This is a genomic window from Paenibacillus rhizoryzae, assembly GCF_059686995.1.
In genome coordinates, this window is sequence record NZ_JCAALT010000003.1 from 230,686 (window position 1) to 288,356 (window position 57,671).

A 57,671-nucleotide genomic window follows, 5' to 3' on the forward strand; every position below is an offset into this window, starting at 1 on the left:
GCAGCATCGGATCATAATGGATGAGACGGCAATACGCCGCGCGCTTACTCGAATCGCCCATGAAATTGTCGAAAAGAACAAAGGAATCGACAATTGTGTACTCGTAGGGATTCGAACGCGCGGCATCTATTTGGCACAACGTATCGCAGAACGCATTCACGAAATTGAAGGCTTCCCGGTAGAAGTGCAAGAGCTAGACATTACCTTGTACCGCGACGATCGAGAAGCTGGAAGCTCGGCTGCTACGCATGGCAATGCGACTTCGGTGAGCGTGAAGAACAAACGAGTCATCCTATTCGATGATGTCCTTTACACTGGCAGAACGATCCGGGCAGCCATGGATGCGCTCATGGACTGCGGCAGACCGCAATCCATACAACTTGCCGTACTGGTTGATCGCGGCCATCGCGAGCTGCCGATTAGACCAGATTATGTAGGGAAGAACGTACCGACCTCTAAACAGGAGCAAATCGAGGTTTTTCTCCAGGAAGTCGACGAGAACGATCAAGTGACGATTATCCATTAAGGGGGTAGGCTTTCATCATGACAACCGCAACATTAGTCAGGCAGCGAAGCTTGCTGGGACTCAAAGAACTAAGCAAAGAAGAAATCAGCTCCATCTTGGACCGAGCCGCTTACTGGGAGGCAAGTTCGAATAAAGTCGAACAGGTTCAGCAAGGCAAGTTTGTAGCGAATATGTTTTTTGAAAACAGCACGAGAACGAGATTTTCCTTCGAGGTTGCCGAGAAACGACTCGGTACGGAAGTGCTAAACTTCTCCGCCGCGGTTTCGAGCGTACAGAAGGGCGAATCGATTTACGATACGGTGCGCACGCTTGAATCCATGGGTATCGACGCAGGCGTTATCCGGCTTAAGCCAATCGGCGTTCTGGCCGAGCTGGCACAGAAAATTAAAGTGCCATTAATTAATGCAGGCGATGGAAACAACGAGCATCCGACACAGGCACTGCTCGACCTATATACGATGCGTAAGCAGTTCGGAGAACTCAAAGGGCTGACGGTTTCGATTATCGGAGATATCCAGCATAGCCGAGTAGCACGCTCCAATTTGTACGCTTTGCAGAAGTTTGGCGTCAATGTCCGCTTCTGCGCCCCAGAGACGATGAAGGCAGCAGAGCTTGATGCGCCCTATGTTTCCATGGAAGAAGCGCTTCGCTCCGACGTTGTCATGATGCTTCGCGTACAGTTGGAACGCCACGAGAGCGGCATTCTAAGTTCAGCGGAATCCTATCGCGAGCAATTCGGATTGACCGAAGAACGGGCAGCGACATTAGCGCCGCACGCCATCATTATGCACCCGGCGCCAATCAATCGCGACGTTGAAATCGATGATGCGCTGGTCGAACATCCGCAATCACGCATTTTCCCGCAAATGGCCAATGGCGTACCGATTCGGATGGCGGTCATCGAACGAGCACTAGCATAACTAACTGTGGAAGCCGAAAGGAGAAAACGATCATGGCAATATGGATTTTAAACGGACTCGTTTGGGACGAACAGACAGGTGAGACAGCACGAAAGCACGTTCGAATTGAGAATGGACTGATCGCTGCGATTGCCGATGCGGCTTCCGGTGAGCCGGATACTACAGGCCACGACATTATTGATGCACAGGGAAAGCTAATCTCCGCAGGTTTTATCGACATGCATGTGCATCTGCGCGAGCCGGGCTTTGAATATAAAGAAGATATCGCAAGCGGTACACGCTCCGCGGCAAGAGGCGGCTTCACGACAATCGCCTGTATGCCGAATACGCGTCCCGTAACGGATACGCCCGAGACAGTACGCTACATACTGGATAAGGCTAAGAGCGCAGGAATCGTTAATGTGCTGCCCTATGCAGCCATTACGAAGAACGAGCTTGGCCGCGAGCTGACAGACTTCGCAGCGCTCAAAGAAGCAGGCGCAATCGGATTTACCGATGACGGCGTTGGCGTACAGAACGCGCAAATGATGAAAGATGCGATGAACCTGGCTGCTTCGATGAACATGCCGGTTATCGCACACTGCGAAGACGATTCGCTCGTAGTTGGAGCAGCAGTAACGGAAGGCAAGTTCTCAGCAGCGAACGGACTTAAAGGGATTCCGAACGAGTCCGAAGCGATCCACGTTGGACGCGATATTTTGCTGGCAGAAGCTACCGGGGTTCACTACCATGTCTGCCACGTGAGCACGGAGCAGTCGGTACGCCTGATCAGAATGGCTAAACAAATCGGCATTAAAGTAACCGCTGAGGTTTGCCCGCATCATTTGATTCTCTCCGATGAGGATATCCCAAGCATGGATGCCAATTGGAAAATGAATCCGCCGCTGCGCACGCCGCGCGACGTACAAGCGGTTATCGAAGGTCTTGAAGATGGCACGCTGGACATGATCGTAACGGACCACGCGCCGCACAGCGCGGAAGAAAAGGCACGCGGCATGATGCTGGCACCTTTTGGCATCGTCGGTTTCGAAACGGCATTCCCGCTTATGTATACGAAATTCGTCAAAACAGGCAAATGGTCGCTGGGCTTTTTGCTTAAACGGATGACATCAGACCCGGCGCGCGTCTTCGGACTTCGCAGCGGCGTTCTGGAAGCAGGCGCACCTGCTGATCTGACCATCGTCGATATCGAGAATGAGCGTGAGGTTAACCCGGAGAGCTTCGCTTCGAAGGGTAGAAATACACCATTTGGCGGCTGGAAGTTGTCCGGCTGGCCGGTAGTAACAATCGTAGACGGAAATGTGGTTTGGACAGAGCTTCAAGAATAGTAAGCAACTTGATAACTAGGAGTGATACGGATGCAAGCAAGATTGTTGTTAGAAGACGGCACGCTGTTTACAGGACTCGGCTTTGGCGCTGAGGGTCAATCCGCCGGCGAGGTTGTTTTTAATACAGGGATTACAGGTTACCAAGAGGTGCTTTCCGATCCGTCCTACTGCGGACAGATCGTAACCATGACCTATCCATTGATCGGGAACTACGGCATTACACGCGATGATTTCGAAGCGGTACGCCCTTATATTCACGGCTTCGTCGTTCGCCGCCATGAGCCGGTGCCAAGCAACTGGAGAGCGGAATACACGCTTGATCGTTTGCTGAAGGAATACGGCATCATCGGAATCAGCGATATCGATACGCGGATGCTGACTCGTAAGCTGCGTCACTACGGCACAATGAAGGGGATGCTGACAACAGGCAATGAGCGTATTGAAGAGCTTGCTGAGCGTCTATCCCTGACACCGCTGATGCGCGATCAAGTAGCTCGCACTTCGACGAAGAGCATTTTCTCAAGCCCGGGCGAGCGCGAGCGTATCGTACTGGTTGACTACGGCGCGAAGAGCGGTATCCTCCGCGAGCTTACGAAGCGCGGCTGTGATGTAGTCGTTGTTCCTCACGACACAACAGCGGAGCAAATCCGTCGCCTGAACCCGGACGGCATTCAACTGTCTAACGGCCCTGGGGATCCGAAGGATGTTCCACACGCTGTCAAAATGATTCAAGAGCTGCTTGGCGAATACCCGATCTTCGGAATCTGCCTTGGCCATCAACTGTTCGCACTTGCTTGCGGCGCCGATACAGCTAAGCTGAAATTCGGTCACCGCGGCGGTAACCACCCGGTTAAAGAACTGGCGTCGAGCCGCTGCTACATCACTTCGCAGAACCATGGGTACACGGTTCTTGAAGATTCCGTAGCCGGAACGAAACTGGAAGTGACGCATATCAACAACAATGACAAAACAATCGAAGGCTTGAAGCACAACGAATTCCCTGCCTTCTCGGTTCAATACCATCCGGAGGCTGCACCGGGACCTTACGATTCCAGCTACCTGTTCGATCAATTCCTAGAGATGATTCGTGCACATAAAAGAAACAACCCGCAAAAACCTCGTCAAGCACAATTGGCGGCATCATTGAGAGGAGAGCTGCAATATGCCCAGAAATAATAAGCTGAAAAAAATTCTCGTTATCGGTTCCGGTCCAATCGTCATCGGGCAAGCTGCAGAGTTCGACTATGCAGGCACGCAAGCCTGCCAAGCGCTTAAAGAAGAAGGCTACGAGGTTGTTCTGATCAACAGCAACCCGGCTACGATCATGACGGATACAAACATGGCTGATAAAGTATACATCGAGCCGATTACTCTTGAATTCGTCACTCAAATTATCCGTCAAGAACGTCCGGACGGTTTGCTGCCTACACTTGGCGGCCAAACGGGTCTTAACATGGCTGTTGAACTGGCGCGTGCCGGCGTACTGGAACGCGAGAACGTTCAACTGCTTGGTACACAGCTTACAGCAATCGAGAAAGCGGAGGATCGCGATCTATTCCGCGATCTGATGCGCGAGCTGGAGCAGCCGGTACCTGAGAGCGTCATTGTTACAACGGTGCAAGAAGCTGTGGATTTCGCTAACGAGATCGGTTACCCAATCATTGTTCGTCCGGCCTATACGCTGGGCGGAACAGGCGGCGGTATTTGCGCGAGCGAAGAAGAGCTGCTTGAAACGGTTGCATCCGGTATCCGTTACAGCCCAATCGGCCAATGCTTGATCGAGAAATCGATCGCAGGCATGAAAGAAGTCGAGTATGAAGTTATGCGTGATGCGAACGATAACTGTATCGTCGTGTGTAACATGGAGAACTTTGATCCGGTTGGCGTACATACGGGCGATTCCATCGTCGTAGCGCCTAGCCAAACATTGTCCGACCGCGAATATCAAATGCTTCGTTCGGCGTCGCTGAAGATCATCCGCGCACTGAGCATCGAAGGCGGCTGTAACGTCCAGTTCGCACTGGACCCGTTCAGCTACCAATACTATGTTATCGAAGTAAACCCGCGCGTAAGCCGCTCTTCGGCGCTTGCGTCCAAAGCGACCGGCTACCCAATCGCGAAGATGGCTGCCAAGATCGCAATCGGGTACACGCTTGACGAAATCGTCAACCCGGTAACCGGTCAAACCTATGCATGCTTCGAGCCAACACTGGATTATATCGTATCCAAGATCCCGCGCTGGCCGTTCGATAAATTCATTTCGGCGAACCGTAAACTGGGCACGCAAATGAAAGCGACAGGCGAAGTTATGGCGATCGGCCGTACGTTCGAAGAGTCCATTCATAAAGCGGTTCGTTCCCTGGAAATCGGCACGCACCGTATTCACTTGAAGGATGCGCACGAGCTGCAGGACGATGTGCTGCGCAATCGTCTGGCAAAGCCGGATGACGAGCGGATGTTCCTCGTAGCGGAAGCATTCCGCCGCGGCTACAAGCTGCAGGACATTCAAGATTTGACGAAAATCGACTGGTGGTTCCTTGATAAAATCGAAAGCATCGTCGCATTCGAAGCTGAGCTTCGCAGTGCAGTTGTGCTGACGAACGAGCAGCTGTACGCTGCAAAACGTAAAGGCTTCTCTGACCGCTCCATCGCAGAGATCCGTCGTGAAGGCAATCAAACGACATTCACGAACGAGCTGGAGCTGCGTCAGCATCGCCTTGCGCAAGGCATCAAACCGGTCTACAAAATGGTTGATACTTGTGCGGCGGAGTTCGAAGCAACGACGCCTTACTACTACTCGACGTATGAAGTTGAGAACGAAGTAACGGAAACGACGAAAGAGAAAGTGCTCGTGCTAGGCTCCGGCCCGATCCGGATCGGCCAAGGTATCGAGTTCGATTACTCGACTGTACATGCGGTATGGGCAATCCAAAAAGCCGGCTACGAAGCAGTTATCATCAACAACAACCCGGAAACGGTATCGACGGATTTCAGCACTTCCGACCGACTGTACTTCGAGCCGCTCTTCTATGAGGATGTTATGAACGTCATCGAACAAGAGAATCCGATTGGCGTTATCGTTCAATTCGGTGGTCAAACGGCGATCAACCTTGCAGCTCCACTAACTAAAGCAGGCGTTCGGATCTTGGGCTCCAGCCTGGAGAGCATCGATGCTGCCGAGGATCGCAAGAAATTCGAAGTGCTTCTGAATGAGCTGAACATTAAACAACCGAAAGGCAAAACAGTCATTTCCGTGGATGAAGCGGTTGAGACTGCACAAGGCCTAGGTTATCCGGTGCTTGTTCGTCCGTCGTACGTCCTGGGCGGACGTGCTATGGAAATCGTATATTCCGACGAAGAGCTTCTCACTTACATGGTGCAGGCGGTCAAAATCAATCCGGAGCATCCGGTACTGATCGACCGTTACATGCTGGGTAAAGAAGCAGAGGTTGATGCGATCTGCGATGGCGAAACGGTTCTGATCCCGGGGATCATGGAGCATGTTGAACGCGCAGGGGTTCACTCCGGCGACTCGATCGCAGTATACCCGCCGCAATCCATTTCGACGGAATTGCAGCAGAAGATGGTCGACATCACGATCAAAATCGCTAAAGGCTTGAACGTAATCGGGTTGGTTAACATCCAATTCGTTATCTTCCAAAACGAAGTATACGTAATCGAAGTAAATCCGCGTTCCTCGCGTACGGTTCCGTTCCTGAGCAAAGTAACGAACATTCCGATGGCGAACCTGGCAACGAAGGCAATCCTCGGCGAGAAGCTTGCGGATCTTGGTTACGAAACGGGTCTATGGCCGGAAGATGACTATGTATCGGTTAAAGTACCGGTCTTCTCCTTTGCGAAGCTGCGCCGCGTTGACCCTACGCTGACGCCGGAAATGAAATCGACCGGCGAAGTTATGGGCCGCGATCAGCAATATGCGAAAGCATTGTACAAAGGCTTGGTTGGCGCTGGCATGCGTATCCCGCCAACAGGCTCCATCATTGCAACGGTAGCGGATAAAGATAAACCGGAAGCCATTGAAATTCTACGCGGCTTCTATGAGCTGGGTTATAACATCATCGCAACGGGCGGCACTGCAACATCGCTTGAAGAAGCAGGACTGCGCGTACAAACGGTGAACAAGCTGAGCGAAGGCTCGCCTAACATCTTGGATCTGATCCGCGACGGTCAAGCGCACTTCGTAGTGAACACGCTGACGAAGGGCAAGACACCTGAGCGCGACGGGTTCCGGATTCGCCGTGAAGCGGTTGAGAATGGCGTCGTTTGTATGACATCGCTCGATACCGTTCGTGCGCTGCTTAACATGCTGCAAACCATTAACTTCTCCTCGCGTCCAATGCCGGTACTGGCACAGAAATAACCAATAGAATGGCCGTAATTGGCCGCGAAAGCCTGCCTTCAAGCAGGCTTTCGCCATGCCTGTATAGACATCGAAAGGGGCTGCGCGAACATGAAACTTAGCAGAGAAGAAGCGGCTGGCCGCATAATGGTGGCACTGGATTATCCGGATGCGGCAGCAGCAGAGGCGCTGGTCAACAGTTTGGAAGGTATTCCGTGCTACATGAAGGTTGGCATGCAGCTGTTCTATGCGGCAGGTCCAAGCTTCGTAATCGGATTGAAAGAACGCGGCTATAAAGTGTTCCTGGATTTGAAAATGCACGATATTCCGAACACGGTGAAAGGCGGCGCTAACAGCATTACGAAGCTTGGCGTCGATGTGTTTAATGTGCATGCAGCAGGCGGCGTCGATATGATGAAAGCGGCGATGGAAGGTGTGGAGCAGGCACTTGCGAGTGATCGCACGCTGGCTCGCCCCCTCGTCATTGCCGTCACACAGCTGACAAGCACCAGCAAACAAGTTCTTAACGAAGAGATCGGAATCAGCGGTTCCGTTGAAGAAGCTGTCGTCCGTTACGCACAGCTGGCTAAACAAGCCGGGCTTGGCGGCGTTGTGGCATCGCCGCAGGAAGTACAAACGATTAAAGCGGCTTGCGGAGCGGATTTCCGTACGATTACGCCGGGAATTCGCCCGGCAGGAGCCGATGTGAATGACCAATCCCGCATTATGACGCCTCGTGAGGCGCTTGAGCAAGGAACCGATTATATGGTTATCGGAAGACCCATTACAGCCGCCGCCAATCCGCGGCTTGCACTGGAATCCATCATTGAGGAGCTGATTTAATTGACTACACCTGTATTGGAACAACTACCGCGCGAAATTGCAAAAGGACTACTGCAAATTAACGCCGTTGCACTTCGCCCGAATGAGCCGTTTACGTGGACAAGCGGAATGAAATCCCCGATCTATTGCGATAATCGCCTTACAATGTCTTACCCGGAAATTCGCGAATTGATTGCGGAAGGATTTGCAACGGTCATTCGCGAGCAATTCCCGGATTGCGAAGCGGTTGCCGGTATCGCAACAGGCGGCATCCCCCATGCGGCATGGGTTGCGCAGAAGTTGAATCTGCCCATGCTCTATGTGCGTGACAAAGCGAAGGGCCATGGCAAAACCAATCAAATCGAAGGTCACTTCAAGCCGGGGCAAAAGGTTGTTCTGATCGAGGATTTGATCTCCACAGGCGGCAGCTCCCTAAAGGCTGCAGTAGCCGTTCGCGAAGCCGGCTGCGAAGTACAAGGCGTTGTCGCCATCTTCACCTATCAGTTCCCGAATGCGATCGCGGCATTCGCTGAAGAAGGTATCCCCTTAGCGACATTGTCGAACTACTCAGCGCTGATTGAGGTTGCCGCTGAGCAAGGGATTGTAAAGCAAAGCGATATCGCGCTGCTGCAGTCGTGGCGTGAGAATCCGCAAGCATTTGGCGTGTAATCAGCTAGCAATTGTAATCCGGAGCAGATGCTCCGGATTATTTTTTTTTTATTAACTATTGCTCCGAAATGTTTCATCCGTCTCTTAATCCGGTTATATTTAGCTTACGCACTTCATAGACTAGCTTATACCAAATAAGAGATTGCGAGGAAGCCAATGATGAATACCATGTATGAAAGGCTGCTCAGATCAACTGAGGATTTGCTTTATCGTGTGCGCATTTACGATCGAAACTTGACCAGAAGCGAGGAAATCACGCAGCTGGACGAAGCTTATGGGTTGATGAGCACGGCTCTGCTTCGTTCCCAAGTCAGTGATGATCATAGCATGGAATGTTTTGCCTCACGACTGCAGCAAGTTAGACTGCGCCTAATCACGATGATGGAGGATCTCCTTCATCCCGCATAAACCGTAGCAAGCTTCCGGAAAAATGTCTTGCCAACCTTGGAATCGGCTGGTAATATGTTACATTAAACGGAAGGGTTTCTAGGGATCCGCACATGGCGAACCGAGCGAAACCGGCAATTGACGATATGTCATGCTACACCGTAGGGATAAAAGACCTTCGGCAAGTTCCGCCTTACAGGGATAAGGCGGTGCTCGCAGGAGGTCTTTTTTGCTTTACCGGAGCACCGTACGCAGACAGGGGGAGAATACAATGACGACTGCGGTACTGCAGACACATGGGTTAAGCAAAAGCTTTGCCGTGAAACGCAAGGATGCCGGGCTATCGGGGAGCATTCGCTCGCTCATTCGGCCGCAATGGGAGGAGAAGGTGGCCGTAAGGCAGATCGATCTGACAGTGGCAAGAGGAGAACGGGTTGCTTTTCTAGGGCCGAACGGGGCAGGTAAATCTACGACGATCAAAATGCTGACAGGGATTCTCCACCCTACGTCCGGCGAAGCGCAAGTACTGGGGCTAACGCCATGGCGGGAACGGACGAAGCTCGCTTTTCGAATTGGCGCAGTGTTCGGGCAGAAGTCGCAGCTGTGGTACCATTTGCCTCCGATCGACACCTTTGATTTGATCAGTCGGGTTTACGAGCTCAACCGAAGTGATTATTTGGCAAGGAAGGCAGATTTAATCGAGCGCTTCGAGCTGGGACCTTACTTGAATATTCCGGTTCGTAAGCTTTCCCTAGGAGAGCGGATGCGCTGCGAGATCGCGGTTTCCTTCCTTCATCGGCCGGAGCTGTTGTTTCTGGATGAACCGACGATTGGGCTTGATGTTGTAGTGAAGCAGCGGATTCGTGAACTGATCCTCGAAGTGAATCGCCAAGAGGGGACGACAGTCTTCCTGACGTCTCATGATGCAGGAGATATGGAGGAGCTCTGCTCGCGGGCGGTTGTTATTCATCATGGGGGGATTTTGCTGGATGCGCCTGTTGATCGGTTGAAGCGGGAAGTGCTGAGCCGCAAAATCATATCGCTAACCTTAGCAGAACCGTACGTTGTCGGAATGCTGCCCGATCTTCAAGGCTTGGACATCATCCAATCGGATGGGCGCCGGATTAAGCTGGCTGTGGACCTGAAACGAGTTGGCATCGAATCGGTCGTCAGCTCGTTAATGGGCAGGTTCAGGCTAGACGACATGACGGTAGAAGACCCGCCGATGGAAGAGATCATTACGCATATCTATGGATCGGGAGGGTAGCGCGATGACCATTCGGAATATAGACCCGCTGTGGGTACGAAGAAGCAAGAAAATAGGGGCCGTTGCCCAAATTACGATGCGGCAGCAAATGGCCTATAAAACGGATTTTATGATGCGAGCATCGTTTCTGCTGCTTATCTTATTTGTATTTGTGCAGCTGTGGAGCGCTGCCTATGACGGAAACAGCACGCGCGTAATTAATGGCTATACGCTCAAACAGATCATCTGGTATTTGGTATTCACCGAGGCGATTACGATGGGAGTGCCTGCGCTATGTACGGCGATTGAGAACGAGGTAAAGAGCGGCGATATCGCGATCCGGCTCATTAGACCCATCTCGTATGTTGGCTATCAGTATGCAGCCTACCTATCCGAAGCGGTATTCCGATTCATCGTCCACTTGGCAGTTGGAAGTCTCATAGCATGGACGTTCGTTGGACCGCCGAATTTCGGCTTTGGCTGGGCAGGCCTGCTGTCCCTTACGCTCGGGGCGCTCACGATTGCATTTCTGCTGAACATGGCCGTTGCCTTATGCGCCTTCTGGGTGGAGGAGACGCGCGGGATGGAGTTTGTCCTGCATAAGCTGCAATTCACAGTTGGCGGCATGCTGCTTCCGCTTGACCTTATGCCGGAATGGCTGCAGCGCATTTGCGCATGGCTGCCTTTCCAAGCGATGTTGTATTTTCCGGCGAGAACGGCTGTGAACTATGGGTCGGCCTCCTTGGTGCAGCAAATTGCCATTCAGGCAGCTTGGATTGCGGCGCTGACCGGCTTGACGCTTATGTTGTACCGGAGAGGAGTGGCAAAACTGCATGTCAATGGCGGATAAAAGCCAGAAGGAAAATAAAAAGCAGACACCGCTAGGGACGATTCGGTTTCTGCTGACCTGCTGGAAAGTCAACTTAGCCTCCACAATGGAATATCGCTTGAGCTTCTTTCTGCTCGCGGGGATGATGTTTATCAACAATTTCATGTGGCTGTTCTTCTGGAGTCTGTTCTTTGACCGGTTCCAGGTTGTGAACGGGTGGAATCTATCGGATGTGATGATGCTGTGGGCAGTCGGGGCAGGCGGCTTCGGCTGGGCAAACATGCTCTTTGGCAATTTCCATCGCATAGCTACGGTGGTTTCAGGCGGTCAGCTTGATGTGTATTTGTCACAGCCGAAGCCCGTGCTGCTTCATGTATTGGCTAGCCGGATGTCCCTGACAGCCGCAGGCGATTTTCTCTTCGGGCTGGCCGTGTACGCTTGGGTCGGCAACCACACCTGGCTTGGAGCGGTGCAGTTCGGAATGGGGCTGCTGATTAGCGGCCTGATCTTTATGGGCGTCATGATTATAGCCGGCAGCTGCGCATTTTTCTTCGGCAATTCCGAAGGCATTGCGGGTCAAGTGTTTAACAGCTTTGTGGCCCTGTCGACGTATCCTTCCGGGATCTTCCGCGGTGCGGCGAAGCTGCTTTTGTTCACCATTGTTCCTGCAGGATTCATCAGCTATCTGCCGATCGGCTTGATGCGCGATTTCGATCCGTTTTTCTTCGGGCAGGCGATAGCGATGACGATCGGCCTATTGGCAGCAGGTACGGTGTTATTTCGTATCGGCCTTCGACGGTATACTTCCGGGAATGCCATTGCTATGCGCGGCTAGCCCTATCACTCACCCGGATCCTTCTCTGGACTGAGATCAATTCCCTCCACAGGCGGTTCTTGCTTTTATTTTCCAATGATAAAGTAAGGAGAGAAGTCAGCGCGTAGGAAGGGGAATGATGGCTGGTGACCAAGCATGAGGCAGGCGAGACGGTGCTTACCGTCGAGGATCTGCGCAAGTCATTCGGAGGCACGGTTGCGGTGGACGGAATAAGTTTTACGGTGAAGAAAGGCGAGGTTTTCACCATTATCGGACCCAACGGGGCAGGTAAAACGACGACGCTTGAAATGATCGAAGGGCTGCAGGAGCCTGACCGCGGATCGGTGACCGTGCTGGGCATGAATTGGGCGTCCAACAAGTCTCGTATCAAAATGGAAATCGGCGTGCAGCCTCAAACCAGTGCGTTATTCGATCTGCTGACGGTGGAGGAGAACCTCGAAACCTTCGCTTCCTTCTATAACAGACGGCGCCCGACAGACGAAATATTAGGCTATATCAACTTGGCTGACCATCGCAATAAGCGGGTGAAGGCGCTCTCCGGCGGTCAGAAGCAGCGGCTGGCGATTGGGCTTGCGATGATTAGTGATCCGGAGCTGATCTTCCTGGATGAACCGACGACAGGGCTTGATCCGCAAGCCAGGCGCAACATTTGGGACATCGTACTGAAGCTCAAAGCGATTGGCAAAACCACGATTCTTACGACGCACTATATGGAGGAAGCCGATAAACTAAGCGATCGCGTATGCATCGTGGATCAAGGCCGAATCGTAGCGCTCGATACGCCGAAAGCATTAATCGGACGGCTGACGAAGGAGCGGGAGATTCATCTCACGTTTACCGGCGGAGAAGAGCACGCATCGCTGGCGGAGCATATTGCATTAAGCAATACGGCCGTCACGCGCGTGAAGCGAAGCGGTGATCATCTGGTCGTTTGGTCGCTGCAGCCGGAGGAGACGCTGTATCAATTGTTCGGTTTTACCTCGCAGCAAGGCATCGGGGTCGAGCAGGTATCCATTCGCGAAATGAGCTTGGAGGACGTCTTCATAGCGTTCACCGGCAAAGAATGGAGGGACTGAGCCCATGAATCGAAACGGATGGAATCAATTCAAGAAGCTGTTTGGCGCACAGTTCAAAATGACATTCCGCGATAAGAACGTGTGGTTTTGGTCGATATTCTATCCTGTTCTTCTGCTGGTGATCTTCATCATGATATTCGGCGGCAGTTCGGGCAGCAGCTTCTCGGCGAAGCTTGCGCTCGTTGAACCTACCTCCAATACTCTAGCTGATGATTTGCGCAGCGGGTTAAAGCAGATTGACGTATTCGAGTATAAATCGGAAACGCCGGTAAGCCGAGAGAAGGCGGAGGATTGGCTGAAGGATCGTGATGTGGACGCCGTTATTGTGCTGCCACAGTCGGCGGATGCCTCCTCGCTTGAGCTGCTGCTGAATAAGGAGAAGCAGAACTCTCCTTCTTCACAGGCGATACAAAGTATTCTAAACAATATCGTGCTGCAGATGAATAGTGCCGCTTCCGGTGTTGCCCCTGCATTTACGCTGAAGACGGACTTCGTATCCGCAGGCAGTGAAGAACTCAAATATACCGACTTCCTGCTCACCGGATTAATTGCACTCGCCATCTCACAGGCCGGCTTGTTCGGAATGGTATCTATGGTGGAAATGCGGCGAAACGGTTTGCTTAAGCGACTGATTCTGACGCCGGCGAGTATGGGATTGTTCGGCATGGGCGGCATTGCGGTAAAGTTTATTCTCAGCGCGATGCAGATTGTCCTTCTGACGCTGATCGGGGTTGTCGCATTTGGTGCACATATCAATATGAATGTACCCGCATTCTTGATCGTCTTCCTTGTCGGCACGCTGTCTTTTGCAGGGATCGGATTTATGCTCGCAGGATTTAGCAAGACGATGGAAAGTTATTTTGGGATGGCGAATTTAACCAGTTTCATCATGATGTTCATCAGCGGCGTTTTCTTCGACATCAATGTACTGCCCAGCTATATTAAGCCGCTCGCGAACGTCATGCCGCTGACTTATTTCGCAAACGGGATACGCGACAGCATGGTGTATGATATCAGCGTGATGCATGCCGCATTCTGGGTGAATATCGCCATTATGCTGGCGTGGGGGCTTGTTTCGGTCATCATCGGTTCGAAATTTTACAATTGGAAGCAGCCATAATGTGTTAGTCTTAAGAGAGAGCTTCTGCGCCTTTAAGCGGATCATGTCCGTTTATGCGGCTCAGAAGCTTTTTTAGCAAATATTTAACGAAATTGGTAGTTGCGCGCGTAACTTTTTAATCGCTTGCTCCGTCTAATCGTTATTGAGATTAAAGTTTTTTAATAGGAAGGGGGGTCTCTGCAGCCGCGATGGGATGGTGGAGAAGCAAACAAGCAACAGAGGAAGCTGTGGAATCCGACGCAACAAGGGAAACTGATGCTCCGTACATACCAACAATCGAGACCAAACCGCTTCTCACCGTAGAGTCGGTTGAACGTACATTCCAGGTAGGCGGGCAGCCGCTCCATGTGTTGAAAGGGATAGCTATGGAACTTCGGCCAAGGCAGCTCGTTATGCTCCGCGGGCGTTCCGGATCCGGCAAAACAACGCTGCTCAATATGATCGGCGGGCTCGATCAACCTACGAAAGGTCATATTTTCTTTCAAGATATGCCCTTCCATAGCATGAATGATGATGAACGTACGAAAGTACGGCGCAAGCACATCGGGTTTATTTTTCAGGCCTATGCGTTAATGCCGCTCTTATCTGCTTATGAGAATGTGGAGCTGTCGCTCCGTATGGCAGGTATTCCGTCTCAAGAATGGAAGAAGCGCGTGGAACATTGCTTGGATCTTGTCGGATTGGCCAAAAGGATGCATCACCGTCCGTTCGAATTATCCGGGGGGGAACAGCAGCGTGTTGCGATCGCGAAAGCTATCGCACATCGTCCGAGTATGCTGCTTGCCGATGAGCCGACAGCCGAGCTTGATTCACAAATGGCCGCACAAATAATGTCGGTATTCCAGACGATCATTCGCACCGAACAAGTAACAATTTGTATGACAACGCACGATCCCACGATTCTGGAGGTTGCCGATCATGTTTACGAAATGGTTGACGGGAAGTTCATTTAAGACTGCAGCAGTTGTAGTTCTTGGAGCTTCTCTTGTTTTCACGAGCGGATGCTCATTGCTGCCAAACGAAGATAACGAAGAAGCATTGCCTGCTATTGCGCCGCCGCAAATTTCGAAGAAGCCGGAGTACGAGGTGACGACCGCCACACTTGAAACGAAGAAGACGGGCATCGGGAAGCTGATTTCGCTTCAGGAAGAGACGCTGTATTTTACACTTGACGGCAAACGATTGAAGGAACTTCATATCAAAGTCGGCCAGAAAGTAACTGCAGGCCAAGTGATTGGTTCCCTCGATGTGGACGATATGAAGAAACAATTGCGCTCTGATAAGCTGCAATTCTCGCGCGACGAGCTTCAAATGAAGGAAACCTTGCGCAAGAAGGATGAAATGGATCCGGTAGAGTTTGAGCTTGCCAAAATTACGTTCGAGGAGAAACGCCAGAAGCTGGTAGAGTCGCAGACGGAGATTGACAAAGCGATCCTGAAGGCGCCATTCAGCGGTACGGTAGTTTCGCTTAACGTGATGAAAGGCGACTTGATCAAAGCTTATGATCCGGTATGTATTATCGCGGATACGGGGCAGTTGACCGCAGCAGCGAAAATGACGGCCGATGAACTGCAAGGCATCTCGGTCGGTATGCCGGTCGTTGTTGATATCAACAGTGCCGGACAGGTCAAGGGCAAGATTGCTCAGCTTCCGATTCAGAAGGACGATGGAGGCAATGGCAACGGCAATGGTGAAGGCGGCGGACAAGGCGGCAATAAACCGGAGCGGCCGGAGGACTTCCTGACCGTGAAGCTTGATAAGATGCCTGCTGGCGTCACACGCGGAACGCCGCTGTCGATCTCGATTATTATGAACCGCAAAGAGAATGCAATTGTCATTCCGCCATCCGCATTACGTTCGATCGGGTCCCGCACATACGTGCAAGTCATCGATGAGAATGGCAAACGCGAGGTGGATGTTGAAGTAGGGCAGCAAACCGCAACGCAAGTTGAAATCCTCAAAGGATTGACACCGGGGCAGAAAGTCGTAGGTCGATAAGCTATGGGGATACCGCTATTTCGCTTTCTGCTTCGCAAAATGTGGAACACGCGATGGATGACGCTCAGCTCGCTGGCCGGCTTGATCATTGCCGTCGCCTTTGCGACCAGTATCCCGATGTACGCGGATGGAGCGCTGAAGCGGGTTGTCGCACAATCGCTAAAGGATGAGAGCAGCGGGCTGCCGGCGGGATCGCTTCTGATGCGTTACCAGGAAACGACCGGCAAGACGGATCTGAATGCATTGACCGAGGTGTCCCGTTATATCCGCGAGGATGTACCGAAAGAGGTTGGTTTTCCATTCGGCACCTATGTACAAAGTCTGGCCATTCGAAATGCAGAGCTGACGCCTGAGGATCCAACGGCCGTCGATGCGAGCCGTGTTCGTCAGATGGGACTTACGTCGATGAGCGGTCTCGATAAGAAAACCGAGCTGACGCAAGGCCGCTGGTTTACGGACGCTGTCGGTGATGACGACACGATTGAAGCGGTCATGCTGGAAGAAGCCATGTACCGCAGCGACGTCCATATCGGCGATGTGTTTGAATACCCGATCTACAGCGGATTGAATCTGACGCTTCGCGTGAAGATCGTCGGAGCGTTTAAGCCGCTGAGCGATACGGACCCGTATTGGTACCAAGGGCTTGAAGGCTTGATGAGCACGCTGCAAATTGGCGAGAATGCCTTTCAGAAAGGGCTGATGAAGGATCGGAAAATTCCGGTTCATACGGCCAATTGGTATTATGCATTCGATTTGAAAGATATCAAGACAAGCGAATTATCGCCGCTCAATCAAACGCTTGAACGGTTGAACATCGAGCTGTACCAGCGTTTGAAGGATACGAGAGTAGAGATCTCATTTGCGAAGCTGTTAAGCGAGTTCCGCAAGTCGAGTCTCCAGCTCCAGCTCCTGCTGTTTACGCTTGCTGCTCCGATGCTGGCGATGGTGTTCTACTTTATCGCGATGAACGCAAGGCAATCCCTCGACAAGCAGCGCAGTGACATCGCGGTGTTACGCAGCCGTGGAGCGGGGACGAGGCAAATCATCGGTATTTATACGCTCGAAGGCGTGCTGCTGGGGATAATCGCTCTCATCATAGGTCCGTTAATCGGTTGGTTTATGGCGAAGAGCATAGGCTCGGCTAATGGGTTCTTGGAATTCGTGAATCGGAAATCGATCCCGATTGGCTTCGGGACAGAGTCGATCATTGCGGGCATCGGCTCCGTGGTGCTTGCTCTTCTAGCGACCATAATTCCTGCGGTTATTTATGCCCGGGCATCGATTGTGGACTACAAGAAACAGATTGCGCGTTCGGATCGCAAACCGTTCTGGCAGAGATGGTATGTCGACGTTCTGATGCTAGGCGTCGCGGCATACGGCTGGTACTTATTCAATGAACGTCAGTTGATCTCGTTTAAGAGTAAAATGACGACGGATCAGCTGAACGTGCAGCCATTTCTGTTCTTTGTTCCGGCGCTTGCCATCTTCGCGATGGGGTTGTTTTTCCTTCGAGTCTTCCCGTGGCTGCTGAAGCTGTTTAATTGGATCGGCCGGAAGGTGCTTCCGGTGCCGCTCTACTTGACGCTGACTCAGCTGTCGAGATCGTCGAAGGGGTATTATCCGCTTATGATTTTGCTCATCTTGACGTTAGGATTAGGGGTTTACAATGCTTCTGCTGCTCGAACGATCGATCTGAATTCCACCGAGCGGACGCTCTACAAATTCGGAACCGACGTAGTCATGCAGACGGTATGGGAAGGAACTGCCGAAGTGATTGACACCGGAGGCGGAGATGCCGGCGGTGGCGGACAAGGCGGTAACGGCGGCGGCGAAGGTGGCAACGGCGGTGGAGGCAATGGAGGAGGCGGTAACGGCGGAGGTGGCGGCGGCAACGGCGGCGGCACTACGGTTCCGACTCGTATCAATTATTCGGAGCCGCCATTCGAAGTGTTCCGCAAGCTGGATGGGGTAGAAGCGGCGGCGCGCGTGCTGCAGACCAAAGCCAATATCGTCGTTTCGGGGCGTTCAGCCGGACAAGGAACCGTGATGGGCATCGACAATGTCGATTTCTCCAAAGTGGCATGGTTCCGCAACGATCTGTATCCGTCGCATCCGTTTCTCTACTTGAAGTATTTAGGGCTCTATGAACAAGCTGCTATTATTCCGTCAAACGTGGCGGAGAAGTATCAGTTGAAGGTGGGGGATACCATTTCTGCAGGGTTGCAGGAAGGGATGATTGATTTCGTCGTCGTCGGTATCGTGCCGTACTGGCCAAGTCAATATCCGGATTCATCACCGTTCATTATCGCGAATCTCGATTATATTTACGATCAAGTGCCGATCATTCCTTACGATGTATGGCTCAAAATGAAGCCGGGCGCGCTAACCGCTCCAATCATGAAGCAGCTGCAGGATGAAGGCATCGAGCTTGCGAATGTACAGGACGTACGCATCGAGCTAGCCGTGCAATCGAAGCACCCGACCCGCGGAGGGGTATTCGGGATTCTCAGTCTCGGCTTCCTCGTTTCCATTATCGTGTCGCTGACGGGTTATATTCTGTTCTGGTTCTTTAATCTATCAGGCCGGATTGTGCAGTTTGGCGTTCTACGCGCGATGGGACTCTCCAGGAAGCAGTTAACCGGCATGCTGCTCCTCGAGCAGGTGTTTACAGCAGGACTGTCCATCGGACTTGGCATCTTAATTGGCAAAATCGCGAGTTTACTATTCTTGCCGTTCCTGCAAACGACCGATAATGTCGCGAACTCTGTACCGCCGTTTAGGGTCGTGTTTGACTCCAAGGATACAACGCAGCTCTACATTGTAGTCGCATGTATGATGCTGATGGGTGCAGCGCTTCTGCTCATCCATATCCGCAGAATACGCGTACATCAAGCCGTTAAGATGGGAGAGGAGCGTTAAGACCTCATGATTACTTGCGAGGGACTCGTTAAAATTTACAAATCAGATGATCTTGAGGTCGTTGCACTGCAAGGGCTCAACCTTCACGTCCGTGAAGGAGAAATGATGGCCATCATCGGTAACAGTGGCAGCGGGAAATCGACGCTGCTCAATATACTGGGCGGTCTTGACCGCCCTTCCGCCGGCCAAGTAAGCGTAGGGCCGTGGGATTTGCTCAAGATCACCGATGAGCAGCTGGTCTCCTATAAACGCGATACCGTCGGTTTTATCTGGCAGAGCAACGCGCGAAATCTACTTCCGTATTTGACAGCGCTTGAGAACGTGGAAATGCCGATGATGTTATCCTCCAAACTAGATCGCGCCTATGCGAAGCAGCTGTTGGAGTGGGTAGGGCTGAAGGAACGCATGCACAACAAGCTGCACCAGCTCTCAGGCGGTGAGCAGCAGCGGGTTGCGATCGCAATTTCGCTGTCCAACCGACCGAAGCTGCTGCTTGCCGATGAGCCGACAGGCTCCGTCGATACGCGCACTTCGGATCTCATCATGGATATCTTCCGCAGGCTTAACCGCGAGATCGGCATTACGATCGTTATCGTTACGCATGATTTATCGTTAGCCGGTAAGGTCGATCGCGTCGTGGCTATTCGGGATGGACTAACCAGTACCGAATTCATTAAACGAAATCCGAATCTGGACGATAAAGATCATGCAGGCAATCATTCGACACTAGGAGGCGATCATGCCATCCATGAAGAATATGTCGTCGTAGACCGGGTGGGCAGGCTTCAAATTCCGAAATCGTATTTAACAGCCTTACAAATTACAGATAAAGCATCAATGGAATTTGACGGTGAACGGATCATCATTTCACCGCCTAAATCACTGGAGGGGTAGAACGAATGGAGAAGAGAGTTAGACGTTCGCGGGGAAAACTAATCATGAGGACTTCGGCTCTGGCGGTTACAGCGGGACTGCTGGCATCAAGTCTTGCAGCTTGCAGCAAGGGGGATAGCGGCAACGAGGCAGAGCGCCATGTGCTTAGAATCGGCTTTATGTATTCCAATTCCGATAATGAACCTTATCTGCGTCAACAATTTACGGACGGTTATGAATTGACTCATCCGAATATCGATATTGAAATCGCTGCGGCTATCAATTACGATGATCAGCGTTTCGAAGAGCCTGATCCGAACAAGAAGCAGCCAGACCCGTACGAGAAGCTGAAAGAGATGATCAACGGCAAAAACCCGGTTGACGTCGTTGTTCTGGAATCCTCTTATTTGAAGCGTCTTGTAGATGACAATCTGCTTAAACAGCTGGATCCGCTAATTCAAGAGAGCGAATTCGATATCGAGGATTTCGTTCCGACGGTTATTGACGGCATCAAGGATGCAGGAGGCGGCAGCCTATATGCGCTTACGCCAACCTTCAATGCTTCGGCGCTCTACTATAACAAGAAGCTCTTTACAGATGCAGGTGTTGCACCACCGACAGACGGTATGTCCTGGACAGATATCTTTACGAAAGCGAAACAGGTCGCAAAGGGCGAAGGCGCGGAGCGGAAATTTGGCTTCTCGTTCAATCGTTGGAGTGGAGACCCGTTCTGGGATTCCCAAACCTACGCGGCACCTCTGCAGCTAAAGATGTTTGACAATAAAGCAGAGAAGATGACGGTAGATACGCCGCAATGGCGCAAAGTGTGGAATGAAGTAGCCGGACTGTATCAAGAGAAAATCGTTCCGACCCAAGAAGATATGAACAACGGCGGCGGAGGCGGCATTGCCAGAGACGAGAAGGCAGCCTTTAACCCGTTCCAAGGCGATCTCTTCATCAGCGGTCGTATCGCCATGATGATTGGCGGCTATGATTATGTAAATGAGCTGTCCAGAGCGAAGGATTATTCCGCTAAGAACCCTAAAATTCCATCCCCCGATTGGGATGTTGTGACAATCCCTACTTTCGAGGAAGCTCCGGGTATTGGCGGTAATATCTACTTGAACAACCTGATGGCGATCAGCGCCAACGCACAGAACAGCGACGATGCTTGGGACTTCATCCAGTTCAACAACAGCAAGGAATGGGCGAAGCTGAAATCCCGCAGCACGTATGAGATGGTAGCGCGCAAATCGTTCCTGAAGCCGAAAGACGGCATGAACTATAACATCGCGGCATTCTACTCCCTGAAGCCGGTACCGCCGCAGGATACGACGCTGGAGAAGCTCTACCGCGATATGCCGAACCTTTATCAGGTTCAACAATTTGCACAGCCGCTCTTCCAGGAAGTCATTCAGAAGAAGAAGTCCGTCGAAGAGGCGCTTAAGGAATGGCAAACCAAAGGGGATGCCATGCTGCAGAAGATCAAGGAAAATCCGAATGGCCCGCTCGAACCGGTTGAAGGCGGAGGCGGCGTAGGAATTAATGTTTACGGTGGTAAAGGGTAAAGAATAACGAAGGAACCGCATCGGCGCATTTTGCGTCTGTGCGGTTTTTTTGCTTACGACGGAGTCGTTTGCTGGGGATGCTTTAATTTTCCGCAAATGGGGCATTCTAAGCGAAACGGCGAAGAAGGGAGTAAGTGACATGAAATGGGTGTATTGGGGGCGTCTGTATGAAACCAAATTTCAAGCCGGCTGTTTGGTTAGACGGATGGAAAACGACTGGTGGGTGTATGGGTATGAATGTCCGCAAGAAATCGAAGTATTTCGTTCGCGGAAAGGAAGATTTGGCGTTCGATTCCTGCCATAACAAAATATGCTTGACTTATCCGTACATCATATAGTATATTATTTCTTGTCGCCATTGAATGATTTGTAGTGAATGTGTGTTATCGCGGGGTGGAGCAGCTCGGTAGCTCGTCGGGCTCATAACCCGAAGGCCGCAGGTTCAAATCCTGCCCCCGCAACCAACCTTTCGATTATTATCGTAAGGGCCCTTAGCTCAGTTGGTTAGAGCGGTCGGCTCATAACCGATTGGTCGGGGGTTCGAGTCCCTCAGGGCCCACCATTCCACAATCATCACTCACATGCCGGGGTGGCGGAACTGGCAGACGCACAGGACTTAAAATCCTGCGGTGGGTGACCACCGTACGGGTTCGATTCCCGTCCTCGGCATCCTTAAGTAAGATAAGGATTTACGAATCCTTGAGAGCAATACATAAGTTTTAAAGCAATGAAAAAACTCTTTTTCGATACTTGTCTTGAACAAGTGATGAAAAGGAGTTTTTTTATGGCCAAACGAGGACGCTGACTGAATTTAATCATTGCCATAACCCATCTACTGGAAATATAATTTACTTTAATCAAACATTTTAATCATGCATAACAACAACGAGGTGATTCCACTGCATCTACTACGAACTATTACAGACAGTCACTTTGACGGTGGTGAACCAGCGTTCATAGAGGTAGTGTCCAGGCACGCTTCCAGAGGGGTGCTTGTAAATGACCACCTGCAAGTCGCGATGATGCATATGGCGAAGCTCAACCTTTATAAGCTGCCAGGTGGTGGCGTCGAAGTGGGAGAGGATGTCGAGGATGCGTTTTTGCGCGAAATTAGAGAAGAAACGGGCTGCAACGCCTCAATTATTCATGAGCTCGGTTACATGGATGAACATAAGAATAGAAATCAGTTCTTCCAGCGCTCGTATTGCTACATTGCAAGGATGGTTGACCTTCCGGGAGTGACGTCCCTTACCGAAAATGAGATCAAGCTCGGCATGCAAGTGAAGTGGGTTCATCTTAATCAGGCAATCGCATACATGAACAGCTCCGTCAACGATTACTCCACCCGATTCATGTTACTGAGAGACAGAACCATTCTTGAAGAAGCTGCTAAGTGGCTGAATACGAAAACAAACCTCCTTCGCGGGACCTGAGACATTCAGGTATTCGCAAAGGAGGTTTTTTATTTTGCCGGTTTGATGAGTGCATTACTGTGAATGTCTAGCAGCGAGAAAGCTCTTCCGATCATATCTTTATCTTTCTCGAAGAGATGTGTTGCTTTTTCGAAGATACCGCTTGTCTTGGCCACATGATTTAATTGATGGACCATGAATTCGGAATTGCAGAGGGCAACCACGCGATTGCTATATTTGGTCAGCTCCTGCTGGAAGACGGTTGCCTGCTCCACGATATCAGGTGAATAGACTACGGCTTCGCCATCGGAGGCTTTCATCTCTCGGTGATCGACCAAGATATTCAGCTCATTAGGCCCATACGCCGAACAGATCCCCAATATAACGGAAGATAAATAATCGACGTCATTCTTGCCTGAAAATAACCCTGAAACCGAGAAAGCCAGCAGTTTCTTGTCCGGGTCCAGGTTATATCTGAAGCGCTCTCTGAAAGGTACTTTGAAGTCTTTGGGAACATATGCGGGCGTTATGGAGAAACGCTCCCCAGAGAACATATAGGACATGGTAACTTGCAGTGCGGCGGTAATTTTCTCGATATTGACAAGACTAATATTTCGTTCTCCGCGTTCTACCCCGCTTATGTACGTCCGGTCTAGTCCAGATCGATATGCCAGGTGTTCTTGCGACATCCCACTTCTGGCTCGGAGTTCTTTCACTCTTTGTCCAAACTCCAAACGTATATCCATTGCTGGCAGTTAACCCCCTATTATTTCCCATATGTACATTATGAGAATATAGGCAATGTGACCTAAAGTCAACAGACGGAAGGCAAGAATCTAGCTATTATTTATTGTACCTAGCTGAAATTGATATAAAATAAAAGGAGTCATCCATAGTGAGAAAACGAAATGCGGGCAGGAGTTACTTGAGGTTTTCTATCCTTTTACTTGTCTTCATCGTTGGGATGGTGACATGGCTGTTCTGGGGGAACCAATTGTACATCAAGCTTACCCCGTTGTGGTGCGTGGCGTTGCCGATTCTCTATAACGTCATAGAGAATCGCAAAAAACAGAAATGCGAAGCACTGATTCGTAAAGAATTCAAGGAAACTCCGATTATGTCGGTTGAGGCTTGGGGAGATGCCGGTTATGGGTTCTTATCCGTGACGAAAGAATCGATTTTTTTCGTACCTAGGAAAGGCTCGGTATTTTACTTGCCTCATCATGAAACAAGCGATTATGGCTATGATTTTATTTGTTCAGGTGAACACAACACTGCGACAAATAGCAATGGGGATGAGCGTGCAAGGCAGACGAAATTGCCCGTGTTTTATGTGGAATTTACAGATCACAGATTTTACTTCCAATCGCCTAAAAACAAACAATTTTTTCATGAAGTGGAATTGGTGACTCGAGCGTCTGCCCGACATTTTTAATTCGCGACTGAATAATATGATCCGATTCGGTGCATTATAGTTATTGACGGTGTGAAGAGAGGTGTGGTTCCGTTGGACCTTATGGTGCTAGGGCTACTGGAGGAATTTATTTAATCACTTCACGATATGGAAGCGAGGGGTTGTGTCGCAGAGCAGATCTGAACACACGCGCTGATAGCGATCCGTTTAAAACCGGAACGTGATAAGCGGTGCCCAAGTTTTTCAAAGAAGTTTAGTGTGAGAATGGAAGAATTCAACGATCGATCACCGTCGAGAAGGAGCCTGCAAAGGCTCCTTTTTCTAATCCGAACGGATGCAGAATTTTTTGTAATCGACCTTGTAGTATGCTAAAATTAACGTATTGATTTCAAAACAGACAACCTCCTTTGCACCACTTCTGACTGAACTCAGAATGACGGCAGAGGAGTTTTTTATTTCAACCTATGGGGGACAACATGACACTGGTACTTAGAAATGACTGGGCTGAAGTGCTGAGCGGGGAACTGGAGAAGTCCTATTTTCGCGAGCTAAATAAGCAATTATCGCAGCAATATGAGACGGAACTGGTTTACCCGGATCAAACGGCAATATTGAATGCACTCCATTACACCTCGTATCAGGATACGCGAGTAGTCATTATTGGGCAGGACCCTTACCATGGGCCTGGGCAAGCACACGGGCTAAGCTTCTCCGTTTTGCCTGGCGTGAAGACGCCGCCATCCTTGAAAAATATTTATAAAGAATTGCAAACGGATCTTGGACTCCCTATTCCCGATCACGGATATCTGGAAGCTTGGGCTAAGCAAGGCGTCCTGCTGCTTAACAATGTGTTAACGGTACAAGCAGGATTGCCGGCATCCCATCAAGGCATGGGGTGGGAGCGCTTCACGGATGCTGTAATCGCAGCGTTAAACGAGCGGGAGCAGCCGGTCGTATTTATTCTGTGGGGGAAGCATGCGCAGGAGAAAGCGGTATCGATCAATCAAGATCGGCATTTTATCATCTCCTCAGCGCATCCCAGCCCGTTTGCAGCGCGCCGGGGCTTCTTCGGTAGCCGTCCCTTCTCGCGTGTAAATCAGTATTTGCGAGAGCTGGGCTTAAGTGAAATTGAATGGCGGATCCCAATGCTCGCGGAACTGCAGGGAGCGGTAAACTAAAGGAGGAGCAGTATGACTGCATCTGAGCCTTCCAAGAAGAAACAGGCGGCTGTTCGCTTCCTCAATCCGGCCTCCGGATATCTGACAGGATATGCGTATACGCTCAATCCGTATGTAGGCTGTTCGTTCGGTTGCTCTTATTGTTATGTACGGCGTATGCCTATTGCGATGTTTCGCAGTGAGCCTTGGGGGGAATGGGTGGAGCCGAAACGGTTTGAAACGGAGGCATTTCGCAAGGAATGGCGCAAAGCGCTAGCCAAAGGAGAAGTCACCGTATTTATGTCGTCAGCCACCGATCCCTACCAGCAGGCTGAATATAAGGAAGGTGTGACGAGGCAGCTGCTCGAAATTATGGCCCAAGAGCCGCCGCAGTTTCTACTCGTTCAGACCCGAAGCCCGCTGGTGCTAAGGGATGTGGAATTGTTTAAAATGCTCGGCGATCGAGTTAGAATAAGTGTGACGCTCGAGACGGATTTGGAACCCATTCGTAAGAAGCTGACTCCGGATGCTCCCCCTCTGGCTGCAAGGCTGCGGGCGATTCGAGAGCTGCGGGAAGCGGGTATTGCTGTTCAGGCAGCCGTATCGCCACTGCTTCCGTGCAGTGACTGGTTTGCCGGAATCATCGCATCCCATGTGGAAAGAGTCGTTGTCGATGATTTCTTCCGCGGCGACGGCAGCGGGGGCAAACGTACGGCGCAGCTCAAGATCGCTGATCGCTATCAGGAGCTTGGGCATGAAGCATTATATACGCCGCAGACTGCGGATCGCTTCTTACAGCAGCTAAGCGAATTGATGCCTCAGGGAACGGTATATTTTGGCCAACAAGGATTTCTTCCCTAACACAAAAACCCTCAAAGCAATGTTGCTTTGAGGGTTTTCTGTATTCACAATAGGTTAGTGGCCAACTGCGACATCGGGTGCCGGGGAACTGGAAGACGTGCCGTTTCCGCCAATAATGCCGGTTGACCCGCCAGCCGATGCCCCTGTATCACCGAGAACCGGTTTGAAGCCGGAAGCGATATAGGTGACCGCTTTTACATTGGTAATGACCTGAGCGTAAAATTTGTCTTTATCGGGATAGATCGGTTCGACATGGATGATCGCTTGATCGCCCTCGAACGAAATGGAGGCAATACGAAGTCCGTAGCCGGGATTTGGCGCTTGCGCAGAAACCGTGACTTCGGTAATTTCATTGTTAACCGCCTTCGAGGAAAGCTGCAAATCGTAGAGCGGGAAAGGGATTGGCTCCTCAACCGGCGGTATAGTCGGTGTATCCGTCACAAATTGCATGACGCCTCGTAACCAACCAGCTGCATCGCTGCGCGTAATAGCTGTCTTAGGCAGGAATTTCTGCCCATTGTCCGGCTGAGCGATTCGGAGAATGAGGAGCTTCTGAATACTGTCCATATAGGCTTTGTTGACATCTGCTTCATCCTTCAAGACAACGTAAAGGTCAATGAAGGCAAAGTCGCCTTTATGAAGGAGCCCCTGGACCAGATGGTAAGCAAATTGCTCCCTTGTCATCAGTGCGGAAGGATCGGTGTCTCGAGGAATATCAAGACCATTCAAGGAAGCGATGATAAAAGAATTCGCATACCAAGCGTCATCTTTCATCTTCGGAAAACTATCCGTTACTTTCGGCTCCTTAATAAAGCGGATGTTGTCAATGTTCAGCCCAAGTCCTTTCACGATCATCGAAATGCCTGCAGCGTAAGTGAGCTTGCCCTTCGGCTGAAACAGATCACCTTTACCGCTTCCGGATAGAATCCCCATCTTCTGAAGTTCTGCGATTGTCGCTTCGTTAGGGTCGTTCTTTATATCCGAGAATGCCCAAACCGATTGGGATGCCGATAGAAAAAGCAGCAGCATCATCGAAAACAGTACAAACCGTTTCAACATAATTGCATTCACCTCATAAATAATGGATTGTCTTGTTTATGTAGACGCACCTTCTCTGGATAAAGTTGCAAAAGAAGGCGCACATCTTGCGGAATTACGGCCGAATCGTAACCCGGGTATTAATCGGGACAAGGTCGGATAGAGCAAGGACATCATTATTAAACATGCGGATACAGCCATGAGAGACTTCTCTTCCGATAGAGCCGGGGTCATTGGTGCCATGAATGCCGTAATGCGGCTTAGATAACCCCATCCAGAGCACGCCGAAAGGACCACCAGGATTCTCCTGTTTATTGATAATGGTGTATTCCCCGGTCGGAGTGCGAGTGAGCATTTTGCCAATGCCAACGGGGAACCCGCGAACGACGATATTATCGTCGAGCAGGTAGAGATGTCGATCGGATAAATCCACAATAATTCTGTAATTAGGCATGCTTGAATCACTCCTCTTCGTCAGCATATGAGACGACAGAAGCGAATGAGTCGTATGGGAGAGAATTGTGCCGATACCATGTCTAAAGCCTTCATAAACCATCGCCGGAAAATCGGTGGAGACGGTTTTACGAATGAATAGGCCAACCAGAATATACTGGTTGGCCTATTTTTGTAAGCTAATTATGCTGGCGGTAGCCGAGAATGAACTTTTGAATCAGCCATATTGGCTAGTCGGTGATTACGCCAGTTCAATAAGTAGTTTAGCAGCTCCGGATAATGGGATGATCCGTGTACCTTCTGAACCGGCATCGGTTTGTCCGCCTTGAACGGAAGCTACAGCATGTTCGCCGTGGAGGAGGACGCTCCAGCCTTCGGACTTGCCTTCTGTATCGATCGTGATCGTGGAACCGCTGCGGCTTGCTGTAGCCGTAAATGCGGTTTCGCCGGTCAAGGTAGTGACTACAGAAGTAGCAGTTGCGCCATCTTGAAGCGCGTAGAGCGAAAGTTTAACGCCTGCCGCGTAATCGTAATCCGGACGATTGTCTTCGGCGCCTACTGCGATCAGCGAGTTCTCGCGGATAAACAGCGGCATACTGAAGTAATCGTAAGATTCTGTGCGCCAAACGCCGCCTTCCACTTGCTCACCACTCAAGTAATGCGTCCACGTGCCTTTCGGCAAGTAGTACGTGGATTCACCGTCCGCATTGAAGATCGGAGCGACAAGAATGGAGTCACCCAGCATATATTGACGGTCAATGTAGTCGCAGGTTGGATCGTCGCCAAACTCCAGCACCATCGCGCGCATAACCGGCAAACCGATTTTCACCGATTGCACGGATTGGCCAAACAGATACGGCATCAAGCGCAGCTTAAGCTTCGTATAGTGGCGAAGGACATCGACTGCTTCTTCGTCATACAGCCAAGGTACGCGGTACGACGTGCTGCCGTGCAGACGGCTGTGGCTGGAGAGCAAACCGAACGCTACCCAACGCTTGTATAGATCCGGTGGGGAGCTTTGCTCGAAACCGCCGATATCATGGCTCCAGAAGCTGAAGCCGGACAAGCCGAGCGACAGGCCGCCGCGCAGACTTTCTGCCATCGATTCATAGGTCGCTTCGCAGTCGCCGCCCCAGTGTACCGGGAATTGCTGACCGCCGGCTGTTGCGGAGCGGGCGAATAGTGCGGCTTCACCTTTACCGCGTTTCTCTTCCAGCAGCTCGAAGACCACTTTATTGTACAGCTGTGTGTAGTAGTTATGCATTTGCTGCGGATCGGAACCGTCGAAGTAGACGACATCCGTAGGGATCCGCTCGCCGAAATCGGTTTTGAAGCTGTCCACGCCCATATCGAGAAGTACAGCCAGCTTGCTCTTGAACCAGTCGCAAGCGGCAGGGTTTGTGAAATCGACTATACCCATACCATATTGCCACATATCCGTTTGCCATACACTGCCATCAGGACGTTTCAATAGGTAGCCAAGCTCGGCTGCTTCATCGAATAAAGGAGAGCGCTGAGCGATGTAGCTGTTAATCCAGACGCAGATATGAAGTCCTTTCGCTTTCAGGCGCTCCAGCATGCCCTTCGGATCCGGAAATACCCGCTCGTCCCACTCGAAGTTACACCATTCGTACTCTTTCATCCAGAAACAGTCGAAGTGGAAGACAGCAAGGGGAAGATCGCGTTCAGCCATACCGTCGACAAAGCTTGTAACCGTTGCTTCATCATAATTCGTAGTGAACGATGTAGTGAGCCATAAGCCAAACGACCAAGCTGGCGGAAGTGCTGGCTTACCAGTCAGCGAAGTATAGTTCGACAGCACGTCCTTGAGCGTATCGCCGCCAACAACATAATATTCGAGCGACTCGCCAGCTACGCTGAATTGAGCCTTGGATACTTTCTCCGAAGCGACTTCATAGGAAACAAGCTCGGGATGGTTTACGAAAACCCCATAGCCGCGGTTCGTCACATAGAACGGGATATTTTTGTACGATTGCTCGGTCGCCGTGCCGCCATCTTGATTCCAGATGTCGACGACTTGGCCATTCTTCACGAATGGAGTGAACCGTTCGCCGAGACCGTATACCGTTTCACCGATGCCAAGGTCAAGCTGCTCGCGGAAATGGTGGTTACCGTTATTTGCTTTGACAAAGCCGGTTGAACGGAAGCCGCTGCGAGTAAGCTTCTTCCCTTTGAAGGTATAGGTAATGGTGAGCGGATGTGCTTTCGTAATGGTTACTGCGGCGTCCCCGCTCTTAAGTGTGACAGCATCTGCTGAATCTTCAATCTCTACAGGCGCTTGGCTGGCTTCGAGCAGTGGGAACGAAGAAGGGCCAAGGCGTCGAGCTCCTTTATGATGATAAAACTTCGCGCGGATAATATCCTTTATCGGCGAAGAAAATTCCATTGTCATTAGTGGCGCGTTCAACGTATTGCCACGATGCTCCAAATGGCTGTGTGTCGCGTATACGGTGATGCTATTGCTTGAAACCTCAACATTATGGACTTCATAAGGGGTAAGGACTTGGTAGCCTTCGCGCGTCATCCAATAACCATCGCTGAATTTCATGTTTGCAAACCATCCTCTCGATTTCACGTCAAATTGTTACAACATACTAACAGTATACTGATTGAAAAATATATTATCTTGCATTATTATGCTATATATTAATACGATACTGATATTAGAGGTGGAATCGATGGATATCCATCATTTGCGTGAGAATAGAAGGCACGGCAGCCCGGGACTTCCGGTCGGCATCTATCGGATGGAGCAAGAAGCAGGTGAGCCGATACTCGATAATCATTGGCATGAGGAAGCAGAATTTCTGATCGTGGAGAGCGGGGAAGCGGTGTTCCAAATCGGTTTGTCGACTTACAACGTTCGGGCAGGCGAGGTGCTGTTCATCCCGGGCGGAGAGCTGCACGGCGGTTATTCACCATCCGGAGGGGCTTGCTCATATTCGGCTTTAGTCTTTGATTTGGATTGGCTGATGAGCCAAGGGGACAGCATGACGATTCAATATATAGAGCCGATCAAACGCGGTCGGCTGGTGCCTGAACCACATGCAGTCGCGGAATCGGAGTTGGCTTCTGCGTTGTGCCAAGGAATGGCTCCGTTGCTTGAATTGGAGAAATCGGAAGCGCCGGTCAAAGCATTCCGGTTAAAGGCCGGACTCTATCAGCTGCTTGCGGAATACGTATCCCGCGAAGCATTCGTACGGTGAGAGCCTCGGTCGTCTCTCGATATGCATACACAAGAGCGGCTAAAGGCGGTGCTGACTTACATCGATGCTCACTATGCGCGTAAGCTGACCATTAAGGAATTGGCCGCAGAAGCGGGCATGAGCGAGGGACATTTCACGCGGGTATTCAAGTCGTTCATGCGCAAAACCCCTGTCGAGTACATCAACTTGCTGCGGATTCGGATTGCAGCAGCGATGCTTGCGGATAGTACTATTTCAGTTGGAGAAGCGGCACTAGAATCAGGCTTCGACAATTTTAGTTATTTTAGCAAAATGTTTCGCTCGGTATACCAGTGCACGCCGTCCGATTATCGTCAACGGGCTGGGGTTGATTGAGTTTGGGATATGGCAGGAAATTGTCATGCGAAGTTAGTGAAGAATGAGGAGGAGGCAAGGGTTTGAATTTTGAATAACTCCGAAATAAGAGAAAGGAGAAAGAATGATCTTTCTCCTCCTACAAACAATTATCCTCTTATGTCTAGATTTCCACCTAAGTTTGGTTGCGCGCTTCGTTCCATCATTTGAATCATTTGTTGGGATTGTTCCGTGGTTTGATCTTTGGCTAATTTTAGAACGCTGATGCCAACAGCCTGAGATAAATTGATTTGGGCTAAGGACGTAGATAAAGCTGCGATATCCATGGGCTCCTCCTTACTAGGTGGTCTTCTAACACTTTATTTATCGGGATATACGATTACATTCGTTAATTTGAAAATCGCTAGGACACTTCGCAAGCAACGCCATCTTTATCTCGATCCAGCTTAAAGCTGTAGCCCGGGTCACCGGTATGAAGGGGAGCTTTCCCCGCGGCCTTGACCTCTGAGCAATTTGCATAAGTAACGGTTGAAGTATTTTCCCCTGGATTAGGGTCAGTAGCAGTAGTCCCGGATAAGACAAATACCACTTTTGTTCCGTTCGGATAATCCTCTAATTGATTGCCAACCCATGAACCGGATCCGCGATTATCAGATGAAGGAACATATTCCACATCAGCTCCGGCCCCGCCTTCTGCGCACATGGCCATTGGCCATTCATCCCGATCATAGCCCTCCTTCGTCGGAATACCCTGAAGCGACTCTTCACGATTATGATCTGCGCCATCACGGTCGATTGTACATACCGTGGATTCACCATTCTTGATGGCTGCCGCAATGTGTGCCGCTGTTAGCGGATAGCGATCCACAGGAAATTGTAACGTGACGTTCTTAACAGTTGTCGTTACTTTGCCGCTTGCTATCATTACTGTTCTAGTCGTCTGATCCCAGCGCACTTCTGCGCCTAAAGCATCTGCGACAAAGCGAAGAGGAACAAGCGTCCGACCATGAATGACTTGGGATTTTTGCTGCAATTTAATTTGTTTCCCATCAATACTAGCGTTGCTTTCGCCAATAACCAGGATGATTTGTGTATTTCCTTTAACAGCATGAATGGTCTTCCCTTGCACGTGAAGGGTTGCATCCAGTGCTTCAAAGATTCCTCGAAGTGGCACCATGACGCTGTTGCTAATCATTTCAGGTGGCTGATCGTAGGATTGAGCCACACCGTTGATCTTAACTGTGATTTTACTTGCCGCCGTAGCGATTGAGAATGAACTAAACATCATGACAAAGACAAGTGCGACGATGAGCTTCTTCAAGTGAATCCCCCTAGTATGTGATTCGATAATTCTACTATGGATGCTTGATTAGACTCTACGGGATTAATTGGAAAAAGTAATGAAGAATTACACCACAATCCACTAATTTGTTATTAAATGTAATTTTTTCGTGAGGGACTGACAAGATATTCAGGAGTAATAATTGATATGAAAATTTGTATTCCAATATCTCATCAAAAATTGCATAAATTAGGGAATGCATTGATTGCCTCGCATTATTAAGCGTTGAGCACCACCGGACGTGGCACTAAGTAGCATAGAACGACAATTACGAGCGTAGTTTAGAGATGAAAGCATGACGAGTTAGGATCACGCTTCTATAGAGAGGAGCATGTCTGTAAATGACTACGCTAACCATGATTAAGACCTTGGCTTTGTTGATCGGTATCATGAACGACACTCCCACTGAAGTTTCCGAATATACAATCATTGAATGCCCTCATGAGCATTGTTACGATGCAATAAACGGTGCAGGAGATCATTGTTTGTTTAACGAAACTAATTTTATGCAAGAAACACCCTTATATGAAGGCGACAAAGTGTATGGTATTTTTCTTAAAAATGAAGAACGCAGATTGGTTCGAGTAATCAAAGTGGAACAGTAATAGGCAATAGAGTGAGGACGGCTTCGAGTTGGCTGCATGACAGGTACTGTTTCGACAAAGTCCCAATTTATATCGCTGCCAAAGCGTCGTATATGCGAATGGCTCGTCATTTATTCCAACAAAAGGACAACAAGGAGCGACATTTTCATCGCCTAATAAATGGTAATATGGGTACAGATGCGCAAACCATATGAATGGAGCGAGTTCAGATGACCCAAGAGACTCAGCAGCAAATTCATGATTTCGTTAAACTAGTCCAAAGTTTTTCCGAAATGACCAACTTGATTAGCTTGGAATGGTCGAATTTGAATGATGCAACTTGGGTAGCCGTTAATGTGCGCGAGTACCCTTTCCAGTATTCGATCGATGTCATGAAATTTAAAATCAGCGAATGGGCTGAAGCGCTCTCCAATCAAGCTGAATCAAGAGCAATAGTAATGGAGAATTGGCTGTATCCGGCAAAGGTAGAAGCAGGCTAATAGGAACATCAAGGCCAAACATCATCGCTACATATAAAAATAAATTAGACGTTCTCGCAGCGTCTGAAAAAAGGGATCCTCCGTATTGACGGGGGATCCCTTTCCATGTTTAGCCTGGTTTGCGATACCTTGTATAAATAGGTTTCATAGCAGTCACCACAAATGCTCGTCCTCGTATACTGATAGAGACGCTGAATCTACTTTAGGGAGGGAATAGATGAAGAATTGAAGGTTTAGGTTTACTCCTCTGTTCGGCAGCGTTGCTCGCGTTAATCCGGAGCGGAGGGAGAACAAGTTTTATAGGAGGCGAATGAGGCAGTGGGAACCATTACGGTTAAATTGACTGAAACGCCGGAAGCATTCAATAATCCGATCATGGGCTTTAGACCATCGCGAGGCGTAAACGATTCTACTTTTCCAAATCGGGAATATGCAGATATATATAAACACTATATCAAGTACACTGATCTGGAAGTGAATGCAACGGACTCCGTCCAGAAGATCAAAGATTGGAGCAATAAGGCTTGGACGGGCATTGAAAAGAAAAATATTAAAGTTGTACCTCGGGTCGTCATTGTATATCCAAATGTTGGGGAATATTGGCCGAATGGGATTACGCATGGCGATCCCGTCAATCAGTGGCTGACAGATATCTTGAAAACCCGGCTTATGGCGTTTATCGGAAAGCTTGGGCAAGCATGGGACAATGATCCTCGCGTTGCTTTTGTGGAGCTTGGCTTGTATGGCAAATGGGGTGAGCATCACATTTATCCGAATAAGTTTCCTGACGGGACACACATTATCCCGCCCAGTTTCCAAAAGGCTCTGGGTGATGCGTCTACAGCAGCATTCCACAACAAAAAAATGCTTGTGCGCTATATAGATACGTTCACGGCTTATAATTTCGGCATTTATTGGGATTCCTTTGCCCTGCCGGATGATGCTAGCACCGGGAATGGGGAAATAAAACGGAATAATTGGCGGACTCAGATTAACAGCGGTGAAGTCGCTTATAACTGGGGCGACCAGTCTAATCTAGGCGGCAGTCCGAATGGAACGCTGAGCAGTCCTTCTCATACGAACTATGTCATTGACTGGATCATGAATACGCATACCTCGAGCTTAGGGTGGATTTCGGACTATACAGCAAGCAATCCAGCCGTAGAAGTCGGGGCGACGGCTATGCAGAAGGTGCTCGGCTATCGCTTCGTGTTGAATCAGGTCATGTTTTCGGCCAATGTGACGCCGGGCGGGACGATGAACGTGTCGTTCCAGGTTATCAATAAAGGCTCTTCGCCATTCTATTACAACTGGCCGGTGGAGGCGAGTCTGCTGAAAAGTGACGGAACAGTAGCGTGGAAGGGCGTGTTCCAAGGCGATATTCGCACTTGGCTGCCCGGTTCGGACTGGAATAGTGCGGCTCGTGCTTACAATAAATCTCCGGCTGTCAGCACCATGAGCGGAGCATTTAAGATTCCGGCAACGCTAGCGAATGGAACCTATACACTTACGCTGTCCATCCTAGATCCGGCCGGCTGGATGCCAGGCGCACGATTCGCGAATACCAACTATTACGCCGGAGGCAGAACGCCGATCGGTAAGGTAGGCGTAGGCATGGATCCAGCCAATCAAACGCTCGGTTCGTTTGCAAGCTTGAAATCGGATACGACGCTTGGCTATAGTCTGCAAAGCGTTGCGTACAACGGATCGACCAGCGTCGGAAGCGCAGACTTTCAAGCGCCGACAGCTCCGGCGCAGTTAAAAACGACAGCTAAAACGACAAGCAGCATCAGCCTCAGTTGGTCAGCTTCAACGGATGATGTCGGCGTAACTGGTTACGAATTGTATCGGAATGGCAGCTCTGTCGGCACCTTTACAAGCACTTCCTACACCGATACCGGACTTAAAGCATCGACGAGCTATACCTATTTGGTAAGAGCGAAAGATGCGGCAGGTAATGTTTCGGGGAATAGCAACGCTATTAGCGTAACGACGAACACAGCGACTTCAGTTACGATTGAAGCAGAGTCCTCAGTCAATACACTTGCTGGCGGAGCTATCGTAGGATCGTGCAGCGCCTGCTCAGGAGGTTCAAAGGTCGGTTATGTCGGCAACAACAGCGGTACGCTTCAGTTCAACCGAATTAATGTATCAACCGCTGGAACCTACACGTTGGTCATCTCCTACGTGAATGGCGATACGACAGCAAGAGCGGCTCGAATGAGTGTAAACGGTGGTGCAACAGCAAACTTAAGTTTCCCATCTACAGGCAGCTGGTCTACAGTCGGCACTTATCAAGCTACCGTTCAACTTAAAGCAGGAGACAATACGATCCAATTTTCAAACCCTAGCGGATGGGCGCCAGACTTCGACCGAATCCAGTTTGTTCAAAAAGCGTAACATGGAAAGGGATCCCCGTTAATTCGGAGGATCCCTTTTTGTCTACTATTCAGACCATGACGATGAGCCTGTGACCTCTACCCTGTCAAGGAGAAGACTAGGTCTTAATTTCCATTCAGTAATTCCGGTTAAGCAGAGCCGCTGCGAGCATGATAACAATCGAAGGGAATTGACAGGGTTGATCTAACTCGATGTCGACGCCCGCCCGCTCTGATTAAGAGGAGGATTTCGATATGCGTAAGACGTTGGCTTTAACTGCGGCGCTGTTATCTGTTTTATTGGCTTTATCCGGTTGTAGGATAGATAACGACGACTCGGACATAAATATTCACTCGCAAGGTGTAACGCCTTACGACAAAACAAATCGAATTGCGCCAACCGAGTCAACGGAACCGAAAGTGAAGCTGTTTGCGCAAAACACCTTCAAATTGACTGAAACGCCGGAAGCATTCAATAATCCGATCATGGGCTTTAGACCATCGCGCGGCATAAACGATACTACTTTCCCAACTCGGGAGTATGCAGATATTTATAAACACTATATCAAGTACACCGATTTGGAAGTGAATGCAACAGATACCATTCAGAAGATCAAAGATTGGAGCAATAAGGCTTGGGCGGGCATTGAAAAGAAAAATATTAAGGTTGTTCCGCGAGTCGTCATTGTTTATCCAAATGTCGGGGAGTATTGGCCGAATGGAATCACACATGGCGATCCCGTTAATCAGTGGTTGTCAGAACCTTTGAAAGCCCGGCTCGTGAGTTTTATCGGGAAGCTTGGTCAAGCTTGGGACAATGATCCTCGCGTTGCTTTTGTGGAGCTTGGCTTGTATGGGAACTGGGGCGAGCACCATATATATCCTTTGTGGTACAGCGACCGCACAAATCAAATCCCGCTTAGTTTTCAAACGGCAATGGGTAACGCGTATATGTCAGCTTTCCATAACAAGAAATTACTCGTTCGCTACCCGGCGACGTTTCAGGCTTTCAATTTCGGTGTTTTTTGGGATTCCTTTGCTGTGCCGGATGATGCCAGCAGCGGGAATGGGGAAATTTCGCGGAATAATTGGCGAACTCAGATTAACAGCGGTGAAGTAGCCTATAATTGGGGCAATCAGTTTAAGCTAGGCGGCAGTCCCAATGGCACGCTGGGCAGTACCGCTAATACGAACTATGTCATTGACTGGATCATGAACACGCATACCTCGAGCTTAGGGTGGATTTCGGACTATACGGCAAGCAATCCCGCCGTAGCAGTCGGGGCAACCGCCATGCAGAAGGTGCTTGGCTATCGCTTCGTGTTGAATCAGGCGACGTTTACAGGAAATGTGACGCCAGGAGGGACGATGACCGTGTCGTTCCAGGTTACCAACAAAGGCTCCTCGCCATTCTATTACAACTGGCCGGTGGAGGCGAATTTGCTGAAGAGTGACGGGACCGTTGCGTGGAAGGGCGTATTCCAAGGCGATATTCGAACCTGGCTGCCCGGTTCAAACTGGAATATCGCGACTCGTGCCTACGATCAACCGCCAACTGTCAACACCGTGAACGGTGCATTTAAGATTCCGATAACGCTGCCGAATGGAACCTATACGTTGGCGCTGTCCATTCTGGATCCGGCCGGCTGGAAGCCAAGCGTACGATTTGCTAATACCAACTATTACACCGGAGGCAGAACGCCAATAGGTAAGGTTGGCATCGGTATGGATCCCGCAAATCAAACGCTCGGACCGTTCGCAAGCTTGAAATCGGATACGACGCTTGGCTATAGCCTGCAAAGCGGTGCATACGACGGATCAACTGGCAGCTCAGACATACAAGCACCGACAGGTCCAACTAACCTAACATCAACAGGTAAAACGGCAAGCAGCATCAGCTTCAGTTGGTCAGCTTCGTCGGATAATGTCGGCGTATCGGGTTACGAGATCTATCGGAATGGCAGTTATGCCGGCACTGCAACAAGCACTTCCTACACCGATACCGGACTTAAAGCATCGACGAGCTATAGTTATTTGGTAAGAGCGAAAGATGCGACAGGTAATGTTTCGGGTAACAGCAACACCATTAGCGTAACCACGAATACAGCTAATACTTCAGTTACGGTTGAAGCGGAGACTTCAGCCAATACGCTTGAAGGCGGCGCTATCGTAGTGTCGTGCAGCTCCTGCTCAGGCGGTTCAAAAGTCGGTTACGTTGGCAACAACAGCGGTACGTTGCAGTTTAACCGAATTAACGTGGCAACTGCAGGGACCTATTCGTTGGTCATTTCATACATCAACGGCGATACGGCAGCAAGAACGGCTCGAATGAGTGTAAACGGTGCAACAACTAATTTAAGCTTCCCAGCTACAGGGAGTTGGACCACGCTCGGCACTTTACAAGCTACTGTTCAACTGAAAGCAGGATACAATACGATTAAGTTCTCCAACCCTAGCGGTTGGGCTCCAGACTTCGACCGAATCCAGATCGTTCGAAGAGGGTGAAAATGAAAGGGATCCCCGATTAATACGGAGGATCCCTTTTTGTCGGACTTCTTATTAAAAATGGAATATAGCTATGACAAAATGCTAAGCGGATGGGCATTTTGACATTGATGCCATCGAAAGAGCCAACTTAGAAGTAAAAGATATAAAAACGCAAGAGGTAAAAATCAAATCGTGTCGGCACTGGTTGCAAGCACCTGGTAGACAAAAGAAAAAAACCAGCGTTTCCGCGGGTTTGTGCGTTTAAATTATGGTGATCTGGACAGGGTTCGAACCTGTGACCCCTACCCTGTCAAGATAGTGCTCTCCCAGCTGAGCTACCAGATCATATAGTGTTGCCTCGTTAGTGACAAGAATTAATATATCAAACGGCAAATAAGATGTCAACAAGTATTCGCAAAAAAATAGTCTAATTTACTGTAAACCCGCATAAGGTGTACTCAAGCTTAATCTTTGGAGAGGCGGGTTGTCTAGTGGCGGAAGCTGCCCATTTGGCGGTGTGGTTGGTAGGCTTGTTCGGTATCGTCGGTACGGTTTGCGTGTGTGTGGCAAAGATGGTGATCCATGATACAGTCGCTTATGATGAAGCATTTGTGTGGAGAAGAAAGCTGCCGCCGGAACTGAAATCCAAGCGTTAAGTTTGCTTTGGTGACAGCACGGGTATACTATTCCCAAAATGGTAAAGCCATAGGGAGTGGTATAGTTGAGGAAAGCAATTGGAGCTGTTATTGGTTTATTGATTTGTTCCGGGTGCTTACAGCAACATGCTTCAGACACGGTCTCGACCATGAAGGTCGTCAACCAGGAAAACGTGCTAGGTACGGTTTATCCCACAACGCGATCCGTGTTCGGTGAGGTCTACGATTCACCTAACAAACCAAAAGATATGACTCCGGCTTTACCGGGTGCGGCGAATTCGCGCCAGCAGAAACCTCCGTTACGTGAAGAAAACAACCCATAAATCCGGCCGTGCCCACTGGGGCACACCGGATTTTTTTGGCTGCGCCGAAGCTCTCGGGTGTATATTCTCAGAGAGAATGAGCCATCCTACTTAAGCGCTATGCAAGCGTAGAGGAGGAGGAATACAATATGTTTAGTCCGGAGAACGAAAATGAACAAACGACCAGTGCAGCAGAGACATTCGTTGCGGCACAGAAGAACGGCGATGGAGATTTAATGGCATTTAAGACTTCCTCAGGCCGCGTGCTTAATTACGAGCAAGCGCTGGAAGAAGCGAATAACGGTACAATTGCCGGCGTGAACGTATTTAAAGGAAAAGACGGCGAGCATTACATTCGAGGGGATGCAGATGGCGATCCGACCAACAATCTGGATCAACTGCCTAACTTCTAACCGCTGCTAAGTCCGTCTGAGATAATGCAAGAAAAGCCCGCTGCGCTGCAGCGGGCTTATTATCGTTATAGCCAAACTAGAAGGTGTATCGCTTATGCTGCTCAACAAACCGCATGACGCCGTCCCTAGCCAGATCTTTCGGCTTGCTGTCATCGTAATGCATCAGCCAGATGCGCTCTTGAATGTAGGCGGGCAGCGTTTGCAGCTCTTGGAGGGTTGCATGTACGACACCCGGAGGCTTCAACTGGCAGTCATGAAAGATATGCTGAACCCCCTGTTTGACCAGTCGTTCGAGCAGGTCAGGATTGAACCTCATATCTGCCGAATAAAAGAAGTTCTCATTAATTAGGAAGGAGTAGCTTCGCTTATTCGGAATATGCTCGGTATGTATCGCTTCGACTGCAAATCCGGGCAGCAGTTCTGTTCTGACCTCAGTTTGAAGTGGAATGACTTCGAAATAATCCTCAAGCGCTGCGCACTCATCCTGCAGCAGACCGCCCTTTAGGGAGCTTTCCCATAAGGAGTTGACCAGCGATTCATGGATAAACAGCTTCGGCTTGCGTTTATAAACAAACTTCATTTGAAAGGCGAACTCTTCTAAGCCGCCGATATGATCGGCATGAATATGGCTGATGAGTACGGCATCGATCTCGTTAACGGACTTTCCAAGCTGATGCATCGAGAGCAGCGCAGTTGTGCCGCAATCTAGCAGTAGGGTATGGCGATCTGTATAAAATAGCGCATTTGTATTGAAATAGGTTTTGGCAAATGCGCTGCCCGTTCCGAGCATCTGAATATCCAATCGGGACATCCTCCCTAAGCTGTACGTTACTATTCAATTTATCATTTCTGCTTAAAAATGAAAAGGAAAACCTTGCTAATCTGCTTCCGTGATCTTGCATCGTTCAGCCATGCACACAGGTGCCCATTCGTTCATACGATAGCTATGAACGGAATGCGAAAATAGGCAGGTGCGGATCAATATGGCTCCTAAAGGTAAAGTCGTCAAGAAGAAGAAAAGCGCTTCAGACCGGAAGCAGGCAGTGCTGAAGATTGTACTTTCGGACACATGTGCAGTATGCAAGACCCCTTGCGCAAGAGGGATGCGCTATTATGAGAGCATGAAGCAGCCGGGAGCAATGGGGAAAGGCGTACCGTGCATTTTGACGCGGACCTACGTGTAAATCGGTCTCAAATTCCCTTCATTATTTCCCAGGCAAGCGCATGTTTCAACATAATATGACAGGTTTTGGTAAGGAAAAATTTTTGTGAAGTGGCGCAACTTTGGACGACTTGGAGAGTATAACCATACATCCAGATTACGGACGGAGGGTTTGCTACCATGAAGTTCAGAAGGCTTCTCATGTTGACGTTGGTGTTGTCGCTGTGGGGCGGCACTATGCTCTTTGCGGATTCCGCCTCTCAACGGGTGCGGGTTATCGTGAACGGAAATGAGCTAGACGACGCGGGGATTTTTACTGACGGCAAAACATACTTATCAGTACGCCAAGTGGCGAATACGCTGCAATCCATTGTGTATTGGGATGAGGCATCGAAGAAGGTTACTTTGTATAAGCCTAATGTACACATGTTCCTATTCCAGGACACCACAATTTTCGGCAATGTCACGAAAGGCAACCGCATCTCATTCAAAGTGTTTGCCCAAATTGACAACCTGTTAACGGATATTTCCGCAGTGAAAGTGACGATCGTGGATCCGCAGAATACGGAAACATTAATTCAGGCGAAGAGCGTCTCGATCGAGAAAGACAACTTCTGGTACCGTACCGATGATTTCAATTATACGTTCGATACCGCAGGCAAATACACGATTAGGTTTTACATGAAAGTAGCTAGCACCGACGATTGGAAATTAGTTTCCGAGAAAACGATTACGGCTAAAGCTTAATAGAATTTATCTATGGCGCTGCATTCCCACAGGATGCGGCGCTTTCGTTTGACCCTGAGATTGTTCCATGTTACGATACGAAGGAAATGAATCATTAATGGAAATGAGGGTATACAATGAGCGATCACGTGCACGACGAGAATTGCAACCACGATCATGATCACGAAGAACACGTATTCCTTGTCACGGACGAGGAAGGCATTGAACGTGAAATGGTCATGGTATTTACGTTTGAATCCGAAGAGCAAGTTTATTCCGTATTGCTGGACCGCAACGATCCGGAAGCTGACGGCGTTATTTTCCGTATTGAAGAAGAGGACGGCGAAGCATTCTTGGTTGGCATCGAAGATGATGCGGAGTGGGAACGCGTAACGAAGATTTATGAAGAAATCGCGAAGAGCGAGAACGAAGCATAAAACAGCGTATATGCAAAATAGAGAAAAACTCCGATGCCGTTAGGGCTTCGGAGTTTTTTCGTTATTTACGCGGATTATAGTAAATGGTTCTGCCGTTAAACATCGTTAGCTCAGCCTTCAAGTGCTTGGCAAAATATTTGCAAAGCTCATTGGCTTTGGATTTGTCGCCGTGTGTCGCCGTATCGGGAAGCACAACCTGCACATGCGAGATGCTCTGATCACCGGTTTCCTGTGATCCGACTCCGAATAAGATGTAGTTGTATTGCGGCGAAGTGCCTTTCAAGTAGAACCAACGATTCTCTTCTCCCGGCTTCGTTTCAACCGTGTAGGGAAAAGCGGATTCGGTGTAGTCCCATCCAAGCTGACGGCCGGTTAACGAGGTTTGTTCCCGGTAGCGGCCAAGCCTTTCCTTCACCTCATCGAGGCTGAGACGTTCAACTGCTGAACCTTGCACGAATTTAATGTAAGCGCTTTGACCCATTTTGCCCACCCCCTTCCACATCATAGCATTCTGAAAAAGGATTGACAATAACCGCCAAAAGCGAGTCTTCAGAGAAACAAAAAAGCCCCCAGTCTGCTCTTGGTTAAGAGAGCGGGGAGCTGAGGACTTGACTTATAGAGAACTAGGTAATAGCCTCTTCTTCGAAAATAACTTTCACGAATTGAATACTGCGATCCTCGGGACCTTTCACCGGCAGGCCGACTTCCACATGGTCGGTGATGTAATCGATATTCGTTTGCGAGATCACTTCACCCGGCAGAAGAATCGGAATGCCCGGCGGATACACATAAATAAATTCAGCGATGATCCGGCCGGCGGATTCTTTGAACGGGACAACCTCTGTCTGGCCGTAGAAAGCTTCACGCGGCGTCAGAGAGAGATGTGGAATTTCCGGAATCTTGACGACGAGCTCATTGGCTTCGTTTCCTTGATGCTGCTCGGCGAGATCGCGCAGCGCTGTAAGCAGCGTGCCAACGGAGTCGGAAGTATCGCCAGGTGTAACGAGTGCGAGAATGTTGTACATATCGCTGAGCTCAACTTCAATGTTGTAATGATCGCGCAGCCAGTTCTCGGTTTCGTATCCGGTAATTCCTAGATGGCGAACATGGATAGCCAGCTTCGTCGGATCGTAGTCATAAGTGGCTTCGTCACCGAGAATTTCTTCTCCGATGCAATATAGGCCGGGCATCTTGTTAATCTCAGTACGTGCAAACTGAGCCAAGGAGATCGCCTTCTCCGCAATATCATGGCCATTAATGGCTAGATTGCGGCGTGATGTATCCAGCGAGGACAGCAGGATATAAGAAGTCGATGTCGTCGTCAGCATACTGATAATCGTTTGTACGCGCTGCGGATTGATTCGGCCGCTCTTCACGTTCAGAACCGAGCTTTGGGTCATGGAACCGCCCAGTTTGTGAACGCTGGTTGCCGCCATATCGGCGCCCGCCTGCATCGCAGACATTGGCAGCTTCTCATGGAAGTGAATGAGCACGCCATGCGCTTCATCGACAAGTACGGGGATATCGTAGCTATGTACGAGCTCGACGATTTCCTTCAGATCCGCACAGATTCCATAATAAGTGGGGTTAATGACGAGTACAGCCTTTGCATCATGGTGACGATCCAGCGCGCGTTTAACGGAACGCGTGGTGATGCCGTGATCGATCCCAAGATTTGAATCGCGGGCCGGCGAAATAAAGACAGGGCGCGCACCGGCAAAAATAATTGCCGACATGATGGATTTGTGAACATTGCGCGGTACGATGATTTTGTCGCCTGGGCTGCAGACCGTCAAAATCATGGTCATAATCGCGCCGCTTGTTCCTTGTACCGAAAAAAAGGTATAATCAGCTCCGAAAGCATCGGCTGCCAGTTTTTGGGCTTCTTGTATGACGCCGGTCGGCTGGTGCAGATCATCCAGCGGAGCAATATTTATAAGGTCAATCGACAACGCATTGTCTCCAATAAATTCGCGAAACTCAGCGTCGCTCCCTACTCCTTTTTTGTGTCCGGGAATGTGAAATTGTACAGGGTTGTTGGCCGCGTGAGTACGCAATGCGCTAAACAGCGGAGTCCGGGTATGATCCATAGCATTCATCCCAGCCTTTCGTGTGGATTGTAACAAACAAAGTTGAGTATAGCAAAACTAGGGGGGATTGCAAGCAACATTTTTGTTGAGACTAGAGTCTACATAGCCAACACGAATTATGAGCAGAAAAGGGGAACGAACATGAGTATCGGTAAGGGCTGGGCAGGGAAAAAGGTTTTGTCGTCACCATTTGTCGTCCAGCTGCTCATTATTATGTATTTGGTTGAATTCGTGAAGGGCGCTTTGCTCGTCTCGATTCTCCCTGTTTATATGAGGGAAGTGCTCCATTTGTCAGCCTATGCGGTAGGATGGGCACTTGCTCTGCAATATATCGGCGATAACGCGTTTCGCAGTCCGCTTGGCTGGATTATTGACCGTATAGGTTACCGCTATGTCATGTTCTTCGGCGTCTTGTTCACGAGTGCGTCGGTGCTGATCGTTTCCTATATGCACGGCATGGGCTGGATTGTAGTTGCCTGTCTGCTGCTAGGGATCGGGACATCGCCGCTATGGCCATGCGTTATTAATGGAGCAACGACTGTTGCCGGCAATGAGTCGAGCGGTACGATTATGAGTGTCGTCTACATGGCTTGGCTGACGGGAGTTGGCTGCGGCCCGATCGTTATTAATTTCTTCATCGTGCACACGTATGCGCCTGCCTTTCGAATTCTAATCGGAATGATGATTGTTGTTATTATCGTTGCGCTGCTGCTGCCAGGGAAGAAACGGTCGATGGAGCTGGAGAATCGGGAAGAAGCTCCTGTTGCCGCAGCTTCCGAAATGGCAGAAGAGCATGTCTCGATGCGGGTGCGGATCCGCAGATATTTTGCCAAGGTCAGCAGTTCCCTGCATGCGAGCAAGCTGCTGTATCCGGCGATGTTTACGCAGAATTTTGCGCTTGGGCTTCTTACGCCTGTTCTGACGCAGTATGCCCGTACTGTCCTGCACCTAACACCGCAGCAGTATAGCCTGTACCTCGTAGCAGGCGGTGCGGTCACAGTTATCGGTTTGATTCCGGTCGGGAAATGGGTAGATCGATTCGGCACAAAATGGTTTCTGCATGTCGGATTTCTTACGGCGGCCATTTCGTTGTCTATCCTTGGTTACACCCGATCATTGCCGCTGGTCATGCTCATTGTGACGTTTGTCGGACTGGGCTATGCCTGTATCATTCCGGCTTGGAACGCATTGATCGCGCAAGCGATTCCCAAATCGGAACGTGGAGCAGTATGGGGGTTCTTCTTAACAATTGAAGGTCTTGGTATGGTGTTCGGCAGCATTATGTCCGGCAAGCTATGGGATATGCTCGGTCCTCATTCTCCTTTTCTGGTCAGCGGAGCCGTTCTGCTTCTCTTGTTTGTTCTTCATTTGTTCATAACAAGACATAAAGCAGATGTGGTACGATGATGGGGTGGAGGGAACAAAATGACACAAAACAAAGACAAACGACTTGGCATAGTAATGGTTATGCTTATGACGACATTTATCGGGTTTGGGATTATTATTCCGGTTTTACCGGAGCTTATTAAGAAAGCGAGTCCGGGATCGGTAGAATTTCATACGGGCATGATGCTTTCCGTGTATTCAGCGGTATCCTTTCTGCTCTCGCCGCTGTGGGGCGGACTATCGGACCGTATCGGACGTCGTCCGGTCATTCTTACCGGTGTCCTCGGCTTTGCGGCCAGTTTCCTATTATTCGGCATCGCAGACGGAAGTCTGCCGATTATGTATGCATCGCGATTGCTTGGAGGCTTATTCTCCGGAGCAGTCACGTCTGTAATCGTAGCTTATGTTGCGGATATTACCCCGCCGGAGCAACGGACACGTGGTATGGGGCTCGTCGGTATGTCGATCGGCCTTGGTTTTACAATTGGACCCGGCTTCGGCGGTTTGCTGAGCCTCGTCTCTCAGAATACGCCATTCTTTGCCGCAGCTGCACTTGCACTCGTAACGTTCCTGATCGCGGTCACGAAGCTTCCGGAATCGCTGACGCCGGATATGAGACAGGGGACGAGCGAAGCGAGACCTTCGCGCTGGAGTGCTTTTACCGGCTCGGTCAAATACTTATACGTACTTGCGCTTATCGTATCGCTATCGCTGGCAGGTCTTGAAGCGACGCTGCAGCTGTTCGGTATGAAGCGGTTCGATGTGACTCCGCTTCAAGTAGGCGTCATGTTCCTCGTATGCGGCCTTGTCGGTGCGCTGGTCCAAGGCGGAATTGTCCGCAGACGGATTCGCAAAGGCCAAGAGCCGATGTACATCACAGCTGGCCTTATCATTTCGGCTGTCGGTTTTCTGCTAATGGTTACTGCACACTCGCTTATCAGCTCGACGATTTACCTGGCGATCTTCGGAATCGGCAATGCGCTGATTCGTCCTTGCGTGACATCGTTGATTACGCAGAAGACAACGGTCGGACAAGGTGTCGCATCCGGATTGAGCTCGTCCATGGACAGTTTGGGACGGATCATCGGCCCGCTGTTCGGAGCGTTCCTATTTACAGTCGACTTGACGCTGCCTTATGTAGCCGGCGGACTGCTGTCGCTAGCGGCACTTACACTGCTGCTTCGGTTCCGCTTACTCGACAGCTCGGCGGTGGAACAAGCCAAATCGGTCTCACAACGATAACAAACGATAACAATAGAAAGCACCTGCATCAGGCCGCCGTTACGGCATTGCTGATACAGGTGCTTTTTTTCGGTTCGATTATTTGGAAATACCGAGACCGCGCATTATGAACGAAATCGTCTCCTCACGTTCCCGCTCATCATCCCATACGGCATCTTTGCGTTCGCCATAGAAAGTTCGTACGGCAACATAGCCTATGATCGTCGAAATGCTTAATCTCACGACCGTCATGGAAGGCAGATCGACCATTTGACCCTTCGCTTGGAATTGCGTTACGAGCTTCTGAAGACGGCTGAGCACCTTCGCAAGAACATCGCGTTGAAAATGCTCCTGCAGCTCCGGATGAAACGGAATTTCCTGCATCAATATCCGCAAGATATTACGGTGCTTCGAGATAAACTCGATCCGATTCTCAATCATCGCGCGAATGACACCTTCGTAGCTCTCGTAATCGGCATCGAGTACTTTATTGAAGCCGCGCAGGACGAAGGGGGCAATCAGCTTGGTCATAGCTGGCGCCACGATGGAGAGGAGCAGATCCTTCTTCGTCTTATAATGCCTGAAGATTGTACCTTCAGCGACACCGGCGCGCTGCGCAATTTCGCTGGTGGAGGAGCCTGCGAACCCTTTCTCGGCAAATACCTCAATCGCAGATTGCAGAATCTTCGCTTGCTTCTCGGTCATTTTCTCCCCACCGCTATCGGTTCGGAGCAATTCTTCCACCCATTGTTCTATCGTTTCATTCCCATTCATCACGGACAACTCCTTCAGGCCATCACCACGTTCGATTCGTTAATCTTGATGATATCACAGAAGTGAGATCGGATTAAATGGCACGGTGTTTCTTCAGGGCAAGGACGTTAAGCAAGGCGAAGACAGCCGAGAACCCTACAAGTACGTAAACATCAAGCTGAATATCGCTCCAGCCTTCGCCACGGATCATAATGCCCCGCATGGCATCCGCGCCATAATAGAGCGGCATAATGGTGCTTAGCTTCTGCAGCCAAGGAGCCATGGAATCCAAGTTAAACAAGCCCGAGAAGAAGACTTGCGGCACAACTACGAGCGGGATGAACTGAATGATTTGGAATTCATTGCTTGCAAAAGAGGACAAGAGCGTTCCGAGCGTCAGCGCGGTTAACGATAATAGCAGGTTCATCATGAGCACGAGCCAGATCGACCCATCCATATAGAGCCCTAATACGTTTATCGCAAACCAAGCAATCAGAGCGGCTTGAAGCAGGGTAAACAGGCCGAAACCGGATAAATAGCCGAGCACGACTTCAGAGCGCCGAATCGGAGTAGCGAGCAGCCGTTCCAATGTGCCGCTTGTTCGTTCTCTCAGGAAGGATACGCCGGCTAACATGAATACAAAGAAGAACGAGAAGAACCCGATCAATACGGGACCGAAGGAATCGAAGGAGGCCATATCCTCGCTGCCATGCAAATAAGTAATCGATGGTTGAACAGCAGGCATATCAGCGCCCATCATGCGCTGAAGCAGGAGCAGCACCATTTTGCTTGAGGCAGGGTCGCTTCCTTCCAGCGTAATTGCAGGTTTTCCGCCGCCGCCGAGCGACAGCACCGCGTCTAAATCACCGTCTTGGAGGGCTTTCTCTGCAGCCGCTGCGTTATCGAAAGTCGTAACTTCGGCATCCGCCTTCTCTAGTCGCTCAACCAGTGCGGCCGGGAGTTGGACTGCACCGATCTGAGGTTCAACCGTGTTACCGTTAAAGACAAGCTTCATTAATGTAAGGATAAGAAGCGGTGCAAGGAACAGAAGGGCCAGCGTCCGTTTGTCACGTACAAATTGACGAATGATTCGAATGGCAAGCGCTCTAATTCTCATGGACGACGACACCTCCGCCATAAGCGATAAAAGCTTCCTCGATCGTCGCGCTGCCGCTGCTTGCTTTGATCGCTTCCGGAGTGCCGAGCGCGGTCAGCTTGCCATCTCGGATGAGCCCGAGCCGATCGCATTTGTCCGCTTCGTCCATGACATGCGTCGTAAGGACAATCGTCGTGCCGCGCTTGCGCATTTCGCCAAGCTCTTTCCAGATCGACTGCCGCAAGACGGGGTCGATGCCGACTGTAGGCTCATCGAGAACAAGCAGCTCCGGCTCGTGAAGCAAGGAGAGCGCGAGCGACAATCGCCGCTTCATTCCGCCTGAATAAGCGGCAACCGTCTTATTCAAATCATCCTGGAGATTGACGATCGTCATAGCAGCTTCGATTCGCTGCATCATATGCTGCCCTTTAAGTCCATACAAGGAGGCAAAGAACGTCAGATTCTCCTTAGCGGTTAGCTCGTTGTACAGCGCATCGGACTGTGCCATATAACCGAAGCGCTGAAGCATCGCCAGCTTCGGCATCTGCTCCCCAAGCATGTAAACCGAGCCGCCGTCGGCTTTGTCTATACCGGTAATGAGCTTGATCAGCGTGGTTTTGCCGGACCCGGAAGGACCAAGCAGGCCAAACAATTCACCGCGTTCTACTTGCAAAGAAATGTTGTCCAGAACAGTTTTGCTGCCGAATCGGCGTGTAACGGAGCGCACGTCGACGACCGGCAGGGTTGAGGTTGATAAACTAGTCATTTGGGATCACATCCTCGTTAGAAAATGAGTGATTACTCACATTTATTTTACCGTTCCAAATGTCTTTCTGTAAAGTGAGTAATCACTCATTTTGTCCATAGACTTACGTCCGCCTCCGTCTTAGGTCTGGGATAAATACTGGTCTACAGACGTTTACATCAACTATTGGAAAAAGGTATTCTTTAACAAGGAGTTCTGAGGAGAACCATTTGAAAGGGGAAAAGGTAGAAATGCAGTTTATTACAAAATGGGCTTTTAACAATAAGGCCGCAATGAAACTCGTAGTGCTAATGGCACTCGTGATGGGGGTAATCAGTTACTTTAGGCTTCCGATGGAGTTCCTGCCTGAAGCTGATAATCCGATGGTTACCGTTGCAGCGATCGGACCGGGCTATGATGCCAAATCGATGGAAACCGAGGTAACCGCCAAACTTGAGGAAGCGGTTCAGTTCGTGAAAGGCAAGAGCCTCATGACGTCGTCTTCCGGTAACGGATATTCCAAAATCGACTTAGCATTCGATTCGAAAACGAATATGAAAGAAGCGAAGGCGGAGGTTGAAGCGGCGATTCGTTCGGTTCAATTGCCGGAACGCGTAATGACTCCGTACGTTGTACAATTCAACACATCGATGATTCCAATTTCGTGGGTATCCATTAATTTGGATGGTGTAGCGGCGCAAGACCGCGAGAAAGTGGAGAAAGATCTGATCAATGCCTTTAAGAAAGTAGATGGCGCAGGCGATGTATCGCTTGGCGGCAAATCGAACCCGAACATCTCGGTCATTCCGGATTCGGCTAAGCTGGCAGAGAAAGGTGTTCCGTTCGCTTCCCTAATGGGCGTGCTTCAAGGCCGCGGCGTTGCCGCATCCATTGGCGAGAAAACAATCGACGGCGCATCCGGTAACATCAACGTTGAAGCGGATATTAACGATATCGATACGCTTCGCAAGCTCCCGGTTGCAGAAGGCGTAACACTTGGCGACGTCGCTAAAGTGGAAGCTCAAACGGAGCAAGAGAGCATCAGCAGCCTAGATGGCAAGAATGTCCTCATGCTTACGATTTCCAAAACAGCTGATGCTAACGCGGTTAAAGTCGGCGATGGCGTTCAAGAAGAAGTCGACCGCCTGAACAAGGATATGAAAGGCGTCGAAATTAAAGTCCTTTCGAGCACATCGGAACAAGTTGTTCATTCCGTAAACTCGATGCTTCGCGAAGTATTGATGGGCGCACTATTCGCAACAGTCGTCATCCTGCTGTTCATGCGTAATTTGAGAGCTACGCTTGTGACGATCGTATCGATCCCGCTCTCGCTCGGTATTACCCTGTACTTGCTTCAAGTATCCGGCGTCACGCTGAACATTATTACGCTCGGCGGTGTGGCGGTTGCGGTCGGCCGTCTCGTGGACGACAGTATCGTCGTCATCGAGAACATCTATCGCCGCCTGCAGAAGGAATCCTTCTCGGTTGGTCTTGTCATGGAGGCTACGAAAGAAGTAGCAACGGCGATTACGTCCTCGACACTGGTAACCGTTGCCGTATTCCTGCCAATGGGGCTGCTGCGCGGTTCGCTTCAAGCGTTCCTGCTGCCATTCGCATTGACCGTAACCTACTCGCTTCTTGCATCCTTGCTAGTTGCTCTAACCGTAGTACCGATTCTCAGCGCTACGCTGCTGCGTAACACGAAGATGAAAGAACACGAAGGCTCCAAACGTTTTGCTCATTTCTTAAACTGGAACTTGCAGCATAAATGGGTTCCGCTTGTCATTGCAGTGCTGCTGCTGGTTGGTTCTGTTGGTGCGTACATGTCGATGCCTAAAGGGGCAATTGATTCCTCCAACGCAGCGAACTTATCCGTAACGTTGGAATATTCGAGCGATACGCCGACGGATAAAGTAATCCAAGAAGGCCGTAAGCTTGAGGCTTTCCTAAATGATCGTAACGATATTGATTGGGTTCTCATGCAGAACGGAAACAGCGCGGATGGGGCGCAATACGGTGAGGTATCTCCCCCTACGCTGGTCACTTATCTGGTTGATATGAAAGAAGGCGCGGATGCCGAGAAGCTGATCAATGATGTGAAAGGTCAGCGTCCATCTTATCCGGGTGCCGATCTGAATGCCGGCGCAATGGACTTCGCCGGCGGCGGAAGCTCGACTCAAGTAGTGGTTGACGTAACAGGCGATGACCTGGATGCGATCTCCAAAGGTGCAGAGCAAGTTATGGCTGCGATTAAACCGGTAAAAGACGTTATCAAAGTCAAATCGAATCAAGAGCAAATGAAGCCTGTGTACACGTTCCAATTGGATCCGTTGAAGTCGAAAGGCCAAGAGGTTGCCCAGCAGCTGCAAGGCATGATGAATCCTATTCCACTGGGCACCGTGAACATCGATAATCGTATAACGAACGTCATTCTTCAACCGCTTGCGGATCCGAAATCCGAGAATGACCTGAATGGGCTGTTGGTTATGACGGCACAAGGCCCTGCTAAAGTTTCTACCGTGGCGAAGCTTGTGAAGAGTGAACAGCCAAGCGTGTTCTATCATAAAGACGGCAAAGCTTATGTCCGTGTAACAGCTGACGTAGATCCAAGTCAACTGTCGATCGTCGGCAAAGAAATCACGAAGCAAGTGAATGCCCTTAAAGCAGCTGATGGCGTAACGTTCACGGTTGGCGGTGCATCCGCGGACCAATCGGCTGACTTCGCTGATCTGGGTATTATCATGCTGGTTGCGATCGGTATCGTATACTTGATCATGGTAGTTACTTTCAAAACCTTGCGTGCACCGCTTGCCATTCTGTGCTCGCTTCCGCTTGCGGCAATCGGCGCGGTGGTAGCCCTGCTCGTATCCAACGTATCGCCTGACTTCACGGCGGTGTTCGGAGCGCTCATGCTCGTTGGTATCGTAGTCACGAACGCGATCGTTCTGATCGACCGCGTGAAACAGAACGAACAGCGGATGGGCATCCGCGAAGCATTGGTTGAAGCAGCCGTAACGCGTGCTCGCCCAATTCTTATGACGGCCATCGCAACGATCTCGGCTATGCTGCCGCTCGTATTCGGATCGTCAGAGAGTGGAAGCATCGTATCGCAAAGCTTAGCTATCGTGGTTATCGGCGGTTTGGCTGCGGCAACGCTTCTAACGCTGCTTATCATCCCTTGTATCTATGAGCTGTTCTTCTTCCGCAAAGCGAAACGCCAACGTTTGGCTGCTAAGATGACCAAAGCTGCTTAATACGAGTCCTACAAGAAAAGCCTTACGTCCTTCATGGACGTAAGGCTTTTTTACGTTGTTTTAGTAGCTCCCGGCCGGAATTGCCAACCACTGGCTCAGCCACTGCTCATAAGATGCTTCGCTTTCCGGATGAAGCGGGCTTCTGGCAATGAAGCCTTGTGCTTTGCCGCTCGCTGTTGCGAGCGCAGTCGCTTCGTAGCGGATATCCATGGACCAGCGTACGGCATCGGATTTGTTCGGCAGTGCTCGGTGAGGGAGAAGCTGGGTGAAACAAAGCGCATCCCCGGGCTCCATTTCTACGGAGAGAGCGGTAAGCTTAGCGGCATCCTCGCGTTTAAGCCCCAGAAAGTTCGTCTCTTCATCGATAACGCCATCCAGCAGTGTTTGGTCGAAGAAACCCGGCGCGACCTGCAGGCAGCTGTTAAACTCGGTTACGCGCTGCAGCGGCATCCATATGGATACAACATGGCTATTCTCGGCGTCGCGGTAATATTGGGCGTCCTGATGCCATGGCGTATCCGTCCATTTCTGATCGGGCAGCTTCGGTCTGGCATTGAAAATGCCGTGAACGGACACTTCATCCGTTTCGAGCAGCTGCTGGGCGATATCGAGCAGTGCAGGATCTTTCAAGAAATCGTACATGTCCCTGCCCACAAGGTCGCGGCGAGGGCTCCGGCCATACTTGGGCTTTCCTGCGTCATGCCATAGGTGAACGAGGCGGTGCTGAAAGTCCAGCTCTTGTCTTTTATCGGTAATCAACTTCTGTTCATGCCAAGACTCGACCAGATCATCCACCCATTTGCCCATAATTCGTTCTGCGAGCTCCAAAGCCCGTTCCGGCACTACATTTCGCAGATGCACATAATGATGGCGTTTATAAAATTGAAGCTGTTCCTCACTCAGACGAACCTGCATGGCGTTTTCTCTCCTCAGCGCTTGATGATTCAATTGTACGGCCATCGAACGAGAGGCGGCTATGGCGATAACACGTTACAGTTTGATCATTTGTCGTTAGAATAGAGAATATAAAGCTCTGACTACAAATTGAATTGATCATTATACGATGAAGAGGGTCGATCATCCATGGTTGTTCCATTTCACTATCATACGCTTCGCAGCGTTATCGCTGTGGCCAATTGCCATTTAAGAGAAGTCGATGCCGGTTGGTCCTATCAGCTCCATGAGCATAGTGGCTATGAGCTATTGCACTGCTATAGCGGACAACTATCAGAGTGGATACATGGGGAGTCTGTGATACTGTCTGCAGGGGATTGGCTGTTAATCGGTCCCGGCGTCAAACACAGTACGATCAATGAATCGAACAGCGGCTTTGTCTATTTCTCGGTCCATTTTGGCATAGAAGATCCGGAGCTGATCCATGTGCTGAAAAATATGAACTATGTTCATCTATCGCAGCGAAATGAACAAGTACAAGTAGCGTTCGCTGAGCTGCTCAGGCACATCAAGCCAAATGTTTCATCCAACACTGGGGCTGAACATGCAACACTGCCCGTAAATGTCGATCACTACGATGTCCTCGCCAAGTACGGTATTCAACTCTCTGTTCAGCGATTGGTGCTGCATGCACTTGAGCGGGCAGTGCAGCAGGAGGGGGCCGGCCTACGAGCGAGCCGGAAACGGCTTCATGCCTCTGAGGTGGAGCTTGCTCATGTCATACAACAGAAGCTCATTGAATCTGTGTGTACCGCTATGGAAATTAATCTCATCGCGAAGCAATTGTTCATAAGCAGAAGTCATTGTAACGAGGTATTTAAGAAGGTGTACGGCATTGCGCCGAAACGCTTCTTGGGCCTGATGAAGCAGCGGAAAGCGGAGGAGCTGCTAGTGCAATCCAGACATGCGGTGGAGACAATCGGCGAGATGCTTGGTTTTGCCTCGCTAAGCGCGTTTAGCAGGCAGTTCAAGCGTTGGACCGCTTTATCGCCGCAGGAATACCGACTTGGCCGAAGAAGAAGCGAGAAGGGCTGACTCCGACCTCTTCGAGAGGAACACGCGGAGTCAGCCCTTTAGCTGAAGGTAGCCAAATTAGAAGGACATTTTATAAAGCGGCAGTACGGTTGTAAATGTTTCTTTCACTTTCTGAATGAACGCTTCGCCGTCAAGCAGCAGAGGATCGTTACGGTCGATAATGATACCGCAGAGCGCCTCGGAGGCTTTCACCGTGCGCAAACGCTCAAGCAGCTGTACAAGTCCATCTGTGCCAAGCTCGCCCTGTGTATCGCCTCCAGGCACCATATGATTGCCAGACCACACATAATGGGCAGGGATATGTTTGCTGATGTCATCCAATTGATTCAGCGCATGCTCGGCGAACACCGACTTGTTATCCGACTCGTAAATGATGGCAAATTGCACGAAGAGATGCGAGCCAAACAGTCCGATTTGGAAATGCGGGAACATTTTGTAACCGCGCTTGCCCGGAGCGAAAGCAATCCACGTATCATTCGGCGGATTAATCGTTCTGCGGGCATGTTTGGCAACGTGCGGGAACATCGGCTCGCCACACAGCTCCGTTAAGAATGGCGACAGCCGTTCGCCAAGCTCGTGCAGCTTAGGGCGAATCCGTTCAATTAATAACGACATGCGGGCTTCTAGGCCCGGAACCTCGAAAACATCAAAATCATTAGCGGAAAAGCCTGGGAATACAGCGGCCTCCGAAGTTGCTTGCAGCACCATTTCATTCATCATCCTTTTCAATTATTGCCGTTTCTTCATGATAATCGCAGCCGCCTATGTTTGCAATCTCGCGCCGATTCCGTTAGTCTACTCTAGTATGCATAAGCGAAAGGTTAGGAGAGGTAAAGGCATGTGGCAGCAATTGTGGTTTTTAACCAATATGGTTTTTGTAACACTCGCAATCGTATTTTTATTCGTACATCGTTCCGTTACGCTAGCCAAGGAACAATCGGATCAAAGGCAGCTTAACAAAGCCAAGAGAATCCGAATGATCGTTGCGATATTTACTAGTATAGCATTTATTGTAATGGCAACTTTCTTCTTAATTAACATGCGAGTAAATGGTTAAACGACGATTCCGCAGATGTGTCTAAAGCTTGTCTCTTCCCAATCTCCCGCAACCTTTCCAGTCTCGGTTACGTTTAACGTGACATGAGCGGCTGGCCAAACAGCAGCAGCACGCTATTCGGGCACACGCTGTCTGCAACTAAGAGAGAACAAAGGAGACGCAGCATGAAATCGTTGAAATGGATTCTGATCTTATCGTTTCTGATCTTCCCTTTCTCTACCATTACTAGCGAAACGGCATCGGCTCAAGGTGTCTCAGATACGCTTATTTTGCAAATCGGAAGCAACGTAATGAAGCATAATGGGAAGTCATACAAATCGTCACAGCCGGTAACAGCAGTGAAAGATACAACGTTTATACCATTTAGCTCCATCGCATCCCGTTATGGATACACGATTTCGTACGATGCGAAGAAGAAGGAATCGATCGCAACCGGCTCCTCGAATGTCCTTCGATTCAAGATTGGAAGCATGTATGCTTATCGCGGCGGCTTGCCTGTTAAGCTAACAGGCAAGCCGTATGTTCTGAATGGTTCCCTAATGGTACCGCTTCGTTCATGGGGCGTGCTAACAGACAGCGCAATCGCAGTTGCGGGGAAGCAAATTACCTTGTCCTGGAACACGGTCGTCATTCCGAAGAAGCCCAAAGCGTTCTTCGAGGTGCAGCCGACTGAAATTTATGCAGGACAAACAACAGTAGCTTATATCGATCGTTCGGTTAACTATACGGATGGACCATTCGTCGACGATCGTTATGAAGGTCGTATGGATGTATTTCCGGAAGCGGGTATCTATACGATTACGAGACAGGTACAGGATATTAATGGTTTATGGAGCGATCCATTCTCTGTAACGATCGAAGTTAAACCGCCGAACCAAGCGCCTGTTGCCGACTTTACAACCGAGCAGTCCAGTTACCGCATCGGTGAGAATATTACCTATATCGATCGAAGTACGGATGACGAGAACGCGATCGTTCGACGTACATGGACAGGAAATGATAAGGCCTTCTTCGAAGCGGGCGATAAGCAAGTAACGCTTGAGGTAGAGGATCGCCATGGCATGGTGCATTCCGTTACGAAGACGGTTACTGTAACGTCGGAAGTGCTATACACACGGGACGAATACAATAAATTGTTTACCAAAATCGGTGATAAATTCAGCATCGACAGCAATTCCGTGCTTAATATTCCGGCGCTGACGTACACCTTCCAATCGGAATCGGCTCAGATGGTGCGCAGTAACAGCCCGGAAACGCTGCTTCAAGAGGGGATCGCTTACGAGGCACAGCTAACGGGTCAAGTACGGTTCATGTTCCATAATGTGAACAACATCGGTTATCCGGTCAAAATGTACTTGCTGGCAACAAACAACAACGGAACTCCGGTCAACGTAAACACCAGCTCGATGGGGATCGGTGGACCGGATCCCTATGTAGTCAATACGGGTAAGCTATCTACCGTGCGTTACTTGAAGTCGATCGGCGAGAATCCGGCTCCGAGATGGATGACGATCAGACCGCATGAAACGAAAGAGATTCTACCTGAAATTTCGAAAACGCCCATGAAAATCATGGAGGTTCTGTCGGCTTATGCAGATATCTATGCCGACCAAGAGCTGACCTTCCAAATCGTCGTTGTAGCCGCAGGCAAGAATCCTATTGCGGAGCTGCCGAACCTGTCGATCATGCCGCGCGACGGGAAGCATGTCAGAGGGACGTTCT

The 57,671-nt window shown here is 50.0% G+C and carries 55 protein-coding genes, 4 tRNA genes and 2 pseudogenes (2 of these 61 only partly in view); 44 read left to right on the forward strand and 17 right to left on the reverse strand.

Annotated features, from left to right (window positions below):
* The 23 genes from pyrR to AC6ESO_RS09950 all read left to right on the forward strand — a co-directional run.
* Window positions 1–526, forward strand: the 3' portion of a protein-coding gene (gene pyrR / locus AC6ESO_RS09840) for a bifunctional pyr operon transcriptional regulator/uracil phosphoribosyltransferase PyrR (RefSeq protein WP_494818788.1). Its footprint begins 8 nt before the window's first position; 526 of the gene's 534 nt are visible here — the last part of the coding sequence; the start codon falls outside the window, past its left edge; the stop codon is at window positions 524–526.
* A 14-nt stretch (window positions 527–540) separates the two neighbouring features.
* Window positions 541–1,446, forward strand: coding sequence for an aspartate carbamoyltransferase catalytic subunit (locus tag AC6ESO_RS09845; protein WP_497091622.1), 906 nt, complete (start codon window positions 541–543; stop codon window positions 1,444–1,446).
* A 32-nt stretch (window positions 1,447–1,478) separates the two neighbouring features.
* Window positions 1,479–2,774 carry a dihydroorotase gene (gene pyrC / locus AC6ESO_RS09850; RefSeq protein ID WP_497091226.1) on the forward strand — a complete coding sequence of 432 codons (1,296 nt, stop codon included), beginning with the start codon at window positions 1,479–1,481 and terminating at the stop codon, window positions 2,772–2,774.
* A gap of 30 nt (window positions 2,775–2,804) precedes the next feature.
* Window positions 2,805–3,950 (forward strand): glutamine-hydrolyzing carbamoyl-phosphate synthase small subunit, encoded by a 1,146-nt coding sequence (gene carA, locus AC6ESO_RS09855; RefSeq protein ID WP_494818790.1) that lies wholly within the window; start codon window positions 2,805–2,807, stop codon window positions 3,948–3,950.
* Complete coding sequence (carB, locus tag AC6ESO_RS09860) at window positions 3,937–7,155, forward strand: carbamoyl-phosphate synthase large subunit (protein ID WP_494818791.1); 3,219 nt, start codon at window positions 3,937–3,939, stop codon at window positions 7,153–7,155. The genes carA and carB overlap by 14 nt, the downstream gene beginning before the upstream one ends.
* Before the next feature lie 90 nt (window positions 7,156–7,245).
* Window positions 7,246–7,977 (forward strand): orotidine-5'-phosphate decarboxylase, encoded by a 732-nt coding sequence (gene pyrF / locus AC6ESO_RS09865; RefSeq protein WP_497091227.1) that lies wholly within the window; start codon window positions 7,246–7,248, stop codon window positions 7,975–7,977.
* Complete coding sequence (gene pyrE, locus AC6ESO_RS09870) at window positions 7,978–8,625, forward strand: orotate phosphoribosyltransferase (RefSeq protein ID WP_494818793.1); 648 nt, start codon at window positions 7,978–7,980, stop codon at window positions 8,623–8,625. It abuts the gene before it with no gap.
* A gap of 156 nt (window positions 8,626–8,781) precedes the next feature.
* Window positions 8,782–9,033 carry a hypothetical protein gene (locus AC6ESO_RS09875; RefSeq protein ID WP_497091228.1) on the forward strand — a complete coding sequence of 84 codons (252 nt, stop codon included), beginning with the start codon at window positions 8,782–8,784 and terminating at the stop codon, window positions 9,031–9,033.
* Between the two features lie 250 nt (window positions 9,034–9,283).
* Window positions 9,284–10,279 (forward strand): ABC transporter ATP-binding protein, encoded by a 996-nt coding sequence (locus tag AC6ESO_RS09880; RefSeq protein WP_497091229.1) that lies wholly within the window; start codon window positions 9,284–9,286, stop codon window positions 10,277–10,279.
* A gap of 4 nt (window positions 10,280–10,283) precedes the next feature.
* Window positions 10,284–11,108 (forward strand): ABC transporter permease, encoded by an 825-nt coding sequence (locus tag AC6ESO_RS09885; RefSeq protein WP_497091230.1) that lies wholly within the window; start codon window positions 10,284–10,286, stop codon window positions 11,106–11,108.
* Window positions 11,092–11,922 carry an ABC transporter permease gene (locus AC6ESO_RS09890; protein WP_497091231.1) on the forward strand — a complete coding sequence of 277 codons (831 nt, stop codon included), beginning with the start codon at window positions 11,092–11,094 and terminating at the stop codon, window positions 11,920–11,922. Before AC6ESO_RS09885 ends, AC6ESO_RS09890 begins: the two co-directional genes overlap by 17 nt.
* 125 nt (window positions 11,923–12,047) lie before the next feature.
* A complete protein-coding gene (locus tag AC6ESO_RS09895; RefSeq protein ID WP_497091232.1) occupies window positions 12,048–12,998 on the forward strand; it encodes an ABC transporter ATP-binding protein in 951 nt (316 codons plus the stop codon).
* A gap of 4 nt (window positions 12,999–13,002) precedes the next feature.
* Window positions 13,003–14,118, forward strand: coding sequence for an ABC transporter permease (locus tag AC6ESO_RS09900; protein ID WP_497091233.1), 1,116 nt, complete (start codon window positions 13,003–13,005; stop codon window positions 14,116–14,118).
* Between the two features lie 188 nt (window positions 14,119–14,306).
* Window positions 14,307–15,071, forward strand: a complete 765-nt coding sequence (locus tag AC6ESO_RS09905; RefSeq protein WP_494818800.1) for an ATP-binding cassette domain-containing protein — start codon at window positions 14,307–14,309, stop codon at window positions 15,069–15,071.
* The gene (locus AC6ESO_RS09910; protein ID WP_494818801.1) at window positions 15,037–16,116 is read left to right on the forward strand and encodes a permuted SH3 domain-containing protein; all 1,080 of its coding nucleotides are present in this window, start codon (window positions 15,037–15,039) and stop codon (window positions 16,114–16,116) included. Before AC6ESO_RS09905 ends, AC6ESO_RS09910 begins: the two co-directional genes overlap by 35 nt.
* A gap of 3 nt (window positions 16,117–16,119) precedes the next feature.
* Complete coding sequence (locus AC6ESO_RS09915) at window positions 16,120–19,035, forward strand: ABC transporter permease (protein WP_497091234.1); 2,916 nt, start codon at window positions 16,120–16,122, stop codon at window positions 19,033–19,035.
* Between the two features lie 6 nt (window positions 19,036–19,041).
* Window positions 19,042–19,929, forward strand: coding sequence for an ABC transporter ATP-binding protein (locus tag AC6ESO_RS09920; protein WP_497091235.1), 888 nt, complete (start codon window positions 19,042–19,044; stop codon window positions 19,927–19,929).
* Between the two features lie 44 nt (window positions 19,930–19,973).
* Entirely contained in the window at window positions 19,974–21,476 is a 1,503-nt protein-coding gene (locus tag AC6ESO_RS09925) for an ABC transporter substrate-binding protein (RefSeq protein ID WP_497091236.1), read from the forward strand.
* A 139-nt stretch (window positions 21,477–21,615) separates the two neighbouring features.
* Window positions 21,616–21,780, forward strand: a complete 165-nt coding sequence (locus AC6ESO_RS09930; RefSeq protein WP_177245843.1) for a hypothetical protein — start codon at window positions 21,616–21,618, stop codon at window positions 21,778–21,780.
* Window positions 21,781–21,863: 83 nt separating this feature from the next.
* A tRNA-Met gene (locus AC6ESO_RS09935) sits at window positions 21,864–21,940 on the forward strand.
* Window positions 21,941–21,961: 21 nt separating this feature from the next.
* A tRNA-Ile gene (locus AC6ESO_RS09940) sits at window positions 21,962–22,038 on the forward strand.
* A 21-nt stretch (window positions 22,039–22,059) separates the two neighbouring features.
* A tRNA-Leu gene (locus AC6ESO_RS09945) sits at window positions 22,060–22,145 on the forward strand.
* Window positions 22,146–22,465: 320 nt separating this feature from the next.
* Window positions 22,466–22,909 (forward strand): NUDIX hydrolase, encoded by a 444-nt coding sequence (locus tag AC6ESO_RS09950; RefSeq protein WP_497091237.1) that lies wholly within the window; start codon window positions 22,466–22,468, stop codon window positions 22,907–22,909.
* A gap of 29 nt (window positions 22,910–22,938) precedes the next feature.
* Here the strand turns inward: AC6ESO_RS09950 and AC6ESO_RS09955 are convergent, their stop codons facing one another.
* Window positions 22,939–23,634, reverse strand: a complete 696-nt coding sequence (locus AC6ESO_RS09955) for a helix-turn-helix domain-containing protein (protein WP_497091238.1) — start codon at window positions 23,632–23,634, stop codon at window positions 22,939–22,941.
* Between the two features lie 149 nt (window positions 23,635–23,783).
* On the opposite strand from AC6ESO_RS09955, the gene AC6ESO_RS09960 reads away from it, so the two are divergent.
* The 3 genes from AC6ESO_RS09960 to AC6ESO_RS09970 all read left to right on the forward strand — a co-directional run bounded on the left by AC6ESO_RS09960 (window position 23,784) and on the right by AC6ESO_RS09970 (window position 26,320).
* Window positions 23,784–24,323: a hypothetical protein gene (locus AC6ESO_RS09960; RefSeq protein WP_497091239.1), complete on the forward strand. Its 540-nt coding sequence runs from the start codon at window positions 23,784–23,786 to the stop codon at window positions 24,321–24,323.
* Between the two features lie 455 nt (window positions 24,324–24,778).
* On the forward strand, window positions 24,779–25,480 hold the full coding sequence (locus tag AC6ESO_RS09965; RefSeq protein WP_497091240.1) for a uracil-DNA glycosylase: 702 nt from the start codon (window positions 24,779–24,781) through the stop codon (window positions 25,478–25,480).
* A 12-nt stretch (window positions 25,481–25,492) separates the two neighbouring features.
* Window positions 25,493–26,320, forward strand: a complete 828-nt coding sequence (locus tag AC6ESO_RS09970) for an SPL family radical SAM protein (RefSeq protein WP_497091241.1) — start codon at window positions 25,493–25,495, stop codon at window positions 26,318–26,320.
* A 54-nt stretch (window positions 26,321–26,374) separates the two neighbouring features.
* Here the strand turns inward: AC6ESO_RS09970 and AC6ESO_RS09975 are convergent, their stop codons facing one another.
* The 3 genes from AC6ESO_RS09975 to yicI form a co-directional block, all read right to left on the reverse strand.
* Window positions 26,375–27,379, reverse strand: a complete 1,005-nt coding sequence (locus AC6ESO_RS09975) for an S-layer homology domain-containing protein (protein WP_497091242.1) — start codon at window positions 27,377–27,379, stop codon at window positions 26,375–26,377.
* Window positions 27,380–27,473: 94 nt separating this feature from the next.
* Window positions 27,474–27,812 carry a L,D-transpeptidase family protein gene (locus tag AC6ESO_RS09980; RefSeq protein ID WP_494818811.1) on the reverse strand — a complete coding sequence of 113 codons (339 nt, stop codon included), beginning with the start codon at window positions 27,810–27,812 and terminating at the stop codon, window positions 27,474–27,476.
* A 240-nt stretch (window positions 27,813–28,052) separates the two neighbouring features.
* On the reverse strand, window positions 28,053–30,380 hold the full coding sequence (gene yicI, locus AC6ESO_RS09985; protein WP_497091243.1) for an alpha-xylosidase: 2,328 nt from the start codon (window positions 30,378–30,380) through the stop codon (window positions 28,053–28,055).
* Between the two features lie 130 nt (window positions 30,381–30,510).
* Between yicI and AC6ESO_RS09990 the strand changes: the two genes are divergently transcribed.
* Together AC6ESO_RS09990 and AC6ESO_RS09995 are read left to right on the forward strand one after the other, a co-directional pair.
* Entirely contained in the window at window positions 30,511–31,038 is a 528-nt protein-coding gene (locus AC6ESO_RS09990) for an AraC family ligand binding domain-containing protein (RefSeq protein ID WP_497091244.1), read from the forward strand.
* Window positions 31,039–31,059: 21 nt separating this feature from the next.
* Complete coding sequence (locus AC6ESO_RS09995) at window positions 31,060–31,392, forward strand: helix-turn-helix domain-containing protein (protein ID WP_497091245.1); 333 nt, start codon at window positions 31,060–31,062, stop codon at window positions 31,390–31,392.
* A gap of 128 nt (window positions 31,393–31,520) precedes the next feature.
* Here the strand turns inward: AC6ESO_RS09995 and AC6ESO_RS10000 are convergent, their stop codons facing one another.
* The 4 genes and pseudogenes from AC6ESO_RS10000 to AC6ESO_RS10015 form a co-directional block, all read right to left on the reverse strand.
* Window positions 31,521–31,697, reverse strand: coding sequence for a YjfB family protein (locus AC6ESO_RS10000; RefSeq protein WP_497091246.1), 177 nt, complete (start codon window positions 31,695–31,697; stop codon window positions 31,521–31,523).
* A 77-nt stretch (window positions 31,698–31,774) separates the two neighbouring features.
* Window positions 31,775–31,960 (reverse strand): excalibur calcium-binding domain-containing protein, encoded by a 186-nt coding sequence (locus AC6ESO_RS10005; RefSeq protein WP_497091623.1) that lies wholly within the window; start codon window positions 31,958–31,960, stop codon window positions 31,775–31,777.
* A pseudogene (locus tag AC6ESO_RS10010) lies at window positions 31,946–32,254 on the reverse strand (NucA/NucB deoxyribonuclease domain-containing protein); the annotation flags it as partial. The gene AC6ESO_RS10005 and the pseudogene AC6ESO_RS10010, both read right to left, overlap by 15 nt.
* Before the next feature lie 48 nt (window positions 32,255–32,302).
* Window positions 32,303–32,659: pseudogene (locus AC6ESO_RS10015) on the reverse strand (copper amine oxidase N-terminal domain-containing protein); the annotation flags it as partial.
* A gap of 395 nt (window positions 32,660–33,054) precedes the next feature.
* Here AC6ESO_RS10015 and AC6ESO_RS10020 point away from each other — a divergent pair.
* The 4 genes from AC6ESO_RS10020 (at window position 33,055) to AC6ESO_RS10035 (ending at window position 38,680) form a co-directional block, all read left to right on the forward strand.
* Window positions 33,055–33,318 (forward strand): hypothetical protein, encoded by a 264-nt coding sequence (locus AC6ESO_RS10020; protein WP_497091247.1) that lies wholly within the window; start codon window positions 33,055–33,057, stop codon window positions 33,316–33,318.
* A gap of 209 nt (window positions 33,319–33,527) precedes the next feature.
* Window positions 33,528–33,797, forward strand: coding sequence for a hypothetical protein (locus tag AC6ESO_RS10025; RefSeq protein ID WP_497091248.1), 270 nt, complete (start codon window positions 33,528–33,530; stop codon window positions 33,795–33,797).
* Window positions 33,798–34,115: 318 nt separating this feature from the next.
* Entirely contained in the window at window positions 34,116–36,197 is a 2,082-nt protein-coding gene (locus AC6ESO_RS10030; RefSeq protein WP_497091249.1) for a DUF4832 domain-containing protein, read from the forward strand.
* A 233-nt stretch (window positions 36,198–36,430) separates the two neighbouring features.
* Entirely contained in the window at window positions 36,431–38,680 is a 2,250-nt protein-coding gene (locus AC6ESO_RS10035; RefSeq protein ID WP_497091250.1) for a DUF4832 domain-containing protein, read from the forward strand.
* A gap of 251 nt (window positions 38,681–38,931) precedes the next feature.
* Here the strand turns inward: AC6ESO_RS10035 and AC6ESO_RS10040 are convergent.
* Window positions 38,932–39,007 (reverse strand) — tRNA-Val (locus AC6ESO_RS10040).
* Between the two features lie 146 nt (window positions 39,008–39,153).
* Here AC6ESO_RS10040 and AC6ESO_RS10045 point away from each other — a divergent pair.
* From AC6ESO_RS10045 to AC6ESO_RS10055, 3 genes are all read left to right on the forward strand, one after another.
* Window positions 39,154–39,318 (forward strand): hypothetical protein, encoded by a 165-nt coding sequence (locus tag AC6ESO_RS10045; RefSeq protein WP_494818816.1) that lies wholly within the window; start codon window positions 39,154–39,156, stop codon window positions 39,316–39,318.
* Between the two features lie 65 nt (window positions 39,319–39,383).
* Window positions 39,384–39,641 (forward strand): hypothetical protein, encoded by a 258-nt coding sequence (locus tag AC6ESO_RS10050; protein ID WP_494818817.1) that lies wholly within the window; start codon window positions 39,384–39,386, stop codon window positions 39,639–39,641.
* Between the two features lie 128 nt (window positions 39,642–39,769).
* Complete coding sequence (locus AC6ESO_RS10055; protein ID WP_497091251.1) at window positions 39,770–40,033, forward strand: DUF3892 domain-containing protein; 264 nt, start codon at window positions 39,770–39,772, stop codon at window positions 40,031–40,033.
* A gap of 76 nt (window positions 40,034–40,109) precedes the next feature.
* Here AC6ESO_RS10055 and AC6ESO_RS10060 read toward each other — a convergent pair whose 3' ends face one another.
* Window positions 40,110–40,844 carry an MBL fold metallo-hydrolase gene (locus tag AC6ESO_RS10060; RefSeq protein WP_497091252.1) on the reverse strand — a complete coding sequence of 245 codons (735 nt, stop codon included), beginning with the start codon at window positions 40,842–40,844 and terminating at the stop codon, window positions 40,110–40,112.
* Between the two features lie 172 nt (window positions 40,845–41,016).
* On the opposite strand from AC6ESO_RS10060, the gene AC6ESO_RS10065 reads away from it, so the two are divergent.
* From AC6ESO_RS10065 to AC6ESO_RS10075, 3 genes are all read left to right on the forward strand, one after another.
* A complete protein-coding gene (locus tag AC6ESO_RS10065; RefSeq protein WP_494818820.1) occupies window positions 41,017–41,217 on the forward strand; it encodes a hypothetical protein in 201 nt (66 codons plus the stop codon).
* A 158-nt stretch (window positions 41,218–41,375) separates the two neighbouring features.
* On the forward strand, window positions 41,376–41,942 hold the full coding sequence (locus AC6ESO_RS10070; RefSeq protein ID WP_494818821.1) for a stalk domain-containing protein: 567 nt from the start codon (window positions 41,376–41,378) through the stop codon (window positions 41,940–41,942).
* A gap of 116 nt (window positions 41,943–42,058) precedes the next feature.
* Window positions 42,059–42,358: a DUF1292 domain-containing protein gene (locus AC6ESO_RS10075; protein WP_090976987.1), complete on the forward strand. Its 300-nt coding sequence runs from the start codon at window positions 42,059–42,061 to the stop codon at window positions 42,356–42,358.
* 61 nt (window positions 42,359–42,419) lie between these two features.
* Here the strand turns inward: AC6ESO_RS10075 and AC6ESO_RS10080 are convergent, their stop codons facing one another.
* On the reverse strand, window positions 42,420–42,839 hold the full coding sequence (locus tag AC6ESO_RS10080; protein WP_497091253.1) for a DUF1885 family protein: 420 nt from the start codon (window positions 42,837–42,839) through the stop codon (window positions 42,420–42,422).
* 142 nt (window positions 42,840–42,981) lie between these two features.
* Window positions 42,982–44,448, reverse strand: a complete 1,467-nt coding sequence (locus tag AC6ESO_RS10085; RefSeq protein WP_494818823.1) for an aminotransferase class I/II-fold pyridoxal phosphate-dependent enzyme — start codon at window positions 44,446–44,448, stop codon at window positions 42,982–42,984.
* A gap of 141 nt (window positions 44,449–44,589) precedes the next feature.
* Here AC6ESO_RS10085 and AC6ESO_RS10090 point away from each other — a divergent pair, with 141 nt between their 5' ends.
* Complete coding sequence (locus tag AC6ESO_RS10090; RefSeq protein ID WP_497091254.1) at window positions 44,590–45,855, forward strand: MFS transporter; 1,266 nt, start codon at window positions 44,590–44,592, stop codon at window positions 45,853–45,855.
* An 18-nt stretch (window positions 45,856–45,873) separates the two neighbouring features.
* Window positions 45,874–47,076: an MFS transporter gene (locus AC6ESO_RS10095; RefSeq protein ID WP_497091255.1), complete on the forward strand. Its 1,203-nt coding sequence runs from the start codon at window positions 45,874–45,876 to the stop codon at window positions 47,074–47,076.
* Between the two features lie 78 nt (window positions 47,077–47,154).
* Here AC6ESO_RS10095 and AC6ESO_RS10100 read toward each other — a convergent pair whose 3' ends face one another.
* From AC6ESO_RS10100 to AC6ESO_RS10110, 3 genes are all read right to left on the reverse strand, one after another.
* A complete protein-coding gene (locus tag AC6ESO_RS10100; RefSeq protein ID WP_494818826.1) occupies window positions 47,155–47,829 on the reverse strand; it encodes a TetR family transcriptional regulator in 675 nt (224 codons plus the stop codon).
* Window positions 47,830–47,902: 73 nt separating this feature from the next.
* Window positions 47,903–48,925, reverse strand: coding sequence for an ABC transporter permease (locus AC6ESO_RS10105; protein WP_497091256.1), 1,023 nt, complete (start codon window positions 48,923–48,925; stop codon window positions 47,903–47,905).
* Complete coding sequence (locus AC6ESO_RS10110; RefSeq protein WP_497091257.1) at window positions 48,915–49,670, reverse strand: ABC transporter ATP-binding protein; 756 nt, start codon at window positions 49,668–49,670, stop codon at window positions 48,915–48,917. The genes AC6ESO_RS10105 and AC6ESO_RS10110 overlap by 11 nt, the downstream gene beginning before the upstream one ends.
* A gap of 230 nt (window positions 49,671–49,900) precedes the next feature.
* Here AC6ESO_RS10110 and AC6ESO_RS10115 point away from each other — a divergent pair, with 230 nt between their 5' ends.
* Complete coding sequence (locus tag AC6ESO_RS10115) at window positions 49,901–52,903, forward strand: efflux RND transporter permease subunit (protein WP_497091258.1); 3,003 nt, start codon at window positions 49,901–49,903, stop codon at window positions 52,901–52,903.
* A gap of 60 nt (window positions 52,904–52,963) precedes the next feature.
* Here AC6ESO_RS10115 and AC6ESO_RS10120 read toward each other — a convergent pair whose 3' ends face one another.
* Window positions 52,964–53,818, reverse strand: coding sequence for a phytanoyl-CoA dioxygenase family protein (locus tag AC6ESO_RS10120; RefSeq protein ID WP_497091259.1), 855 nt, complete (start codon window positions 53,816–53,818; stop codon window positions 52,964–52,966).
* Window positions 53,819–53,986: 168 nt separating this feature from the next.
* On the opposite strand from AC6ESO_RS10120, the gene AC6ESO_RS10125 reads away from it, so the two are divergent.
* Entirely contained in the window at window positions 53,987–54,892 is a 906-nt protein-coding gene (locus tag AC6ESO_RS10125; RefSeq protein WP_497091260.1) for a helix-turn-helix domain-containing protein, read from the forward strand.
* 57 nt (window positions 54,893–54,949) lie between these two features.
* Here AC6ESO_RS10125 and AC6ESO_RS10130 read toward each other — a convergent pair whose 3' ends face one another.
* A complete protein-coding gene (locus tag AC6ESO_RS10130) occupies window positions 54,950–55,600 on the reverse strand; it encodes a YktB family protein (protein WP_497091261.1) in 651 nt (216 codons plus the stop codon).
* A gap of 130 nt (window positions 55,601–55,730) precedes the next feature.
* Here AC6ESO_RS10130 and AC6ESO_RS10135 point away from each other — a divergent pair, with 130 nt between their 5' ends.
* The gene (locus AC6ESO_RS10135; RefSeq protein WP_494818833.1) at window positions 55,731–55,949 is read left to right on the forward strand and encodes a hypothetical protein; all 219 of its coding nucleotides are present in this window, start codon (window positions 55,731–55,733) and stop codon (window positions 55,947–55,949) included.
* A gap of 164 nt (window positions 55,950–56,113) precedes the next feature.
* Window positions 56,114–57,671: the 5' portion of a stalk domain-containing protein gene (locus AC6ESO_RS10140; protein ID WP_497091262.1), read on the forward strand. It continues 416 nt past the right edge of the window; 1,558 of the gene's 1,974 nt are visible here — the first part of the coding sequence; the start codon lies at window positions 56,114–56,116; the stop codon falls past the right edge of the window.

Coding starts and splice junctions, on each gene's coding strand:
- pyrC (WP_497091226.1), top strand. CDS start 1,479: ATGGCAATATGGATTTTAAACGGACTCGTTTGGGACGAACAGACAGGT.
- carA (WP_494818790.1), top strand. CDS start 2,805: ATGCAAGCAAGATTGTTGTTAGAAGACGGCACGCTGTTTACAGGACTC.
- carB (WP_494818791.1), top strand. CDS start 3,937: ATGCCCAGAAATAATAAGCTGAAAAAAATTCTCGTTATCGGTTCCGGT.
- pyrF (WP_497091227.1), top strand. CDS start 7,246: ATGAAACTTAGCAGAGAAGAAGCGGCTGGCCGCATAATGGTGGCACTG.
- AC6ESO_RS09875 (WP_497091228.1), top strand. CDS start 8,782: ATGATGAATACCATGTATGAAAGGCTGCTCAGATCAACTGAGGATTTG.
- AC6ESO_RS09880 (WP_497091229.1), top strand. CDS start 9,284: ATGACGACTGCGGTACTGCAGACACATGGGTTAAGCAAAAGCTTTGCC.
- AC6ESO_RS09885 (WP_497091230.1), top strand. CDS start 10,284: ATGACCATTCGGAATATAGACCCGCTGTGGGTACGAAGAAGCAAGAAA.
- AC6ESO_RS09890 (WP_497091231.1), top strand. CDS start 11,092: ATGTCAATGGCGGATAAAAGCCAGAAGGAAAATAAAAAGCAGACACCG.
- AC6ESO_RS09900 (WP_497091233.1), top strand. CDS start 13,003: ATGAATCGAAACGGATGGAATCAATTCAAGAAGCTGTTTGGCGCACAG.
- AC6ESO_RS09905 (WP_494818800.1), top strand. CDS start 14,307: ATGGGATGGTGGAGAAGCAAACAAGCAACAGAGGAAGCTGTGGAATCC.
- AC6ESO_RS09910 (WP_494818801.1), top strand. CDS start 15,037: ATGTTTACGAAATGGTTGACGGGAAGTTCATTTAAGACTGCAGCAGTT.
- AC6ESO_RS09915 (WP_497091234.1), top strand. CDS start 16,120: ATGGGGATACCGCTATTTCGCTTTCTGCTTCGCAAAATGTGGAACACG.
- AC6ESO_RS09920 (WP_497091235.1), top strand. CDS start 19,042: ATGATTACTTGCGAGGGACTCGTTAAAATTTACAAATCAGATGATCTT.
- AC6ESO_RS09925 (WP_497091236.1), top strand. CDS start 19,974: ATGAGGACTTCGGCTCTGGCGGTTACAGCGGGACTGCTGGCATCAAGT.
- AC6ESO_RS09930 (WP_177245843.1), top strand. CDS start 21,616: ATGAAATGGGTGTATTGGGGGCGTCTGTATGAAACCAAATTTCAAGCC.
- AC6ESO_RS09955 (WP_497091238.1), bottom strand. CDS start 23,634: ATGGATATACGTTTGGAGTTTGGACAAAGAGTGAAAGAACTCCGAGCC.
- AC6ESO_RS09965 (WP_497091240.1), top strand. CDS start 24,779: ATGACACTGGTACTTAGAAATGACTGGGCTGAAGTGCTGAGCGGGGAA.
- AC6ESO_RS09970 (WP_497091241.1), top strand. CDS start 25,493: ATGACTGCATCTGAGCCTTCCAAGAAGAAACAGGCGGCTGTTCGCTTC.
- AC6ESO_RS09975 (WP_497091242.1), bottom strand. CDS start 27,379: ATGTTGAAACGGTTTGTACTGTTTTCGATGATGCTGCTGCTTTTTCTA.
- AC6ESO_RS09980 (WP_494818811.1), bottom strand. CDS start 27,812: ATGCCTAATTACAGAATTATTGTGGATTTATCCGATCGACATCTCTAC.
- yicI (WP_497091243.1), bottom strand. CDS start 30,380: ATGAAATTCAGCGATGGTTATTGGATGACGCGCGAAGGCTACCAAGTC.
- AC6ESO_RS09990 (WP_497091244.1), top strand. CDS start 30,511: ATGGATATCCATCATTTGCGTGAGAATAGAAGGCACGGCAGCCCGGGA.
- AC6ESO_RS09995 (WP_497091245.1), top strand. CDS start 31,060: ATGCATACACAAGAGCGGCTAAAGGCGGTGCTGACTTACATCGATGCT.
- AC6ESO_RS10000 (WP_497091246.1), bottom strand. CDS start 31,697: ATGGATATCGCAGCTTTATCTACGTCCTTAGCCCAAATCAATTTATCT.
- AC6ESO_RS10020 (WP_497091247.1), top strand. CDS start 33,055: ATGACTACGCTAACCATGATTAAGACCTTGGCTTTGTTGATCGGTATC.
- AC6ESO_RS10025 (WP_497091248.1), top strand. CDS start 33,528: ATGACCCAAGAGACTCAGCAGCAAATTCATGATTTCGTTAAACTAGTC.
- AC6ESO_RS10035 (WP_497091250.1), top strand. CDS start 36,431: ATGCGTAAGACGTTGGCTTTAACTGCGGCGCTGTTATCTGTTTTATTG.
- AC6ESO_RS10055 (WP_497091251.1), top strand. CDS start 39,770: ATGTTTAGTCCGGAGAACGAAAATGAACAAACGACCAGTGCAGCAGAG.
- AC6ESO_RS10060 (WP_497091252.1), bottom strand. CDS start 40,844: ATGTCCCGATTGGATATTCAGATGCTCGGAACGGGCAGCGCATTTGCC.
- AC6ESO_RS10065 (WP_494818820.1), top strand. CDS start 41,017: ATGGCTCCTAAAGGTAAAGTCGTCAAGAAGAAGAAAAGCGCTTCAGAC.
- AC6ESO_RS10070 (WP_494818821.1), top strand. CDS start 41,376: ATGAAGTTCAGAAGGCTTCTCATGTTGACGTTGGTGTTGTCGCTGTGG.
- AC6ESO_RS10075 (WP_090976987.1), top strand. CDS start 42,059: ATGAGCGATCACGTGCACGACGAGAATTGCAACCACGATCATGATCAC.
- AC6ESO_RS10080 (WP_497091253.1), bottom strand. CDS start 42,839: ATGGGTCAAAGCGCTTACATTAAATTCGTGCAAGGTTCAGCAGTTGAA.
- AC6ESO_RS10085 (WP_494818823.1), bottom strand. CDS start 44,448: ATGGATCATACCCGGACTCCGCTGTTTAGCGCATTGCGTACTCACGCG.
- AC6ESO_RS10090 (WP_497091254.1), top strand. CDS start 44,590: ATGAGTATCGGTAAGGGCTGGGCAGGGAAAAAGGTTTTGTCGTCACCA.
- AC6ESO_RS10095 (WP_497091255.1), top strand. CDS start 45,874: ATGACACAAAACAAAGACAAACGACTTGGCATAGTAATGGTTATGCTT.
- AC6ESO_RS10100 (WP_494818826.1), bottom strand. CDS start 47,829: ATGAATGGGAATGAAACGATAGAACAATGGGTGGAAGAATTGCTCCGA.
- AC6ESO_RS10105 (WP_497091256.1), bottom strand. CDS start 48,925: ATGAGAATTAGAGCGCTTGCCATTCGAATCATTCGTCAATTTGTACGT.
- AC6ESO_RS10110 (WP_497091257.1), bottom strand. CDS start 49,670: ATGACTAGTTTATCAACCTCAACCCTGCCGGTCGTCGACGTGCGCTCC.
- AC6ESO_RS10115 (WP_497091258.1), top strand. CDS start 49,901: ATGCAGTTTATTACAAAATGGGCTTTTAACAATAAGGCCGCAATGAAA.
- AC6ESO_RS10120 (WP_497091259.1), bottom strand. CDS start 53,818: ATGCAGGTTCGTCTGAGTGAGGAACAGCTTCAATTTTATAAACGCCAT.
- AC6ESO_RS10125 (WP_497091260.1), top strand. CDS start 53,987: ATGGTTGTTCCATTTCACTATCATACGCTTCGCAGCGTTATCGCTGTG.
- AC6ESO_RS10130 (WP_497091261.1), bottom strand. CDS start 55,600: ATGGTGCTGCAAGCAACTTCGGAGGCCGCTGTATTCCCAGGCTTTTCC.
- AC6ESO_RS10135 (WP_494818833.1), top strand. CDS start 55,731: ATGTGGCAGCAATTGTGGTTTTTAACCAATATGGTTTTTGTAACACTC.